Below are 57671 nucleotides of genomic sequence, written 5' to 3' on the forward strand. Positions count from 1 at the left end.
CATCAATATTTTTGTAGCGGGCGAAGCAAAAACGCCAGGCATGTTTGCCGTGTCAGCTTTAACTACAGTAACCCAGTCTTTGTATTTAGCTGGTGGCGTTTCTGACATTGGTAGCTTACGCGATATACAGGTAAAACGTGGGGGAGCCACAGTAGGGCGTTTTGACTTATATGACTTATTGCTACGTGGCGACAGTTCAGGCGATATCCAGCTGCAACATGGTGACGTTGTATTTGTAGCACCGATGAAAGCCACTGTTCAGGTGACGGGCGAAATTAAACGCGCTGCTATATACGAAGTAAAATCTGGCGAAACTATTGATGCTTTGCTCAGTATGGCTGGTGGTACCAAAGCGGGCGCTTACCCGCAATCGGTAGTTTTGGAACGCTATAACAGCAATAACTTACGTGATTTATTGAACTTAGATTTAACCAACGCAGTAAACCGTCAAATGGCACTACGTGATGGTGACTTATTGCGTATCGCTGAAACCTCCCCCCGTATAGAAAATGTTGTGACTGTCGCGGGTGCCGTAGTTCGCCCTGGTTTTTATGCCTGGCAACAAGGTATCCGCATTAGCGATCTAATCAAGTCGTTCTGGTCTGATTTACATATGACGGCCGACTTAGATTACGCCTTAGTAGTGCGCGAAATTAACAACGCCGGTGATGTAAAAGTTTTGCAGTTTAGCTTGGCAGATGCCATTAATCAGCCCTCAGGCGAGGCTAACCTTAGTTTAAAACCTCGTGATTTAGTGATGGTGTTCCACCACGCTGATCAGCATATACAGCGTGACAAACTGAACGAGTATTTGCGTAAGCAAATCACGGACAGATACAAGTTAATGCCAGATATGCGTTGGACTGCATCTGAAGATTTAACAGCTAAAGCTTTCAAAGACATGTTAGATGCAGACAAAAAGCGTCAGGATGAACTTACAGGCCAGCGTCAGGCAACCAGCATAGGCGATCAGCAATTAGTACAGCCTGCCAAAGATTTGTCCTCCACTACTTTAACTGCTAGTGGAAGAGAGGGGGGGAACCAAACCCAGGCAGGAAATGTAGCTTTGCAAGCTACCGGCCAGACAATGAACGCCGTTGAAGATCTGGGTAAAGATGCTTTGCCTGCCATCATGCAAGACATTATGGCCCGTGTATTTCGTGATAAAGAAATATTGGCTTTATCTGCCAGCTTTAGCCGTACAGAGTTACTGCATCCTCTGTTGAAAAAATTAAAAGCCCAAGTGCGCCGTGGTGCAGACCCTATGATTGCGTCTGTATCAGGTGAAGTAAAAGTACCTGGAGATTACCCTCGTGCGGAAAATGCAGATGTGGCGTCTTTAATAGCTGCGGCAGGTGGTTTAACCCAATCAGCTTATTTAAACCGTGCAGAACTGACCAGAGCAGTGTTAGCTTCAGATAAAAATGGTATTGAAGCGCAAAACATTGCTGTGAATTTGTCACAAGTGTTTGCGGGAGAAACCAGCCTTGCCTTACAAGACCGTGACCGCTTAAACGTATTTCCTGTGCCTGATTGGAACATTGAGCGCACTATCGAGCTGCGCGGCGAAGTGCGTTTCCCTGGTCGCTACACTATCCAACGTGGAGAAATGTTATCCAGTGTCATTCAGCGTGCCGGTGGCTTAAATCGTAATGCCTTTATGCAAGGTGCCATCTACACCCGCGAAGACATTAAAGAACGCGAACGTATCCAAATTAAGAAACTGGCAGACCAGTTAAGAGCAGATATTGCGACCAAAAGCTTATCTCAGGTTGAAGGTGCAACACCTGCTCAGGACGCTTTGTTGATGATTGACCAGTTGGAAAAGCAACAACCAGTAGGCCGCTTAGTTTTAGATTTGCCCTCTATCCTTGCCGGTATGCCTGACTACGATGTGCAGGTACAGGACGGTGATTTATTTTATGTGCCACGCAATGACAATACTATTTCCATAGTAGGCGAAGTTCAGCACGCCAGTAGCCACAGATATCAAAAAGACTTGTCTTTTGAAGAGTATCTGAAACTAGCCGGAGGCACTCGTAAGCGTGCTGACGAAGAACGTATTTATGTTATTAAAGCAGATGGCTCAGTGATGTTGCCAGAAAGTAACGGCTGGTTCGCTGTAGCGCAAACTGGTTTAGAGCCGGGCGATACTATTGTTGTTCCTGTGGATACAGAGTACAGAGATAGCTTGTCCTTGTGGACACAGATCACGCAGATTTTCTATCAGTCTGGTGTTGCTTTGGCAGCTTTAAATAGTTTCTGATGATAGGCAAACGGAATAAAATAATGACAAATGAAGTACTACATACATCAGACGAAGTTAATCTACGTGAACTTTTCGCAGCTATTTGGCAAGGAAAATGGTTAGTCATCATCATCACCACGTTGTTTGTTGCTCTATCTGTGATATACGCTTTAAGTATGCCAAATATTTATAAAAGTGAGGTTTTGCTGGCTCCCGTCTCTGAAGAGTCGGGCTTAAAAGTTCCCGGTCAATTAGGCGGTTTAGCTGCATTAGCTGGTGTTAACATCGGTAGTAAAAGCGGAGATAAAACAAGTCTCGCCTTGGAGATCATTAAGTCACGAGATTTTTTAGGACGTTTTATAGAACAGAATAACTTATTAGTCCCTGTAATGGCTGCTAAAGGGTGGAGCCAGTCAGATGATAGTTTAATTATTGATCCTGAAATTTATGATGTTGTTGGTGAGCAATGGGTGCGTGTAGCGCAACCGCCATATAAAGCGAAGCCAAGCTTGCTAGAAGCACACGAGAAATTTTTAGAGTTACTGACAATAGCAAAAGATAAAGAAAGTGGGATGGTAAAAATATCTATTGAGTATGTCTCTCCTTACTCTGCACAGCAATGGGTAAGTTCACTGGTTAAAGCAATTAATAATGAAATGCGACAGCGTGAACTTACTGAAGCACAAAATAGTATTTCATACTTGAGCAAGCAGCTAGAAGTAACCAATATTGCAGATGTTCGTGCCATGCTGTTCTCATTGATCGAAGAACAAACTAAAACAGTTATGTTGGCTAATGTGCGTCAGGAATATGTATTTAAAACAGTTGATCCAGCTGTGGTAGCAGAGAAAAAATCAAAACCTGCCAGAGCATTAATGGTCATATTGTCGGCAATGTTAGGAGCAATATTGTCTGTCTTAATCGTATTAGTACGCTATTTCAGCAATAAAATTTAGGTAGTGAATATGAAGATATTAGTAACAGGTGGTGCAGGCTTTATTGGTTCTGCTGTTGTACGTCACATCATAAATAGTACAACTGATACTGTTGTCAATGTTGATAAACTTACCTACGCGGGTAACCTTGCTTCTATTAGTTCAATAGCAGATAGCGACCGCTATACCTTTGAGCAAGTAGACATCTGTAATGCAGTAGCAATACAAGCTCTATTTAAAAAACATCAACCCGACATGGTTATGCATCTAGCTGCAGAGAGTCATGTTGACAGATCAATCGATGGCCCAGCAGCATTTATTGAAACCAATATTGTAGGAACATACAGCTTGTTAGAGGCTGCGCGTAACTATTGGAGAGACTTACCTGAAGAACGTAAAGCTGGTTTTCGTTTTCATCATATTTCTACTGACGAAGTCTATGGTGATTTGCACGGCACAGATGATTTATTCACTGAAACCACGCCTTACGCACCGAGCAGCCCTTACTCTGCAAGCAAGGCTAGTTCTGATCATCTAGTACGTGCATGGCACCGTACCTACGGTTTGCCAGTGATTGTTACAAACTGTTCTAATAACTATGGGCCTTATCACTTTCCTGAGAAGCTTATCCCTTTGATGATTTTAAATGCTTTATCTGGTAAACCCCTGCCTGTTTATGGCAAAGGCAATCAGATAAGAGACTGGCTATTCGTAGAAGATCATGCTCGCGCGCTATATAAAGTGGTTACTGAAGGTATGGTGGGTGAAACATACAATATCGGTGGTCATAACGAAAAGCAGAATATAGAGGTAGTGCACACTTTGTGTAATCTATTAGAAGAGTTGGCGCCAAATAAACCTGCGGGTGTTCAGCGTTATGAAGATTTGGTCACTTATGTAAAAGATCGCCCTGGCCATGATTTACGTTATGCTATTGATGCAAGTAAAATTGAGCGTGAACTCGGTTGGAAGCCTGAAGAAACTTTTGAAAGCGGTTTACGTAAAACAGTAATTTGGTATTTAAATAATAAACAATGGTGGCAAGCGGTGCTTGACGGCAGCTATAAAATGGAACGTTTAGGGCAAGGAGCATAAAATTGGCAGCTTACAAAGGTATCGTTTTAGCGGGCGGCTCAGGTACACGTTTATATCCTATTACCCGTGGGGTTTCCAAGCAATTATTGCCTATTTATGACAAGCCCATGGTTTATTATCCAATAGCGACTTTAATGCTGGCTGGTATTAAAGATATCTTGATCATTTCAACTCCAGACGACATTGAAGGTTTCAAGCGACTCTTGGGTGACGGAAGTGGATTTGGTGTAAATTTCAGTTATGCGGAGCAACCAAGTCCTGATGGCTTAGCTCAGGCCTTTATTATCGGCGAAGAATTTATTGGTAGCGATAACGTTTGTCTGGTTTTAGGTGACAATATTTACTACGGTCAGTCTTTCTCAAAGACACTTAAGAATGCAGTTTCGCGAGAATCCGGTGCTACCGTTTTTGGTTATATGGTCAAAGATCCTGAACGCTTTGGGGTGGTTGAGTTTGATAAAGAAATGAAAGCAGTTTCTATCGAAGAGAAGCCTACTAAACCAAAATCGAACTATGCAGTAACTGGGCTATATTTTTATGACAACGCTGTTGTCGAACTTGCGAAGCAGGTCAAACCTTCGGCCAGGGGAGAGTTGGAAATAACAACTCTTAATCAAATGTATTTGGATGCAGGCAAGCTGAATGTAGAAATTCTAGGTCGCGGTTTTGCATGGCTTGATACAGGAACACATGAAAGCCTTCATGAGGCATCGTCTTTTGTACAGACTATAGAACATGTGCAAGGACTAAAAATTGCTTGTTTGGAGGAGATAGCCTGGCGAAACGGCTGGTTAACCACAGAACAAGTGCTTGAGCTTGCAAAGCCTATGCTGAAAAATGAATATGGCCAATACTTAAAGCGCTTAGTGTCATGAAATTAGATGCTCATTTAAAAATAGCTATAACAGGCGCCAACGGTCAGCTTGGATACCAGCTGGTAAAAAACTGACTGACAAGGTTACGTTAAAAGCTTTTGACAGAACGTCTTTAGATATAGCTAATCATGCTGACGTGGAAAATAATTTGTTAGCTTTCGCGCCAGACATCATTATCAATGCTGCTGCCTATACCGCCGTTGATAAAGCTGAGCAAGATCAGGAGAGTGCTAACGCTATTAACCACTTGGGAGCTGAGTATTTGGCTCGCATTGCGCAAAAGCTCAATGCTGTATTTATTCATGTATCTACAGATTATGTCTTTGATGGTAATAGTGCCGTTCCTTATGTCGAGACCGATAAGCCTAATCCACAAAGTGTTTACGGTAAAACCAAACTCGATGGAGAGAGTGCCATAGCACAACATTGCACTAAACATATTATTTTGCGTACTGCCTGGGTGTTTGCTGAACATGGTAATAACTTTGTAAAAACTATGTTGCGTCTGGCGTTGAGCCGACCTGAGTTAGGTGTCGTAGCGGATCAAATTGGTGGACCAACTTATGCTGGGGATATAGCTGATGCGATTCTTAATATAATTTCGCAGTTAAATTCACAGAATGAAGACCGTTGGGGTGTTTATCATTTTAGCGGTGAGCCCTATGTGAGTTGGCACAGCTTTGCCGAATGTATATTTGAAGAAGCCTTTAATCAAAGTCTTTTAATGACGCAACCGATTCTTAATGCCATAACTACTGAGCAATATCCAACGCCCGCTAAGCGGCCAGCATACTCAATGTTAGATTGCCAAAAAATTCATGTAGCGTTTAATATAGAACCTTCAAACTGGCGTGCAGCTTTGAATAATTTAACTTTATACAAGTGATTAAAATGAAAGTAATTGACACTGAAATTCCTGACGTAAAAATTATCGAGCCTGCAGTTTTTGGTGACGAAAGAGGTTTCTTTATGGAAACCTGGAATCAAAAAATTTTTGAAGAAAAAGTAACAGGAAAGCCTACACAGTTTGTTCAGGACAATCATTCGAAATCAAACAAAGGTATTTTAAGAGGCTTACATTATCAAGCCGAAAATACGCAGGGTAAATTAGTTCGTGTAGTTTCAGGTGAGGTATTTGATGTAGCAGTAGATATTAGAAAAAATTCACCTACTTTTGGAAAGTGGGTTGGCGTATATCTTTCTGCTGAAAATAAACGCCAATTATGGATACCTGAAGGGTTCGCCCACGGATTCTACGTCACAAGTGAAACTGCAGAGTTCGTCTATAAGTGCACAAATTACTACCATCCCGCTTCTGAGATATCAATTATATGGGATGATGAAAACATTGGAATTAGATGGCCGTTGACATTTGCACCTGTACTTTCAGATAAAGATTTAAGGGCTATTACTTTATCCCAATTTTTGAAAGGATAGTCAAAGTCGTCCTTTAAAATCTATTTATTGTATATCAATATTAGCTAGCGAGATCATAATCGTCTTGCAGATCAAAAATATTAAATACAGTAAATTTAGATTAATCAATAGGCTATTTGAATATAATACACATTACTTAAATATGTTATAGATAGAGCTTTAAGATATATTTTACAATTAGTTCGTGTCCACCCTTTTACGCATTTTGTTGGTATTTGGCATAATGCGTAAAATTTTCAGTTATAAACCACGAGACATAAAAATGTCTTAAACAGATACTCCAATGATACTAGATATTTCATTTTTAAAGTATTACTGGATAATATTACTCTAGAACTAGCGAAGAAGTTTATTGATGGTTAGTAAGGTTATATCAAGCGCTGTCATATATATAATAAGCTCAGGTTTTACACAACTAGTCTCACTTTTATTTACGCTTGTGTTGATGGGTGAATTAACAATAGAAGAGTATGGTACTTATAGCTTAATCGCAGCGTTTACCGCTATATTTTCGTTCGTTATAGATGGTGGGTTGACTGGATATATAATAAAGGAGTTTAACAATAATAAATTTGATCTCCGTATAGGAAATAAAGAAAGAAATTATTTTATTTCTAATGTTTTTCTGTATCAATTCGCCGCGACATTTGTACTACTGGTTTGTTATTTTCTTGTTGTATTATTCATAGCCGATTCCGGTATACAATCCAATTATTTAGCATTTGGTGTAACTACATTAATTCTAGGGCTCTCATCCCCTGCATTTGCTTTGCTTGTTGCAAATGAAAAAAGGCAAGTTGTAATTGTAAAAGACGTTTGTACTGCATTACTTCGACTCGTAATCGTTTTTACTGGATTTAAAATAGGCCTTGATTATAATTTTGTATATTATATTCCATTGATAGCGTTCATAGTGTCGTTAATCGCTATGATATATTCTTATAAGAGAATAATAGTTGGATTTGAATTCATATATTTTAATTTTAGTTCAAGCATGAAAAGTATTTTTAGTTTGGTTTTTCCTTTTTTAATGCTGGCATTACTTAACGTTTTATATACTAAGATAGATTTTATAATGCTTAGTGAGTTATCAACTCATATTGAAGTGGCATATTATTCCGGCGCGACTATTTTTGTATATCCTTTTCTTTTTGTTATTGCCGCTGCAAATTCTGCTATTTTACCTTTTCTATCTAGGCAAAATGAAATTCAGCCGAATCGCGCTAAAGATGAAATTTCAATTTTTAAATTTATGTTCATCATAGGCTTAGTAATATCAACAATTTTGTTTATTCTTTCAGATGCGTTTTATTCAAATTTATTTGATGGTAAATATGAACTCTCAAAGAGTATTTATCAAATACTTGTTTGGTACTTGTTAATTGTTTTTTGTTACACTGCGATGACCAACCTGCTTGTTGCGAGAGGTAGAATCAAGCTACTTATATATATGAATGGTGTAATGCTTATGTTTAATATAGGCTTAAACTATTTAATGATCCCAAGCTTAGGTGCGAAAGGTGCAGCTATTGCCACAATCATTTCTGAGCTTGTAATTCTGTTTTTCTTATGGTTCATGATTTATGGAAAAAGGGTAAGGGATGCATAGCTATTTAATTGTTATTTATAATCAGAGTATCTTTGAAAGCCCAACTTATCAAACACTTTTAGCAATGATCGAGGCTTATCCACATTCGGCAGAGTTGTTCATATGGGACAACAGCCTGAGCCTCAGCATAATGCGCAGTTAAAGTCGTTACTGCCAAATTTAGAGATCAATTATTTTTATGCAGGTAATAATGAAAAATTATCAGTGATCTATAATACAAGAATGGAGCATTGTTTCAACAGAGGCAGTTCGTATCTCACCATTTTTGACCAAGATAGTCGAATTGGTCTAAATTTTAAGAAAATAATTGAGAGTGCACCACCAGAATATTTATTGGTTCCAAAAGTATATTCAGATGTGAGTGGTAAGCTCATTTCTCCTAGGTATCAAAAGTATAATTACTTGATAAACAAATGTAATATCGAATATTTAGATAAGTCAATTTCCGCAGGTTTGTTTAAAAGTAAGTTCATGTTTGCAGTTGGCAGTGGGATGACTATAACTAGACAGCTCTGGAGTACAGGCCTGCGGTTCCGAGAAGAGTTGAGCTTTTATGGGGTTGATACTGAATTTTGTCATGATTACTCTTTAGAAAATGAGTTTTTTCATTTACTGGATATTGAAGTAAATCACAGCGCATCTAATGAAAGTGAAGAAAATTATGTAAAGTTCAAATGGCGGCTATCTAAATACTTCGAACATTGGAGGTTTCAACTCGTTAATCATTTGGGCATATCTCAAAAAATTGCTTCGATCTATCTTTCTGCTATCTATTTAATTTTTAGATTTAAGAACAAGCTAAAACGTTTTTTAGCTAAATAAATAGTTCAATCTATGGCATTAGTCACTTTGTAGGTAAAAAATTATAGTGAACACTCCGACTCTAAGCGTTATCGTACCTACCTGTAATAGACTCGACTCTTTGCAGAGAGCGTTAAATTCGATTCTTTCCCAAGATATTGAAAATTTGGAAATCGTGATTGTTGATGATAGTAAAGAAGATCTTACAGAGAAAATTAGCTCTATTATTTCTTCATTGCTAAAAAGTAGTTGCAGCTTTAAAGTTTTTCGTAATGATGGACCGCATAGCGCTGCTAGAGCAAGAAATCTTGGCGTTAATAAAGCTAGTGGTCGTTATATTACGTTTCTAGATGATGATGATATTTATTTGCCGGGTCGGCTAAAAAGAATGTTAAAGATAGCTTTAGATGGAAAGTTTTCAATGGTATCCTCTGGTAGATTTTACGAGTCTGGTGATTTGGAGTCTATATTTCCGTATAAAAATCAAAAGTTTGGTGTAATATCCATTGACGATATTAAATATCATAATGATATTGATATCGGTTTTATGATTACAAAATCTCGCTTTGAAGAACTCGGAGGCTTTAATGTAGAATTAAAGTCTTTAGAAGATTGGGATTTTATAATAAGACACTTATTATCAGGGAGTTGTTATAAGATAAAGCGATTCGATTATGCTGTTAATATTGAACTTGGCAAGACGAGAGTATCAAATAACGATAGTATAAGCTATACAGAATTAGCTCACTTACACAAAAACTCCTTTGGCGATGCTTGGTTTGACTATATGAAAGCGTATAGTCAAAGTCTTTCTAAAAAGTTTAATTTTTTTGATTTTATATTACTTTTTTCTAGAACATTCAGATATGAATACTTATATTTGTTTTTACGTCAGTTCAAGTAAAGCATCATTAAGAGTGAAAAGGTCAGCTTGATGAATTTTTTTACAATTAGGAAAAGTAATTTACTATTACTTTTTTTTACATTTTTTCTCTTTGAGTTGTTTTTATTCGGAAGTGGTCGCCCTTTGGTTATTGGCGGCGTAACTATGAGAATGGTTTTTTACATAATTTCTATATGTATTGCCTTTTTATTTGTTGTCAGACGTTCTTTAATTTTCAAAAATGAATTTCTTCTTCTTTTTTCTTTTTATTTTCTACTAGCATTCTCATCACTTGTTGGTATTGTTAATGGTGCAAGCCTGAAGAATGTCATGAGTGATGTGCTACCACTGCTTTATTTTTTCGTTATTGTATTTTTTGGGTATCTAGCAAAATATGACCAGCGATTCATTCCAACTTGGGTTGACATATTAAAAAAATCATCACTGATTCTTGCCATACTGTATTTTATATTCTTGGCAACAATTTTTTTCGGACTAGTGAGTTTTAGTACTGCATACCAATACCTCTCGTCAGATTCTAATGAAGTGATGTTTCGAGGTGTTAACTCGTCTTCTCCAGGTGTATTTTATAAGAGTTTCATTTTTTTGGTGATTGGTTTCTTCTTTTTTTATTTTTCAAAATCAACTCTTAGTAAGTTTATCGCGTTAGTCATTTTTACGGCAGTTTTACTCACGCTGACTCGTGGGTTTATACTTTGTATTTTCGTTGTTGTGTACTTTTTTTTTGCTGTTAGAAGCGAAATTGATTAAAAGATTATTGATGTTAGTTATTCCTTTGCTCTTTGTTTGTTATGTGATTTTTTTTTACAGATATATTGTCTCTAGTTTTACGACCTGATTCTGACGCTGCGCGGTATCTGCAATTTAAAGAAGTTATTGAAATGATTTCTATTGAATCCATGTTTATTGGGCATGGTTTTGGAATAGGAACGGAATCAAGGCCTAATAATTTTGAAATAACTTATTTAGAGATACTACATAAGCAAGGTTTGCTAGGCTTAATTTTTTGGATTGGTATACTGATCCATATGGCAATGAAATTTTGGTATTTAAAAGATAAAGTTTTTGTATCGAAGCCTATTTTTGCAGGTGTTTTAGTTGTTTACACACAAACCCTTACAAATCCTTATTTAATTAACTCAATGGGCATTGGTTATTTAGCATTGGCATTTGTTTCGCTAAATATGATGAGTAGGACAGTGAAAATGGAAAATTATGAAACAATCGAATAAATTTACTTTGGATAGTTTACTCATCGTACTAGTTGTATATGAAAAAAGCCTTTTAGATGTAAAATTTTTAAGCAGTGTGAAGAGTTCTGGTTTAAAAGTCGATATTTTCGTCTATGACAACTCTCAGCACGAGCAAGAAAAAGACATTTTTGATCTAAATCTAAAGTACGTACACAACTCTAATAATCCAGGAGTAAGTACTGCCTATAACATTGCTTTTGATTATGCTAAAAGTTCTGGCAAATCAGCTGTTCTTTTGTTGGATCAAGATACTAATTTTGACTCAGAAATACTTAACTATTATATTGATAAACTAAACGAATATGGAGAGGGTTATATTTACGCACCAATTATTACTAATTCCTATCGAAATAAGATATATTCTCCATCTCACATGAAATTTTTTGTCGGTAAGGCATTAGGTTCTGAGAGTTTTGAATATAAAGAGGTCTATGATTTATCTAATAAATCCGTTATCAATAGCGGATTACTTGTACCAATATTTATTCATGATAAAGTTGGCGGTTATAATAACCGCATTAAACTCGATTTTAGCGACACATATTTCATAGAAAAATACAAAGAAGTAAATGTAAATGTAATTTTGATGAATTGTTATATTGAACACAGCTTATCAGGAGATGATGGTTTCAATTTTTCTGCTGAGATGAAACGATTTCCATTCTATTGCGTTGGTGCGTTGCAGTTATCGAAATCAATGGGTAAGTCAACATGTTACACAGTGTTGCGTCGAGCTTTTCGCCTGGTCCTTAAGTATCGTTCATTTGTTCCGTTTTTTTTGTTTTATAGATATTTTATAAAGAAAGAGAAAATATGAATATTTCTGTTTGTATCGCAACTTATAACGGTGAACGTTATATCGTAGAGCAGTTGGTTTCAATATTGTCTCAACTCGCTTTTGATGATCAGGTCATCGTTTCTGATGATTGTTCGAACGATAGAACAATAGAAATGATTAAAAGCCTAAATGATGCAAGAGTTACTGTTTTTTCGAATTCTGAACGACTTGGTTACACAAAAAATTTTGAGAATGCATTAAAGAAATGTTCTGGTGATGTTATTTTTTTAGCTGACCAGGATGACGTTTGGTTAGATTGTAAGGTACAAAAGGTAATGTCTGCACTTGTTAATAGCGATTTTGTTGTAACCGATTGCTCTTTGACAGATGAAAATCTTAACGTAACTCAGACTTCACATTTCAAAATACATAACATCAGGAGTGGTTTTCTGAGAAATCTTTTGCTGCCGCGTTATGTCGGCGCTTGTATGGCTTTTAAAAGGTCTGTACTAGAATTTTCGCTACCCTTTCCAAAATACAGCCAATACACCCCTCATGACTACTGGATTTCGCTGATAGCAGAGTCAAAATTTAATGTGAGTTTGCTACCAGAACCTCTTATGTTGTATCGGCGGCATGGAAAAAATGCCTCCAATGGTGGTCAACGGAGTAGGGTTCCTCTTGTAAGAAGGCTTGCAATTAGACTAATAACTTTATATTACATTGCTCATCGTTTAATTTTAAGGTGATGATATGCTGAAAATTATTTGGATGATTCGAGCATTGTGTTATAAATTTTTTTTTGGTAAATTTGGAAACTTATGTTATATGGGTAAACCTATTTATCTTTCCAATATTAAAAATGTTTTTGTTGGAGATCGTGTAAGAATATATCCTGGAGCTCGAATAGAGGTCCTTTCAGATGGAAGTATTAAGATTGGTAATAATGTCTCAATAGGCCAATGTTTGCATTTAATTTCAGGTAAACAGATCGAAATTGGTAGTAATGTAACAGTCTCTGCTAATGTATTTATCTCAGATGTTGAACACCAGTACGAAAATATAGGTGTTCATGTCATGGAGCAGCCTCTAAATAGGGATCGGGTTGTGGTTGGAGAGAATTGCTTTCTAGGCTATGGCAGCGTATTGCGAGCTGGGACTGTTTTGGGGGCTCAATGTGTCGTTGGGGCAAATTCTGTTGTAAAAGGTATTTTTCCTGATTATTGTGTTATAGCTGGTAACCCCGCAAAAATAATTAAGAAATATAATACAGTCACAAATACTTGGGATAGATTCAAAGGTTAATTTATATGGATACTATAAATAATATATTAATTACAGGTGGTGCTGGTTTTATTGGCAGTAATTTGGCATTAAAACTGATTGAACGGGGTTGTAACGTCACTGTTCTTGATAATTTATCACCTCAGATTCATGGTGAAAATCCAGAACAATCGCCACTATTTTTATCGATCAAAGATAAAGTTAAATTTATCAAAGGCTCAGTCGAAAATTATAATGATTGGGTAGACGCACTAGATGGTAATGAAGTTGTTGTTCATTTGGCCGCTGAGACTGGTACAGGACAGTCTATGTATCAAATTAAAAAATACTCAGATGTCAATGTAGGTGGCTCTGCCGTTTTTCTGGATTATTTAGCCAACGAAAAGCATAGCGTTAACAAAATGATTATTGCGTCTTCACGCTCGATATATGGTGAAGGTAAATATAAGTGTGCGTCTCATGGCATTGTTTATCCATTAGCTAGAAGCGGCGAGAATATGCAAGCTGGGGATTTCAACGTCAAGTGCCCAATCTGTGTCAGTAACGTGGAACTTATGCCTACGGATGAAAACAGTAAGATTCATCCATCATCCATTTACGGTGTAACTAAACAAGTGCAAGAACAGATGTTCATGATTACAGGCAAGAGTTTGTCTATTCCGACTGTAGCGCTTCGTTTTCAGAATGTCTACGGGGCAGGACAATCTTTGTCAAATCCATATACTGGTATTTTATCTATATTCTCTACACGAATAAAAAATGGTAATGACATAAATATTTTTGAAGATGGTCTAGAAAGCCGCGATTTTGTCTATATCGACGATGTTGTTGATTCAATCGTTTTAGCCATTTTCAACCAAGATGCCGATTACAAAGTTTTTAACGTAGGGTCGGGTTACTGCACCGATGTAATGACTGTAGCGCAATCTTTGAAGTCTATTTACAACTCAGAATCATTAATAACAGTAAGCGGTAACTACCGTATTGGCGATATTAGACACAATTATGCTGACTTGACTTATATAAAGTCAGAAATTGGGTTTGAACCAAAAATTAACTTTGAAGAGGGACTAGCAAGGTTTACTACATGGGTTAATCAACAAAGTGTACAGGCCGATCTTTATGAAACATCTATTGAAGAAATGAAGGCCAAAGGTCTTTATAAGTGAAACTTATACTATTTTTGACGTGGTAACTTATGAAATATCTGGCCGGTAAACGTATACTGTTTATGTCTCCCTCCTTCTTTGGTTACGAGAGTGAAATAGTATCTCAATTGCAAGACTCGGGAGCTGTTGTAGAATATTATGACGAGAGGCCTTTTTCATCCTCTTTTGCCAAAGTTCTTAATAGACTAAACCTAAAGTTTTTTATTAGAAAAACAATCCGTGAGCATCACAAAAAAATAGTTGAGACTGCAGTTAACGAGCCTTTTGATTACTTTTTTGTTATTTCACCAGAGACAATGAGTACGAGCTTTGTCAAAGAATTGAGAGCGACAAATCCTGCAATGAAGACAGTTCTTTATATGTGGGATTCTATTCAGAATAAGAATGCGCAGGGCGTGTTGGATTTTTTTGATCAAGTATTTACATTCGACCGCACCGACAAAGAGTTTTTCCCACAGACAAATTTTTTGCCACTCTTCTATTCCAAGGTTTTTGCCAGAGTGTCAGGTGTACCACAAGTTAATACATCATTTAAGTATGCCGCGTGTTTTATTGGCTCAGCACATAGCGACAGGGCTAAAGTCGTTAAAAGAATAGTAAAGGAATTTGAACGGCGCGGATTGGAAACATTTGTTTTTTTGTATTGCCCAGGAAAACTGTTTTTTTGGTTACGTAAACTGTTTACTTCTGAATTCAGTGGAATGTCTATGAAAGATTTTTCTTTCTCTTCTTTGTCAAAGAAAGAAGTTCAAGATGTATTAAATTCGTCCGGTATAGTTATTGATATAGAGCATCCAAACCAAACTGGTTTGACTATGCGAACCATTGAAATGCTCGGGTTTGGCAAAAAGCTAATTACAACCAACGCTGATGTTGTTAATTATGACTTTTATAATCCTAATAATATCGCCATAGTAGATCGCAATGCTCCTGTTTTAACTGATGCCTACATACAATCGCTTTACGAGGCCCCAAGTGACTCTTTAGTGGTTAATTATTCGCTGGAAGTTTGGTTGAGCAAGATTTTCGAAAAATTAGATGTTTCTAAATGAGTATGGGTATTTTTTTGGAACAGGGTAAAGTGTTACTGACAGGTGCTACTGGATACATAGGAAAAGCATTGTTAGCCAGTCTCGCATCAAAAGCGTATTTAGTTGTTGCACCTGTCAGGACCCCTTTGTTTTCACTACCGGAAAATGTAGAGATGCCGCTGTTGAAAGATATAAGCATGTGGCCTGACGACTGTAATTGGTTTACTGGTTGCGACGTGGTGATACATTTAGCCGCAAAAGCACATCTACAAGGCGAGTCTGTTGCAGAATATAATAGAGTTAACAGAGACGCTACGTTGAATTTAGCCCGATTAGCAAATGCAACCGGCGTAAAACGCTTTATATTTTTAAGTTCTATCAGTGTAAATGGCCAAACTAGTATAAAACCATTTGATATCTTGGATAGACCTCTTCCTGTTGAGGATGCAGCCGTATCAAAGTTTGAAGCAGAAATAGGCTTGCAGCAGATAGCTCTAGAAACTGGAATGGAGGTCGTTATAATACGAGCTCCGTTGGTATATGGTCCAAATGCTCCGGGGAATTTTGGTAAATTGCTAGCGCTGACTCAGAAGAATCTTCCGTTACCGTTAGGTGCTGTTCACAATAAACGTAGTCTGGTGGCTTTGGATAATCTTGTCGATTTTATTATCACATGTATGACTCATCCTAACGCAGCAAACCAAACATTTTTAGTTAGCGATGATAATGACATATCAACGACTGAACTACTTCAGATGATGAGCTACGCAGCAGGCAAAATACCAATGCTTTTGTCGGTGCCAGTCAGTTGGCTCAGGTTAGCGGCAAAATTCATCGGTAAGCAGGTAGTAATAGATCGTTTATGTGGTGATTTACAAGTCGATATAAGTCATACCAAGCAAACTCTGGGTTGGAAGCCTCCAATTACTGTGCTGGATGGTATCCGTCGTTGCTTTGAAAAATAGGCTCTAAATTACATTAAATATAGGATATAAGACATTTAGTTTATAGTATTTTTAGTGAGCCGTTTTCTCCATATTGACTCTTATTCCGCTCTTCTAGAGTTGATTTGATGTTTTCGCCTGATTAAAGTTGGCTTTGTGATCATAATTCCTCAACTTCATAACTCAATCCCGATCCCAAAATCCTCCCTTACCTTTGTCAGGTGAGGGCTGTAATATGGATCTTGTTTGGTTTGTTCCGGCCACTTTCTCCGCATGAATTCGATTTCGTTTTTTTCCCTGAGCTTTTTCTCTGGGGTGTCCTCTTTACCACGACTTTTGGATTCATAATGATAGAGTTCAGCGTAAGGCGTCCACAAGTTTCTGAAGCCAGCCTGTAGAACTTTGAGGCAGAGATCAACGTCGTTAAATGCTACAACTAAATTCTCTTCATCTAGCCCTTGCACCTGGAAAAAAAGCTCCTTTCTCAATACCAAACACGCTGCTGTGACCGCCGAAAGATTGTGTACAGCGACAAGGCGATTCATGTAACCTTTTGCATTTTTAAGATAATTTTTGTGTGAATGACCAGCTAAACCCCATAAGCCCATGATCACGCCAGCATGTTGTATCGTGTTGTCAAAATAATAGAGCTTGGCGCCAACACAGCCAATTTCTGGTCGGACGGCATGCTGAACCATTTCTGACAACCAGCTAGCGTTAATGACTTCGGTATCGTTGTTTACCAAGCCAACAAGCTCACCTCTGGCTTCTCTTACGCCAAAATTATTTATTGCTGAGTAATTAAAAGGATGGTTATAACGAAGCACCCTTACTCTCTTATCGCTTGCAATAAACTCGAACCATTCAAGAGTTTCAGGTTCGCAGCTTTGATTATCCAGAATAATAATTTCGTAGTTTGGATAATCAGTTTTCTTCAGAATACTTTCTACGCAATTACGGGTAATTTGCAACGCATCTCTGGTTGGTATCAGTAAGCTGACAAGAGGGCAGGGCTTTGAAACCGAATATTGAAGCTTAAATACATTATTATCCCTGTCAGAATATACATTCAACACGCTGTTATTTTCAGTCTCAGCTAATCGTTTAATCAGAGACTGGATGACTTTTGTTGCTTCATTGTCATAAGCTCTCTCTGACTTAATGAGCTGGTGCAAAAGTACAAAAGGTAGATGAGTCACGGCCAGACTAGGCAATGGCTTTTTCTGTTCAAGCATGGCCTCTAATAGCAATATATAACCAGGTTGTTGCCACCAATTCGGTTTTGAATACTGTTGTTGCCAGAATTTTGCCGGTACCGTATAAGCTGGGCCTATATAATCATGGCTTAACAAAAAGTCAGGGTTCCAACCCGGTTTAAACTGAGGCCTTACTCTGTACCCTTTGCTATCAATAAAATCATGATCTGAATATAAAAGGTACTCTGCTCCTTTATCGTCAATAGATGCATAAAAGACACTTAACGCATCAGGAGCAAGCAAGTCTCCGGCCTGAAGTAGCATAACATGAGAATTTAAATCCGGTCGTAACTGGCTTGTAGTCTGATAAAAAAGCCGCTCATCTGGCGGAACAAGTCGTTGTAGCTCTTTAGATAATACTGTCGAAACGCATATATAAAGTCGCCAGTGATTAAAACTTTGTGACCGGACACTTTCTATAGAATGTATGATCTGCTTCTTATCCCCAGAGCCTTTTAAGACCAGGTTAAAGTAGGGGACGCTTAATCGTGTGTGTGTTGGTGATGGTAAGCTTAGGCTTGGTTCTTTAACACTTTGCCAATACTGATAAGGTTCGCAGCTTATTAATTGATGGCTTAGCAAAGGCTGGTAATCTCTGACTAACTTTGCTAAAGCCTGCGACCAACCGGCTCTCTTTTGTCTTGCTCTTGTAATTCTATAAATATGGCTTGCTCTTTTTCCTTCAGATTTTTGTCTGTAGGAAACAGATCTAAGCATGTGACCCCATGCTTTTATCGATAAACCCTTTTTACTTGTATGCTTAACACAGCTGTTTCGTCTGCTCCATCGACCTGATAACCCAACCTAAGGTTGATTAGCTCGTTATGGCGATAAAACACTAACGATTGTTGTCCTGCTTTTTCGGTTATTAACGGAACCCCGTTCGGGTTTTCGTTTGGTAAACCAATATGCTTGGGTTGTTAAGCATCCACTCCTTAGCCGTCAAATTTTTAGCCTCAAGCACCAGCTTATACCAGCCTGATTGCATAGGTTTTAATGCGGTCAGAGCTATATTTTGCTTCTGAATTGGTTTCAAAGACCAACCTGGTGCATTCAAATTCACCTGAAAGTTTTGGTCTGAGTGGTTTTTTACCATTTTAATGCAGTCCTTCCATGTCCGACCAGCGCTGTAAATACTGATATTCGGCATTCCAGTTGTGACGTGATACAGCTTTGTGTCCTGATAGCGCTAAATGGTAGTCTTGTTCAGTGGCAGGATTATAGCCAAATCCCGCTATTTTAAGAGCACGTCTCTCAGCCAATACAGCAGTAAAATACTCTAGAACAAGCAATCCAGCGCTTGGTGGCGCAGAGATCTGTCTGACAAGATGTCGCCATTGTTCTATGGGAATACTGAGTAATTTCTTCTCTGCTAGTGTTTTTAAATGTCCCCATTGCTGCTGCTGCCAAAGCATATCAGGGCCACTAAGCAGCACCCATTCACAATTGGGCACAAAAGGGCCACGAAAACCCGGCGCTATAACCCATACATCGCATTTGTATCCAGTGTCTTCTGCTTTGGTCTGTTCACTGCTGTAATGATTAAAGCGCACCACCCAATCAGCTTGATCTATAAAAGGCCCTAAACCACTGTCACGTAGTTTAGGACTATTTCCTACCAGTTGTATGCTGGGCGCTATTTTCAAATGACGTATCAATTGCTGTTGCCAGAGGTTCTGAGAGCTTCGCCAATACTGCACCAGCTCCCGATCAGCTCTTCGGATTCCTGCTGTAGTAAGGTTCTGATTCGTGTAAAACTGGTATTCAGCGATTAGCATTTGCACCTGACGCCAGCGATGTCCATAAATACCATCCAGCCATCGTTTGGGAGCTGCAGTTATTGCTTTCAGGGTTTTAGCTTTTGTTGATGTTAAACGATAACCAAGAGCTCTTCTGAAAGCCAGATAAGCAACATAATCTGCTGTGCTTTTGCTACGTTGCCATACTTTTCTGAATGCCCAAAGCGTAGCAATGCAATAACTACCCTGCTTATTGAGAGTTGTAGCTTGAGTGCGCAGTTTTTTAATATCAATCGACTGACAGGCTGAGTAGTCAGGGCGCTGTAAAAACTTATTTGTAATTGCCATCATGCTAAGCCAGTAAACTCAAGAAAAGCTTGCGCCTGTTGCATGACATTAGCCTTTTGTTGGGATTTTTCCCGCAGCAGCCAGCTTTGCTGATGATAGTAGTCATCATTACAGAGCAAACTTAGTTGTTCAAACCAGTCATTAGGTGAGTTCGCTAATAAAGCTCCGGCATCAGCTAAACGCTGCATATCTGGTATAGGTGTAGCTACTGTTGGTGCGTTAAAAAAGGCGGCTTCAATTGCTTTGATACCAGACTTATGTTGATTGAATTCATTAGGTTCAAGCGGTGCCAGGTTTACCCAACTTTTAGCAACATGCCGTGCATAGTCGGCAAAAGGTATTTTCTCCGCTTGAGTCAGTTGCTCAGGTCGACATCTTAACTGGCAGCTAAGTACTCCGGTTATATGTAATTTTACTTCCGGATATTGATATAAAAACTCTGCCAACACATCGTTAATACTGGCGAAGTCTTTATCGTGACTTCGTGTACCAGGAAAGTAGGTCAGGATCTTCTCTTTTGGTAATGCAACATCAGTATGACTCAGCATATTCCAACTCAAATGGGCAGTGTTTGGTAACAGCAGAACCTTGCGGTCTGGCTGCAATCGCAATAACTGGTCCATCAAGGGACGGGTCGATGTGGTCAATTTATCAAAGTAGGACAAAGCTTTCGCGTTCGAACGGAAGTTTTTTTCAGTTTGCTTCAATGTTACTAATTTGTTTATTACGCCTGGGCTGACATGTGCAAACTGAGGATCAAAAATAAGATCATCGACATCTGCTATTAACAAACAACCTTTGCGTTTTAGCTTATTGATAAACCAACTAAAAAAAAGCCTGGTAGACGGTCGATGGAAAACTACGACGTCATACTGCCCGTAATCGCGTAATTGTGTATAGTGCACCAATTCTGTGCTGTGGCCTGCAGCTTGCAATGCCAAAGCCAGATTTTCACATCTATAGATAAACGATGGGTCTGACATAAAACGCTGAGGGTTTTTATTACAGGCAACGAATGCAAAACGTAAAAGATTCAAATCGGGTCCGCTTTTGATTAAAGACTTTAAATTTGTTATTCGGCCGCACTATAACAACCGAAAGTTGCGCTTGTCAGCAATATTTATTGAAAACCAGAGAGAGATTATGACATTTCAGGGGATAAAACTGAATTACGGTGCACAGAGTGTCCTGTTGTGCAATTCACCGGCATTGGCTAAGACACCATATCTCTCTGTGCTTTTAAATGCTCAAATTCAACGTCACCACTTATACAAACCCGTATCTGGTGTTTCTGCTGTACTTGCATGGGGCCGCAAAGCTTCTGCTGAAAAAGCTGAACAGCTGGCACAAAAACTTAATTTACCTGTATTACGTCTTGAAGATGGTTTTTTACGCTCGGTGTTATTGGGTAGTGAATCACCGCCATTTTCTGTTGTACTGGATGACGTGGGAATTTATTACGATGCATCAGCTGCTTCTCGTCTTGAAACCCTGATTAAACAACCTCTTACTGAAGAACAGAGACAAAGATCACAGCAGTTAATGCTGCATTGGCAAGAACTTAGGTTGTCTAAGTACAATCACAGCCCTGACGCTGTTATTCCAACTGACAAACCTTATATCCTGGTTGTTGATCAGACTTTTGGTGATGCATCCATTCGGTATGGCTTAGCAAATGAAACTTCTTTTCATACTATGCTCCGTCAAGCTGTGGAACTTTATCCCCATCACAAAATTGTGTTAAAAATTCATCCAGACGTATTTGCAGGCAAGAAAAAAGGTCATTTTGATCAGTTAACTGTGCAAGAAAAACAGCACATTCATGTCCTGGCTGACGATGTGCATCCGGTTAATCTGCTAAAACATGCCGAGGCTGTATTTTGTGTGACATCACAGATGGGATTTGAAGCTTTGCTCTGGCAAAAACCTGTGTACTGTTTTGGTATGCCTTTTTACGCAGGGTGGGGATTAACTACAGATCATCTGACAGCGCCAAATCGCAGGAGTCAGATCAGTATCGAACAATTAGTTTATGCAGCGCTGATCAGTTATCCGAGATATATCGACCCCGAAACAAAAGAGCCCTGCGAACCCGAGCGATTAATGGCTTGGATAGGCTTACAAAGGCAGCAGCGTAATAGGTTTAGTACGCCCTTATATATGGATAAACCGCCACGCTGGAAAAAAAATATTTTTCAGCATTTTTTGCAGGGCGCTCAGCTAACAACACTTAAAAAAGGACAATCAGAACCGCAAGGTGCTCGCAAAATTGTCTGGGGAGAAAGTCCAGATATCAGTCATATCCGGGTTGAAGATGGTTTTATTCGTTCAGTAGGTCTAGGGGTCGATATGACCCGTCCTCTATCATGGGTGTTTGATCCTGTTGGTATTTATTATAATGCCACTAAGCCGTCCAGATTAGAGCAGTTGCTGCAAACACATCCTTTTACCGCAGATGAATGTGCAAGAGCAGAACAGCTGATATCAAGATTGATTGCACTAAAGTTAACTAAATACAACGTCGGCCAATCTAACTGGCAAAGACCTGCAGTAAAACGTGTGATTTTAGTACCAGGTCAAGTTGAAACCGATGCCTCGATCCGCCTTGGTTCTCCGGTATTAAAAACCAACCTTGAGTTGTTGCAGGCTGTGCGTTCTTCTAATCCCGAAGCTTACATCCTCTATAAACCACACCCCGATGTTCAGGCTGGTATGCGAATTGCTGGGCAGGCGGACCGTGACGCGTCAGCTTATTGTAACGAAACTCTGGGTGATGAAGACATGGCTCATCTACTGACTCAGGTCGACGAAGTTCACACTCTTACCTCTCTGACTGGATTTGAAGCATTGATCCGTGGAGTACCGGTTGTGTGTTATGGTCAGCCATTTTATTCAGGTTGGGGGTTAACTAACGACATGTATCCGGTAGCGAGGCGAAGCAGACTTTTAACTGTTAATCAGTTAGTTGCCGCTACTTTGCTGCTTTATCCCACCTATATAAATTGGCGGACAGGTTGTTATACCAGTGCCGAAGTTGCTCTGACTGAACTTGAACGCAACAAAGCGCACTATAAAGGTCTATCTTTCTGGCAAAAGATTTTACGTAAACTATTGGTTATTAAGCGTTTTTAAGTAAAAATAATAATATTCTGCCAACTGATATGGCTATTATCTATTGTCAATTCCTGATGGGTATACTATGTTCGCCTTCAGGTTTTTGTCTGGTGTTGTCCAGCTAAGCTGTGTTAGATTAGCGCGCTTTTTCAATTGGGATGAAGATTCAATGACCCTTATTAAGACTACAAGAGCCAATGCCCTTACTGTGTTGTTGAGCTGCATGTTAGTTACCTCTTGTGCTACCACTCCTTTTTCTTCCGTATCTTCAAACGATGACTATCTTCATAAAGTCAGTTATTTACCGGAAAATATTTCGAACTTTTTACAAGACGCCACTGTTGGACAGTCTTTTTTTATGGAACGGGGCCCTCAAGGAGGGGACGCTCAAGTGCAAGTTCTTGAACGCTATTTTTCTGCATCTGGCCGTACTTGCCTTTCAGTTTTGGTTGAGACAAATCAATCAGTGCAACCTATGTTATTTTGTCAATATGACTCGGAACGTTGGGGTGCCACCAGGGCATTAATTAAGAATTCAGTACAATAACATTGCCAGCTGAATGTTCTGGCTTTTGCATCCATATTTAAACAGCGGACAATGTTTATGAAACAATTCTCTTCCTCCGTCTTATCGGCTATTGCGTTGTTAAGTAGTTTTTTTCATGTCGAAGCGCAAAGCTTCGGTGATTTACCTCAAGCCCAACAGGCGCAGGTTTTACAAGCTCAGCAGTCCCAAAACCTGCGCGCTCAGGACATGGCTCAAGTGCAGCAAACCCCACAAGTCCAGGAACCTATTAGCAGAACTAGTTGGCAGCAGGGTACTTATGGCCCAGTGCCTGAGCTGACCGAAGATGCTATGGCGACCATAAAACCTTTTGGTGCAGATTTATTCACAGGTGGTTTTCGTGGCGTTCGGGCAGATGGTTTAAATCCCTCTTATAAAATATTACCCGGTGATCAAGTCACATTAAGATTATGGGGCGCGGTAGAGGTTGATCGCATACTGCCTGTAGATGCTCAGGGGAATATCTTTATTCCAACCATAGGTCCGGTGCAGGTAATGGGAGTAAGTCACGGTCAGTTGGATACTATTGTTCGTGCAGCTGTACGTCAGGTTTACTCTGATAAAGTCAGTGTTTATACCAACCTGCAAGGAGTTCAGCCTGTTGCAGTGTTTGTTACTGGTTATGTAACAAAGCCAGGACGTTACGCTGGTGTACCAAGCGATTCTATTTTGTATTTTTTGGATCAGGCTTCAGGCATAGATGAACGTTTAGGCAGCTATCGCCATATCAGTATTTTACGTTCTGGTAATGTGATTGCTCAGCTTGATTTATATGATTTTTTACTAACAGGTAAAATGCCACATGGCCAACTACAGGATGGTGATACCATTTTTGTTGAAGCCCGCGGACCAGTAGTGACTGTGCATGGTGATGTTGGCAGAGCTTATCACTACGAGTTAAATCAGCAGAAATTATTTGGTCAGACACTTACTGAACTGGCGAAGCTCAACCCGGGCGTCTCTCATGTTTTGTTAAGAGGTAGCCGCAGCACAGGCCCCTATAGCAGCTATAAAGCATTAGATGAGTTTGCCTCTTTAGAAGTAGCAGATGGCGACGAGGTGATGTTCTTTGCTGACCAACGTGACAATCATATAGTGGTTCAGTTGGAAGGCAGTTACTTAGGTCAATCCCATTTTGTTTTACCAAAAGATGCCACTCTGCATGAGTTGTTAAACGGCATAGCGATAGATCCACAGGATACCGCTTATCAAAGTGTTTCTATCCGTCGTTTAAGTGTGGCTGAGCGTCAGCGTCAGTCGCTACTAGAAAGCCTACGTCGCCTTGAAACAACCTATTTAGGTGCACCTTCTGCCACTGTGGAAGAATCGGCTATACGGGTTCGGGAAGCAGAGCTCATTACGACCTTTGTTGAAAAAGCCAGACAAGTAAAACCAAATGGCAGGTTAGTGGTTGCTCATAATGACAAAATCATGGATCTGCGCTTACAAGATGGCGACATCATTACTTTGCCGCCGCGTAGCGATGCTATTTTAGTGACAGGTGAAGTTTATGTTCCTCAGTCTGTCGTGTATGTGAAAGGTAAGTCGGTCAGTGACTACATCACTGGAGCAGGCGGTTTTAGTCAGCATGCAGACAAAGACAGAGTGTTAATAGTCCGACAAAATGGTGAAGTGCGCGACTCTGGAGAAGTTGAGTTGTTACCAGGCGATGAAATATTGATCCTGCCAGCCGTCAGCAGTAAAAACGTTCAGCTGGCAACTTCTATCACCCAAATTCTTTATCAGATTGCGGTCGCAACCAAAGTGGCACTGGATCTGTAATGTTTCAGCAACGTAGCCCGTTACAGGTTACTCTGCATGTATGGCACGCGCTTTTTATGCGCGAAGCCATGGCTCGTATTACCGGAGATCGGTTAGGTTGGGCATGGGTATTTTTAGAGCCTATTGCCCATCTGCTGATTTTTGTCGGGTTACGCTATTTAATGGGAAGCGTCAAATACATTAATGGTGCTGAGTTTATGCCCTGGTTTATTGTGGGTATGGTCACGTTTTTATTGTTTAGCGTTGTAATGAACCGCAGTATCAACGCTATAACCTCTAACAGAGCCCTATTTGCCTACCGGCAAGTACATCCGGTCGACACCATATTAATTCGTGCTGTGCTGGAGGGGTTGTTAAAGACTTTGGTATTTGGCTTGGTAATACTTGGCGCCATGATATTTGGTATATCTATAGTTCCGGTAGATGCTATTTTTGCAGTGTTTATCTGGTTTGTTATGTGGTGTTTTGGTTTTGGTATCGGCTTGGTGCTTTCAGTGCCAGTCACCTCAACACAGGAATTTGGCAAGTTTGTTAATATATTAAATATGCCGCTTTATATGTTGTCTGGCGTGATGTTCCCGATACAGTTTTTACCAAGGGAAGTACGTGATTTTATCTTGTACAACCCGCTGTTCCACGCGGTTGAATTAATGCGTTCAGCATTCTTCCCTGGTTATCAATTGATGCAAGGCATCAGTTTGCAGTATTTAGTGTTTTGGACATTATCATTGGTTCTGCTTGGCTTAATGCTGCAAATCCGCTTTAAAGCGAGGTTACTGGCGCAATGATTGAAGTCAAAAACCTGTACAAAAGGTATCACGGACCTTTTGGCGGAGATTGGGTACTCAAAGACGTTAATTTTAGTATTCCCCGTGGGGTCAGTGTAGGCTTAGTCGGTCGCAATGGTGCCGGTAAGTCAACCTTATTACGTTTACTGGGCGGTATGGATACTCCGGATAAAGGTCAAATACTGCAAGATTGTAAAGTGTCCTGGCCTATAGGTTTAGGCGGTGGCTTTCAGGGATCAATGACTGGCCGGCAGAATGTAAAATTTGTCGCCAGAATTCATGGTGGTGAGCAGCGCATTGAACAGATTATCAATTTTGTTCAGGACTTTGCCGAAATAGGCAAAGCCTTCGACCAACCGGTAAAAACCTACTCCAGTGGTATGCGCAGCCGATTAGCTTTTGGTTTATCTTTGGCATTCGACTTTGACGTCTACCTGTCAGATGAAGCCACCTCAGTGGGGGATGCAAGCTTTAAAGCCAAAGCCACTCAGGCTTTTCGCGATCGTATTGGCAGTGCCAGTTTAATTATGGTGTCGCACAGCACGGGAATTTTAAAAGACTTATGCCAGTCAGGGCTTTGGCTGCATGAGGGCAAAGCCATCTGGTACGACAAATTAGATGATGCTATTAACGACTATCACAAAAGCATAGGTAAAGAATGAACAGGTTTAAATCACAACCGCATTGGGTTTTATGTTTTGTCGCCATCTTTTTGGCTGTGGTGTACTGGAGTTTAATGGCGACAGACAGGTATGTGTCAAGTGCTCATATAGTGTTACAAAGCCCGGAAATTAGCCCGGCTGGTATGAATCTTTCGTCATTATTATCCGGTACTCAGGGCTCAGGAGATCTTCTGCTGTTAAAAGACCACCTTGAATCTGTCGATATGCTTAAAAAGCTACAGGATAAATTAAATATCCGGGCTCACTATGCCAACACAGATATTGATTGGTTATCGCGCTTAGATGACGAAAATACCGAACTTGAAAACCTGCATCGTTACATGCAAAACCGTATCGATATTGTGTTTGATGACTACGCCGCTGTGCTGCGTGTAAAAGTGCAGGCATACAGCCCGGAAATGGCGCAGCAAATAGCCCAAACCTTATTGGATGAGGGCGAAAAACATATGAACTTTATGGGACAACGATTGGCAGAAGAGCAGGTTGCTTTTATCGAAAAACAGGTGAGCACACTCGAAAAACGGTTGTTTGCGGCAAGAGACGAACTGCTCACTTTTCAAAACAAAGAGGGGCTGGTGTCACCTACTGGCACTGTTCATGCTATTTTCGCCATAGTGTCCCAGCTTGAAGGTCAGCTTGCTTTGTTAGAGGCCCGTAAAAAGTCGGCCAGCAGTTATCAAAAAGCCAGTTCACCTGAAATAGTGCGGATTAATAGTGAAATTCTGGCATTGCAGCAGCAAATCTCACAGGAAAAGAAAAAGATGGCGACTGAAGGTGGCACTGCATTAAACCAGGTGTCTTCTGTGTTCCAAACTCTGGAGTTAAAGGCCCGTTTTGCGTTGGATTTATATTCAAACGCTTTGTTAACTTTGGAATCCACCCGGGTTGAAGCTGCGCGTAAGTTAAAACAAGTGTCGGTATTGCAGTACCCGACGAAACCTGAATATTCAACAGAGCCTAATCGTGGCTACAACATTGTTGTGTTTATATTGCTGGCTATTTTTCTGGCTGCAATAGCTCACTTGGCCAGAGCCATAATTCGTGATCACAGAGATTAGCCGATGCTTGTGAATAAAGCCTTGGTTTATGCACCTCCGAATAATGGCAAGGAACCTGTATTAATTTATAGTTCACAAGAGCTGATGGACTGCTCATCTGTGCAACTGACAGAACAACAGTATGTGAAAGCGCATGAGTTTGTGCAGTTGTGGCAACAAACTCATGTTTCACGATACAACCGTTGGCATCAAATGCCAGAGCTGCCTGTGCACTACATTCTGGTTGTGTTGCAAGAGGCTTTATCTGAGCAACTGCAGCACACTATGCTGTTGGCCGCCCTGACGCAGGCGGAGCAGTTGAGTGTATCCACCATTGTGCTCTGTCATGATCAACATCATGTTTTATCTCTCAGCCCTGCAATTTGTCAGCTTATTGATGCTTCTCAGCATCTGCAATGGGTAATCGATACCGAACGTTGGCACCATGCTCATGTTATTGCAAACTCAGATGCAGTGTTATGCGCTGACAGCTGGCTGGGATTTGAAGCACTGCTGTGGCAAAAAAAGGTCTATAGCTTTTTACCCTCTTTTTATAGTGCTTTAACGCACGCATTTGATGTAGTGCAACAGAAAAATCTTGATCCCAAAACTGCTAAGCCTTATCTGGAACAATGGGTCTGGCAAATCTTTTGTCAGTCAGCACTTAGACATAATTTCAGCCTGAGTTCGCCGCAAACTGATCAGGATATTCATGCCGCGTTAACCTGGCTACAGCTACAACGTTGTAGCCGCCAACGTTTTGCAGAGAGAATTTATGCCATCGCTTTTAATTACCACTGGCGGAGTATTCTCAAAACTTTTTTACAAGGAAGTTCATTGCTGTTTGTCAATACACCACAACAGGTTCCGCCAAACAGCCATGCTGTGATTTGGGGCCGAAGAGATATCAGTAAAGAGCTGGACCCATCCGTACGTTTATTAAGGCTGGAGGATGGGTTTTTGCGTTCTGTTGGTTTGGGGATCCAGTTCAGCCGTCCTTTATCCTGGGTGGCAGATCAGCAAGGGTTGTATTTTGACGCAACGACGCCATCGGATCTGGAAACATTACTTAATGAGCATCCGTTGGGGATTGAGTTACAGCAACAGGCCGAAATTTTAATAGAACAATTAGTCAGTCAAGGTATCAGTAAATACAACACTGGCCAGTTACAGTGGCAAAGGCCAGAAACTCCGAAAAAAGTCATATTGGTCACAGGACAAGTCGAGTCTGATGCCTCAATACGTTATGGTGCTCAGCATATAAAAACTAATATTGGCTTGCTTCAGGCGGTAAGAGCATTAAATCCTGACGCCTATCTAATTTATAAACCTCATCCTGACGTGGTGGCTGGCGCTCGTGCATCTGGAGCTGGTGAGCTGGATGCAATAAATTTTTGCGACTCAGTGTTAAAAGATGAAAATATTACTTCTGTTATTCCTCATGTAGATGAGGTACATGTGCTCACATCTTTGAGCGGCTTTGAAGCCTTACTGCGCGGCAAAACTGTGCATTGCCATGGTCTGCCTTTTTACGCAGGGTGGGGGTTAACCACAGACCATTGTAAAAGTGAGCGCAGACAACGTCAGTTGGTGTTGCCGCAATTAGTAGCGGCAACTCTGATGCTTTATCCGCTTTACATCTGTCGCTACAGTGGCTATTACTGCACTGCAGAACAAACTTTGACTCAGCTGATGGAATGGCGCAAACACGGAATAAACTGGCAACAAAAAACCGGAGTTCTTTTAAGATCTATGATCAATCGTGTTATTGGGGCGAAGTAGATGCAAAAAGCTCAACGTATTGCTGTGGTGGGAACCATGGCTGCTGTCATACTTGGGTTCCGTGGTGAGCTAATTAAGGCTATGGTTGCAGCTGGTCATAAGGTGTATGCCTTTGCCAGCGATTATAGTGAAGAAACAGAAAACGAAGTGTTGTCCCTTGGTGCCGAGCCAGTTCGATATAATCTTGGGCGATTCTCGTTAAATCCCTTTGCTGATTTATATAGTTGCTGGTTGCTATATCGGCAGTTTCGTAAATTACGCATCGATTTGAGTTTTTGCTATTTTGCTAAACCCGTCATCTACGGTACATTAGCCGCCTGGTTGGCTAAGGTGCCTGTACGAGTTGCAAAAATAGAAGGTTTGGGGCGTACTTTTACCATCCCTCCTGATGGAGATACCCTTAAAAGTAAGTTAGTACGATTGGTTCAGGTGTTTCTTTACCGGGTTAGTTTGTCAAAAACCCAGCATGTGTTTTTGCTAAACCCTGACGACAAAATCGACTTAATCGATCACTACAAGCTAAAGTGCGGCACTATCACTCAACTTGGTGGCATAGGTGTTAATTTAGCTTTATACCCCCGAACTAAGGTTCTTGAGCAACCTGTACGTTTTATTTTTGTCGGGCGCTTGTTAACAGAAAAAGGTATTCGTTACTTTTTGAAAGCGGCTGAATATATCAAGGCCAGGCACCACGATGTGGAGTTTATCGTGTTAGGAGAACCTGACGGCCGTCATGGCGTTTCCCGTCGTGAATTAATGAATTATGTGACACCAGGCGTGGTGATTTATCCTGGTAAAGTGAAAAATGTACTGCCTTATCTGCAAGACAGCAGCGTATTTGTTTTACCGTCTTATTATAGAGAGGGCGTGCCGCGCAGCACGCAAGAAGCTATGGCGGTAGGCAGGGCTGTGATAACGACTGACATGCCAGGTTGCCGTGAAACTGTAAAACATGGCGTGAATGGATTTTTAGTGCCAGCTCATGATTTAGATGCACTGCAGCAGGCGATGTTAAAGTTTATTCGGCAGCCGGAACTAGTAAGCAGTATGGGGCAGCAAAGCTATGTCATAGCGCAAGATAAATTTGATTCAATAAAAATTAACGAAAAAATTATGCAAGTACTGAATTTAAATGAAGTTTTTAGCAATTAATGTCGCAAGTAATAAAGGGCTTTTGTTAATGTGTCTGTATAGGGCATCTGCAGACAACAGAGCTGAAAATGATAATTAAACTTGTTGGAGTGAAGATGAAAGTATTGGTAAGTGTGGCCTCTGGCAGATCATGGCAAAGTGCGGTGCCACAATTTACGCTACCTTCAGTTGCTGATTGTGCTGCGTTATCGAATGCTCAATCAACGCCTGTGCTGGTGAGTAATACAGTGACCACAGATGAACTTGCTTTGCTATTGCAACAGTACCCTGATATTGACTTGATTGCAGCTTATGAAAGCGCCGAAATATTACTTGCTGGTTTGTTAGACGACGGCATACCGTTTGAACAGGCTCTTAGCTTTTGGCAAAAAAATACCGAAGCTTTACTCAAGTTGCAGCAACAGCATAGACGACACTTAAAACTCTTTAACCTCAATGCCCTGAGCCATCACGCAGCAGCTTTGCCCGACTGGCTATCCGCCGTGTATAAAAAAAGTAGCAATACAACAGATCACAGCATACTGAGCGTTATTGCGGCTCAGGCTTTGCGACAAAATAGTCAGCTTAAAGCTTTATCTCAACGCTTGTTTGCCAGCAGTTTACCTTTAACGGACCAGATGGAGCCCGTATTCGATCTGCAACTGATACAACAAAACCTGGTTCAGAACGATGAGCTGGAGAATACTCGTTCAGAGCGTGATCTGGTGTTAATGCAGTTACAACATGTGCAGGAAGAGCTGGAACAGCTTTTCCATAAAAAAACGGAAGTAAAGCAGCGCTATGAAAGCCTTAAAGATGACTACCAGCGTGATGCGCAATTACTGCAAAGCAAGCTGAAAGACGGTGAAAATAAAGTAAATTCAGCCAGTAAGCAACTCGCTTTATTGCAGGCTGAACTTGAACGTATTACAGCTGCTCATAACAATGCCCACAGTGAGTTAAAACAGACTTCAGATGAGCGTGATCTTCTTATGCATCAGCTTCAGCACGTACAGGAAGAATTGGAAAAGCAACATAGTAGTTACACTGAATTACAGCATAAACACCAGAAGTTACAAAACGACCACACAAACAAGCTTCAGCACGAAATACCGCAGCTGACTAAGGCTGTAGAGCAAACAAAAATACAGCTAAAGCAGACAGAAGAAGAAAATCATCTGTTGTTACTACAACTCCAGCAGGTACAAGAAGAGTTAGAACATTATTATTTAAAATTGCATAGTGAACAGCAGAAAAATAACCACGCCAGCACTGCAAAAGACAAACAGCAACAACGTGAACTAAGCAAACTGGAAAGCCAGTTGCGAAGAACCAAAGCAAAAGCGGCTTCAGCCGAACACAATGTGTATTTGCTGCAACAAGAGCTAAAAGCTTTAAAAGGCTCTGTCTTATGGAAAAGCGGTGCGCCTGTGCGTGTGCTCAGTCGTATGGTGACTAAAACAGACAAGGCAAAACAAAAACTGCAACAAGAAACTGCACTTATTTTGACCTCTGAGTATTTTGATTTGGAGTGGTACCTGGAAACCTACCCGGACGTAGCGCAAGGTAAAATAAACCCTGCTGAGCACTACCTGCGGTTTGGTGCTGCAGAGGGCAGAATGCCAGGGCCATTGTTTGATGGTAACTGGTATTTACAAAGATACCCTGATGTAGCGCAGGTTCATACCAATCCTCTTTTGCATTTTATTAAATTTGGCCAACAGGAAGGTCGAAGTGCTTCTCCGAAACTGTTAACCGACAACAGCCAGCCAAAAGAGGAATAAATTATGACCAAAAAATTTAAGCAGTTGGTATGGTTAGGGGCTGGCAATGCAACAGAGCCAAAAGGTTTAATTGAGCAGGCAGAATCCAGCGTGCTGGTTGAAGCGCGTGAAGAAGCTTATCAAAACTTAATCGGCATTTTTTCGAACACGAACAACGTAGTTGTTAAACAAGGTGTGATTAGCCCGGAAGGGGGCGACGTTACTTTTTATCGATACAACCTGCCAGAATTTTCTGCTTTACATAAAACTACTGGTTTGACTCAGTTATTTCCTGGTTTAAAGCTAGAGCAGCAAGACACTGTTGCCAGCCAAAATATTGCCGAACTCTTATCTGAAGTGGAGGTTACAGGCGAAGATAACGTTTTAGTAATTGATATTGTAGATATCAGTCTGAACCTGTTACAGCTGTTGCATACAGAACATTTACTGCATTGTTTTGGCCGCATCTTGCTGGTAAGCAGCCATGAGGCACTTTACGAGGATGCATCAAGAGGCGATGAATTAACCAAATTTATGCAGAATCATGGATTCTATTTAGCCTTAGAGGACAAAACAGACCCTGATTTGCCTTGGCATACTTTTGTTTCTAATCCTTTATGGAAAGAGCTAAAACAAGCAGAACAGCACAACGCAGAACTGAATAAACAACTGGATGCACAGCGTCAGCAGTTAGCTGAGCAGCTAAAACAAGCAGAGCAGCGCGAAGCCGAGCTAAAAAAACAATTAGACGTGCTAAACCAGCAGTTGGGCGCGCTTAATCAGCAATTGATCGAAACAGCACAACAAACAGGGCTATTGCAGCAAGAAATTGCTGTAGTTACGCAAAGTAACAAAGACTTGCATGAGCAACTTTCGGCTGTTAAAGTCGCGGCCGAAAAGAAACAGGTCGAGTTAGAGGCTTGTTTAAGTGGCAAGGATGCTGAGCTAAGTGCACTATCTGAACAACTGAATACAGAACGTACTGCGTTTACTATCCTCACTGAACAACACAATAGTTTAAAGACCAGTCTTGCGAATATGCAGGCGGCGTTACAGCTAAAAGAGCAGGAATTAACCCGGTTACAAACTGAGTACAACGGCCAACTGGCCACGTTAAAAACCGAACTTGAGCAGGTAAGCAAACATGCTGCACAACGTTTGGAAAAAGTAACTCAGTTAGAAAAAACCAACCGGCAGTTAAACGAAACCAATGAACAGCTCTCTAAAAAACAGCGCTTGCTTGAGCAGGAAATGCTTAAAGCAGAAGCACAAATAAACATCATTAAAGAACTGGTTCTGAGACAGTAATTCCGGAGTATTTTGTGACAGTTAAAACTTTTTTAGTAACAGGTGGCGCGGGCTTTATTGGTTCTGCCGTGGTAAGACATTTAATTAACGATAGCAAGCACAGGGTAGTGAATGTCGATAAACTGACTTATGCTGGCAACTTAAATTCGCTATCGCCTGTTGCTAATTCCGAGCGCTATCAGTTTGAACAGGCTGATATTTGCGATGCTGTTGCTATGGTTGCACTGTTTAACAAATACCAGCCTGATGTCGTGATGCATTTGGCGGCAGAAAGCCACGTTGACCGTTCTATTAATGGCCCAGGCGATTTTATTCAAACCAACATAGTGGGTACTTATACTTTACTGGAAGCTGCACGGGCTTATTGGTCTGGGCTGCCAACAGATAAAAAAGCTGCATTTCGTTTTCATCATATCTCTACCGACGAAGTGTATGGTGATTTACACGGCACTGACGACTTATTCACTGAAACTACGCCTTACGCGCCAAGCAGCCCATACTCTGCCAGCAAAGCGGGGTCTGATCATTTGGTGCGGGCCTGGTTGCGTACCTTTGGTTTACCTACAGTAGTCACCAACTGCTCAAATAACTACGGCCCTTATCATTTTCCGGAAAAGCTAATTCCGTTAATGATTTTAAATGCGCTGTCAGGTAAACCTTTGCCGGTGTATGGCGATGGTAAACAAATTCGTGATTGGCTTTATGTAGAAGACCACGCCCGGGCTTTAGTTAAAGTAGCCACTGAAGGTGTTGTAGGGGAAACCTACAATATTGGTGGTCATAACGAAAAGCAGAATATTGAAGTGGTGCATACTTTATGTGCGTTATTGGAAGAACTTGCACCGAATAAGCCCGCAGGCTTGGCAAATTACAAAGACTTAATAACTTATGTCACTGACAGGCCTGGCCACGATGTGCGTTATGCTATTGATGCCGGAAAGATTGAACGTGAACTGGGCTGGGTGCCAGAAGAAAGCTTCGAAACTGGTCTTAGAAAGACCGTGCAGTGGTACCTGACTAACCAGAATTGGTGGCAGGCTGTCCTGGATGGTAGTTATCAGAACGCGAAGAGTTAATTTATGACCGTTATTGTATTACTTGCGCCAACAGGGCAGGTGGGGTTTGAACTAGCCCGCTCGCTGTCTGTCCTTGGTCAGTTGCACTGTATTAGCCGTGCTGATGTTGATTTTGCTGATACTGCGGCAGTTCAACAAAAAGTAGCTGCGTTACAGCCCAGTGTGATTGTAAACGCTGCAGCCTGGACTGCGGTTGATAAAGCTGAAACTGAAACTGAAAGCGCATTTTTATTAAACGCAGCTTTACCTGAAGCTTTGGCGCACGTTGCTCAGCAACAAGATGCCTGGCTGGTGCATTATTCCAGTGACTATGTTTATCCGGGTCATGGCACCACTCCGTGGCAGGAAAGTGACCAAACCGCTCCTTTGTCGGTGTATGGTGCCAGCAAGCTGGCTGGGGATCTTGCAGTACAGCAAGGTTGTCCTAAACATCTTATTTTCCGGACCAGTTGGGTATACGCAGCGCGCGGTAACAACTTTATGCGCACCATGTTAAAACTGGCACAAAGCCGTGAGGCGTTAAATGTAGTAGCCGATCAGGTAGCGCGCCAACACCAGCACGGTTAATTGCCCAAGTTACCATATTGGCGCTGCGGCACGTTCTGTTACAACAAGCAATATTAACATCGGCCGACAAGGCAATAGCTTACGCCGGTGTATACCATTTAGCGCCAAAAGGTTATTGCAGCTGGTATGACTTCGCTGGCGAAATTTTTAGCCTGGCACGCGCACGGGGTATGACTTTGGCGCTTAAGCCTGAGCAGTTTAAAGCAATCACCACAGCAGATTACCCAACGCCAGCTAAACGACCGGCTAACTCAAGATTAAATGTAACCAAGCTTGAGCAGAGGTTTAACTTACAACTACCAGATTGGCAGCAGCAATTAGCATTAACTTTTGCTGAGTTAACAGCAGAATAAACTTAAAGGACTAACCCAATTATGCGTAAAGGTATAATTTTAGCCGGTGGCTCTGGCACCCGATTGCATCCTATTACTTTAGGTGTCTCTAAACAGCAGTTACCTATTTACGATAAGCCTATGATTTATTACCCAATTTCTGTGCTGATGCTGGCGGGTATTAAAGAAATTCTAATCATTTCCACGCCAGAAGACCTGCCAGGCTTTAAAAAGCTGTTGGGCAGTGGCAGCCAGTTTGGTGTGCGCTTTGAGTATGCCGAACAACCATCACCTGATGGCCTGGCACAAGCTTTTATTATAGGCGAGCACTTTATTGGCAAAGATCCTGTATGTATGGTGCTGGGCGATAATATTTTCCATGGCCAGCATTTTTCTGAGCAATTAAAACAAGCCGCAAAGCAGGAGAAAGGCGCCACGGTATTTGGCTATCTGGTAAACGACCCAGAGCGTTTTGGTGTGGTAGAGTTTGACCAAACTGGCAAAGCCATTTCTATTGAAGAAAAGCCAAAACAGCCAAAATCGAACTATGCAGTAACCGGCCTTTACTTTTATGACAACGACGTGGTTGAAATTGCCAAAGCAGTACAACCTTCAGAGCGCGGTGAGCTGGAAATAACCAGTGTAAACAACGCCTACCTGGAGCGCGGCGACTTAAATGTACAAAAGCTGGGCCGCGGTTTTGCATGGTTAGACACTGGCACCCACGACAGCCTGCTTGAAGCCAGCAGTTATGTGCAAACCATCGAGCACCGCCAGGGCTTAAAAGTAGCCTGTTTAGAAGAAATAGCCTGGCGCAACGGCTGGATTAGTGACGAGCAGCTTAAAAAGCAGGGTAAAGTATTTAGCAAAACCCAGTATGGTCAGTATTTACTAAGCATTTTAAAGCAGGGTAAGTAATGTTACTGGAGCAAGATGTAGACAAGCGATTACTGGAAGTGATTCAGCAGCGCATTTTAGGAAAAACATCCTGGATGGGCGTGAAAACGCTGAAAAACCCAATGGATTTTTGGGTTTATCAGGAATTAATTTATGAAAGCCGGCCAGACTATATTGTTGAAATAGGCAACAGGTTTGGCGGCTCTACGCTTGCTCTGGCGCATTTGTGCGATTTACTGGGCCATGGCCAGGTTATTGGTGTGGATATTTCACACAAAGATATGCACGAAAAAGCTAAGCAGCATCCCAGAGTAACCTTAATTGAGGGGGATGCTTGTGCGAAGTTTGCCAAGGTTCGATCGTTAATTCCGATAAACGCTAATGTGCTTGTGATTGAAGACAGCTCCCATACTTTTGAAAACACCTTAAATGTTGTCAGGCTGTACAGTAGCCTGATACCTGAACATGGTTACTTAATAGTAGAAGACAGTATTTGTCATCATGGACTCGACGTAGGCCCTTCGCCTGGCCCTTATGAAGCAATTGAAGCCTTTGTTACAGAAAATACTGATTTTGTAATTGATCGCGATAAAGAAAGCTTTGTAATCACGTGGAACCCGAAAGGGTTTCTTAAGCGCTTGTCACTGTAGTTTGCCTGAATAGAGAGGGTAGGGTTAATGCATCCATCAGCAATGAAAAATGGTGAATATTTTTTTCAGCGGTATATGCGCTACGTAAAGTCAGACACCGCGCTAAAGGTGGTTGATATTGGTGCGCAAAACGTGAACGGCAGCCTGCGCGAAGTGTGCCCGCCGGGCTGCGAATACATTGGTGTAGACTTTGTTGCCGCCAATGGTGTTGATGTAATACTGGATGACCCCTACACATTGCCCTTTGCCGACAACTCTATCGACGTGGTTGTGTCTAGCTCTTGTTTTGAGCACTCAGAAATGTTTTGGGTACTTTTTTTAGAAGTATTGCGGGTATTAAAACCTCATGGCCTTTTTTACCTGAATGCACCTTCTAACGGCGCTTTCCATCGTTACCCCGTCGACTGCTGGCGGTTTTATCCAGATAGTGGTAAAGCTCTGATTAGCTGGGCAAAACGTAATAACTATAACAGCTTATTGCTGGAATCCTTCGTTAGCTACCAAAAGGTAGAATGTTGGAGTGATTTTGTTGCCGTATTTGTTAAAGATGCGGCAGCGCAACTTCATTATCCAGAGCGGATGTTCAGTGGTAGAACCGACATAGAAAATGTGCATGTTGCAAACCATGACAAAATAATCAATTTTTCCGAAAAAACTGAAGACTTGCGCAATATTTCAGCCATGCAAAAGCAGCTGGCGCAAGTAAGAAATGTACTGGATAAAAGAGAGCAATGATGGAATACAAAAAACTGGCCATTCCCGATGTAGTGCTGTTAGCGCCAAAAGTGTTTGGCGATGAACGCGGTTTTTTTATGGAAACCTTTCGCCAGGATGAGTTTGTAAAATACTGTGGCAATTACAACTTTGTGCAGGACAATCATTCCAGCTCAGGCAAAGGCATTTTGCGTGGCCTGCATTATCAGCATAAGCAGCCACAGGGCAAGCTAGTGCGCGTAACTAAAGGCGAAGTGTTTGACGTTGCGGTCGATATGCGCCGCAATTCACCTACCTTTGGTCAGTGGGTAGGCGAGTTTTTAAGTGAAAGCAACAAGCGTATGCTCTGGGTGCCACCTGGTTTTGCTCATGGTTTTTACGTTACCAGCGAGATTGCAGAGTTTCAGTACAAGTGCACCGACTATTATGCACCGGGCGATGAATACTCGTTAGTGTGGAATGATCCAACAGTGGCTATTGAATGGCCAGTAGGCCAGGATGTGCCCAGATTGTCAGCAAAAGACGCTGAAGGCAGGCTGTTTGCCGATTGTCCTTATTTTTGAAAGTTTAAATAAAGTCATAATGTTAACGTTTTAGATTAGGTAAAATTTATATGGCAGTGGATGAATTGGTAGGACTGACGGATTTACAAAAAGCAAATAAAGCTTTTAGGGAAGGTAACTATCAAGAAGCCCTAAGTTTATATTTAGGAGTAGCACGCAGAAGTTCTGTTTTTGAAAAAATGCTCGAAGTGAATGTAAAGTTATGTCTTAACCGTCTCGAACATCCCAATAAAGCACTATCGGTCACGGAATTATTAAGTGGCCAAGCACACAGCGTAGAGAATGAAGAAAAATCAAGAAATGAAAAAGCTGTTTCTGGAGAAGCTAAACAAATAATAAATTACGTTGATGCTTTCGATGCAGATTTTTATTTCAAGCGTTATCCCGACATAAAACAGGCTGGTATTGATCCCCTTGAGCACTATTCATCTTGGGGTTGGAGAGAAGGCCGCTTGCCAAACTCTTGGTTTGACCCTGCATTTTATATAGACAAGTACGAAGATGCCAGACTTTTGGGCGTAGAGCCATTATCGCACTACATAGAAGTAGGACAATTTGAAAATAGAAAAACAAAGTCTTTTTCTATTTCTTCCGTGCCTGATGCAGTTAAAAGCTTAATCCCAAAGATTAATTTTGATGATGTCTCAGAAAATTTTGTAGATTACATAGAAAATGAGCCTTTGAAGCCATCCGTGAAGTTATTGGCTTTTTATCTACCACAGTTTCATCCTTTTCCCGAGAACGATGCTTGGTGGGGAAAAGGTTTTACTGAGTGGACAAACGTAACAAAAGCTCAGCAAAATTTTAAAGGGCATTATCAGCCCCATTTCCCGATACATAACGGCTATTATGACTTACGTGTTCCAGAGGTAATGATGGAACAAGCTAGGCTTGCTAAAAATTATGGCATCCACGGATTTAATTTTTATTACTATTGGTTTGACGGTAAAGTGTTAATGCACAAGCCATTTGAAATTTTGCTTAAGCACAAAGAAATTGATATCAACTTTTGTATTACGTGGGCAAATGAGAATTGGACTCGGCGTTGGGATGGAGCCGAACACGATGTATTAATTGGGCAAAATCATTGTGAAGAAGACTCAACCAAATTTATTGAACATATGTTTCAGTATTTTAATGATAAACGCTACATAAGAATTGATAATAAGCCGGTATTGATTATTTATCATTCTAAAATCATTCCTAATATGGCTGAGACTATTGAGCTTTGGAGGCGGAAAGTCAAAGAGGCCGGTTTCGATGGTATTTATCTGATAGCTGCGCAAACTTTTGGTTTTAAGGACCCTAATGTATACGGTTTCGATGCTGCTATGGAGTTTCCGCCTCATACAGTTAAAAGTAATAAAGTGAATGATCAGTTTGAGTTAATAAATGAAAATTACGAGGGGAGTATTTATTCCTATGACGAAGTAGTCCGTAATAGTTGTTTAGAACCTGAACCAGATTACAAAAGGTTTAGAACCGCCATGTTATCTTGGGATAATACAGCTAGGAAACAGGACAATAGCCATATATTTGCCAGTTTTTCAATGCTGAAGTATAAGCAGTGGTTATCTCATATCGCAAACCAGTCATATAATAATTCAAAATATTCTGATGAGGAAAAATTTGTATTTATTAATGCTTGGAACGAATGGGCCGAGGGTACTCATTTAGAGCCAGATCGCAAGCGTGGATATGCATATCTGCAAACCACTTTTGACGTATTGAAAGACTATAAACCTGAGTATAAAAAGGTACTCTCTAGTAATTGCTCAGAAAGAAAGAATAAAAATGCAGTGATACTGCATATCCACTATACAGAGGTATGGTCTGATATCGCTAAATATCTGTCCAATCTGGATAGCTTCGGTTTCGACCTTTTTGTGACTATTACTAACACAAATAACAATATTATCGAGAACATAAGAAGTACTTATCCAAATGCTGATATTACTTTAGTTGAAAATCGTGGTAGGGATATCAGGCCATTTATTGGTACGTATAAAAAAATTAAAGATCTTGGCTATGCTGCAGTCTGTAAAGTACATTCTAAGAAGAGTATGTACCGGGAGGATGGTGACAAGATCCGCGATGAAATATTTGATGGTCTATTAGGCAGTAAAGAAAAAGTCAAAGGTATATTGGAATTATTTAATGAAAAGAACAATGTTGGTCTGGTAACTCTGAGTAAGTATTTGGTACCACACACTGACAAAAATATGACTTACGACAGAGAAATGGTCCATGCTTTAGCTGAGCTACTTGATATAGATTTTGAATATTCTGTTTTCCCTGCTGGCTCGATGTTTTGGTTTAAGCCCCATGCCTTGTCTGGTTTAGAGAAAATTGAAGAGCACTATTTTGAACCAGAAGAAGGTCTAGCTGATGGCACTCTAGCTCACGCTATTGAAAGAACATTAGTAAGTTTATGTTGTAAAAATTTTTGTGTGAGCTCAGTGTTATGATGTACCAATTAGATTTTGATTTTTCTAAGTTAGATCTATTGAAATCTTTAATTAAAGGTCATTTTGATAATCCAGAACGAGGTCTAAAGATTTTTAGGGACTCAATTTTTATTTCTGGTTGGTTTTTATCTGAAGATTATGAAGTATATTTAAAGGTCAAATACAGAACTGGCCAAGTATTTAAAAAGCTGCTTGATGTAGAGCGTCCCGATGTTATTAAACATTTTGGTTTATCTGAGAGATCAGCAATGTGTGGCTTTCAGTTGCAGATTGAACCTAAAGGTCAAGAGTTTATTTTAGCTGTTTCAGTTGGCTCCGTTGATTATGATATTTTAAATATTAGCTCCTTTTCTTATAGTGAGGATGAAATAAGTAAAGTTAAATCTGCTTGGCTTGCTCTTCATGTCCATGATGTTTCTGATATTGCCTTAGATGATGAGCCAGGGTTTGAGTATAACGTTATTAAACCAATTTTCTGCTTTTCAAGTATTCAATCAGTATATGCTAAACATGTTGATGCTTTGAAAGCTCGCTTCGAACACTCATCAGATTTTTTGTCTTTTTTCGAGGGATTTTATAAAAGAGATTGGGCTGTTGATTACATCGAGAACCTTGCAAGTGATAGCTTGGGGACTGGTTTTGAATGTCATTGTGTTGCTAGTTATGTTATAGACGACTTTAACTTTCTTCTATTTGATAGTGTGGGGTTTAGGTTTTACATTGTTCAGCATTGCACTAATGTTTTGATCGTTTTCCCAACACTTTTTGAGTGTGTGTCTCTGTATATCGAAGAATGGGCTAATGCTGCTCTTGATAAACTTGGCAAACTTTTTTCACTTTTAGTCAAGCTATCAAATACTGGCATCAAATTTCCGGCTATTGGGCCTGCTAAATTCCATGGGTTGAATGTTAGTCAGTCTAGGCCTTACCACTATGTCTATGACTATTTGCATGGCATCGACTATTTGTCACAAAAAGGTGTTTTAAATTTAAATGCTTACTCCGTCAAGGGGTTTGATTTTTTAGATGTGTCAATTTTTTTCGATAATATAGCTTTTTCAAAGTCAGATGATGCTTATGAATTAAATAAATATTTAAGCTTGAATCAATTTTTCGTAATCATGCCATGTCTTCAATATGTTAATGGGTCGTATGACCGTGATTTGATCTCTTTATCCGCTAAGTTGAGAGCTGCGCACTCACATTCCTTGGATTTAGAACCATATGACTTTGTTTTGTGGGTTGGTATTTCAGTTGAAAAGCGTAAGTGGGTTGAACAAGTTGAAGGTATTTCATCAATCTTGAAAATGCTTAAAATAAGATTCAGCAAGCTCTGCGTTATCCTTGATGGAAGAACTTCTACGATTACAGATTCATTTAGGTCAAATAAAGTTGTGTTAGAAGAAAATTTGATTTTTAACGAGATAATTTCTCTGGTTCCCGACGTCAATTTTGTTAATCTTATTGGTAAGGGTATGCAAGAAAAGTTAGCTTTTGCCGAAAAAGTAGACTTTTTCTTGACATCTTTTGCTACCGACTCGCTCTATGTGTCTTGCATTAATAAAAAGAGAGGTGTTGTGTATGTTGCTCCATCAATTAATGTTGATCAGAGAAAATTACATGTACATCACACAATTGTCGAAGTGCCCGGCGATAAAATTACAGAGATTAAAGTAGATGGAAAATCCTGGCATGAGACTAGCGTCAGTATGGATTGGCGTGACGTATACGCATGTATAGAGCAAGTTTTAGATAGAGGTAATTAATATGTTGGTATTAGACTGCACACTCCGCGACGGCGGTTACTACAATAGTTGGAACTTTCCGCTGGATGTAACCAACAAATACCTTGATGCTATGGCTGCTGCAGGTGTTGATATTGTCGAGCTGGGTTTACGCTCGCTCATTAACAAAGGTTTTAAAGGCGCCAGCGCCTATACCACCGACAGTTATATCCGCACGCTTAGCATACCTGCCAGCTTAAAAGTGGCAGTAATGATTAATGCCACTGAAATCGTTGGTGAAATGCTACAAGAAGAAGCGCTGCAGAAATTGTTTCCCAATGATGCCGCCAGCTCACCGGTAGACGTGGTGCGTATTGCCTGTCACGTGCATGAATTTGTAAAAGCCTTACCTGCTTGTAACTGGTTAAAACAACGCGGTTATATTGTTGGTTTTAACCTGATGCAGGTTGCTGATCGCACTCAGGAAGAAGTTGAAGCGCTGTCGCTGGAAGCCAGTAAATACCCTATAGACGCACTGTATTTTGCCGACAGCATGGGCAGTATGGACCCAGCGCAAACTACGCAAATTATTAGCTGGCTACGTAAACACTGGCGGGGCGCTATGGGTATTCATACCCACGATAATATGGGGCTGGCATTATCTAATACGCTGCAAGCAGTAAAAGACGGCGTAACCTGGTTAGACGCAACGGTAACAGGTATGGGCCGTGGGCCTGGTAATGCCCGCACTGAAGAGCTAGTGATAGAAGTAGCCGATATGCGCAAGCAAGCCATTAATATGGTGCCGCTGATGTCGGTTATTCGTAGCTATTTTCAGCCTCTTAAAAACCAATGTGGCTGGGGTTCAAACCCGTATTACTATTTATCTGGTAAATACGGTATTCACCCTACTTACATTCAGGAAATGTTAGGTGATTCGCGCTATAGCGAAGAAGATATTCTGGCTGCGATTAATCACTTGAAAGTAGAAGGCGGCAAGAAGTTTAGCCTGAATACCCTGGATGCAACGCGCCAGTTTTATAACGGCGAACCTCGTGGTAATTGGTCGCCAGCAGAGATGTTTGCCGCGAAAATCGTACTTTTATTAGGTACAGGTCCTGGTGTTGCGGAACACCGTGTTGCACTTGAAGATTATATTAAAACGCACAAACCGGTAGTAGTTGCGCTAAATACGCAGTCTGGCGTAGCGCAGGAACTTATTGATGTGCGTGTTGCCTGCCATCCAATTCGCTTGCTAGCGGATTGCGAGGCGCATACCCAGTTACCACAGCCACTAATAACGCCTGCTTCAATGTTGCCTGCTGATGTTCTATTAGCTCTTAAAGGTAAAAGATTGTTCGATTACGGTTTGTCAGTTAAAACTAACACATTTGAGTTTGGTGAAAAGGCCAGTGCACTGCCCACCTCATTAGTTATTTGTTATGCACTAGCTGTGATTACCGCTGGGGGGGCAAGCAAAATTATGATGGCTGGCTTTGACGGTTATGGCGCTGACGATCCTAGAAACTCAGAGATGAATAAGTTGCTGCAGTTTTATGCGGCTAATAGTGCTTCGTTAGAGCTGCTGTCAGTAACACCAACTCGTTACGAAATTAAATCTCAAAGTATCTACGGCTTAGCAGGCTAAGGAAGTTAGATGACCGTAAGCGTTTTTTTACCTTGTCGTAAGGGTAGTGAGCGAGTACCCCAAAAAAATATTAAGCCTTTTGCTGGTATCGAGCATGGCCTGGTTCAACTGAAACTTAAGCAGTTGCTAAGTTGTAATGCAATTGATGAGGTTGTGCTATCAACTAATGATGAAGAAATACTAAGCTTTGCTTCTGGTATTGTTCATAGCAGGCTTCGTGTACACAAACGTGTTGATTCGTTGTGTACAAGCACAACCAGTACTGATGAACTGGTCGCGCATGCTTTAGATTTGATACCAACAGGCCATATACTTTGGACACATGTCACATCGCCTTTTATTAATGCACAGGTGTATCAGGAGATAATAGCGCAGTACTTTAAGTCATTGGAGCAGGGTTATGACTCATTAATGACCACGACTCTAATACATGGTTTTTTGTGGAATGAGAAAGCACCAATTAACTATGACCGCAGCAAAGAGAAGTGGCCAAGAACGCAGTCCATTGCCCCAGTACACGAGATAAATAGTGGGGTATTTTTAAATAGTGCGGAAAATTATCGAAAACTCGATGATCGTATAGGCAACAAGCCTTTTCTCTATCCTATGAATAAGATTACCGCACACGATATTGACTGGCATGAAGACTTTGTTATTGCAGAGACTATTGCTAAAAACGGATTAGCGGGCTTATGAATTTAGCGAAATACCAAACTCTGGTGTTCGACTGCGACGGTGTAGTGCTGAACTCTAACAAAGTCAAAACCGAGGCTTTTTTTAAGGCTGCTTTGCCTTATGGCGAAACAGCTGCCCAGCAGTTGGTTAATTACCATGTGGAGCGTGGTGGTATTTCGCGCTACAAAAAGTTTGAATGGTTTTTGCAAAATGTAGTGTCAGGGCAGCACGGGCCGAACCTTGAGCAACTACTTACAGCTTATGCTACAGAAGTACGCCATGGTTTGCTTACGTGTGACATCGCCGAGAAGTTAGTGCTGTTACGCGAAAAAACCAGCCATGCAAATTGGTTAATTGTTTCAGGGGGCGATCAGCAAGAATTGCGTGAGGTATTTGCTGAGCGTGGTATTGCTGAGCTGTTTGACGGTGGCATTTTTGGTAGCCCTGATAGCAAAGATGCTATTTTAGCCAGAGAATTATCAGTGGGTACTATAAAGCCGTCGGCTCTGTTTCTGGGTGATAGCCGCTACGATCATGTGGCCGCTAGTGCGGCAAAATTAGACTTTGTATTTTTACACAACTGGTCTGAGTTTAAGCAGTGGCCGGATTATTGTTCAAGCCATGCCATCACTGTGATGAGATCTATTAGTCAATTTTTATAGTGTGCTCAGTATTTTATTCAGTAAAAACTTTTATTTGTATTGTGATGAGTAAGACATTTGCTCATTTTTCTATATAGTCAATAACATCTAAGGTTTTTACGAGTATGTTTTTATTTGCTCACCGGCTATTTATTTTTAGGGCACATTAAGATATGAAAAACACCGATTTAAAAATTCTTTTCATTGATATAACTAAAACGGCAGGCACTGCTATTGCTGAGTCTTTTCAAGCTTACTTTCCTAATTATATTTTTGAAGGTAAGCATCATTCTATTCAAAACTTTATTTCATATGGTTCAAACATCGTTGATGACAATGGCTTTCCGCACAAGGGGACTTGTAGTGTGGTAACAAAACAAGACATTCAGGATTACACTACCTTTAGCGTGATAAGAAACCCTTACGATCGTATGGTTTCATTATGGTTATGGGGATGTGATACTGTATATGGCCATGATTTCGATAAATTCGTCGATGATGTTGCTACTAACAAGTTTCAGGACTTCAATCGGGTAAGGTATCGTTCACAAGTGGAATGGATCAGTGATGTCGAAGGTAATAATCAAGTTTCTCACTTACTTAGATATGAAACGTTGGCGCAAGATTTTGCTGTATTCCAGGAGGTCATCGGAGTAGAAAAGTTTCCATTACTTGTTCGGAACACTGCTTTGGATAGATCTAAAAAACAAAGATCAGCATTTCAGAACTATTACTCCAGTGAAGTAACTCGACAAACTGTAGAAGATATATGGGCAGCCGATTTTAAAATGTTTAACTATGAAAAAATATAGCTTGTAATGTCCTGTAATGTGTTAATGGTAAAGTTAAAAAGGGCTGCATAGGTTGTAAACTATTAAATTAGTAACAACTTCGATCAATAGCGCTAGGTTGGTATAAATAAGGCTATATCGGCGCTGGAATATGCTAACTTGTTGCAACAGCGTATAAGTTATTCTATCGAGTGACGTATTCTTCTTGGGTGACTATGAAAAAATTATCCTCTAAATTTTCTACCGGTTATAAAGAAATGTGGCAGGCTCAACAGTATTCTTTTTTTGAGCCGCTAACTAGCTACCCATTAGAACGTCATCCGGATAAGCATAATATCGCCTATATGATGGCGGGTTCTGCGCTATTTTGTAGCGATATAAACGTTGCCAGTGCGTTATACGAAAAAGCCTGTTCACTTACAAAAGAACCGCCACAAATTCAAAAATTTATGCTAGCGGCTTTAAATATACAGTTTGGCAGAGCGTTGTTATTAGCAGACCAGCAAGCCAAGGCGCTAGAAAAGTTTATTGAAGCTTGGCAAATGGGTAATGCACTTTTAAAACCGTTATTTTATGGTTTTATGTGTGAAGCCGCAGAGCAACTTTTAAACGCGGGTGACTCGCGCGCGGCAATACAGGCCTGGCAGGATATTGCCACTGTTTTACAGCAGGAGACACCCGAGTACGTATATCATCGCATGAGCCATTGTTATGCTGTAAATAGTATGGGGTTTGGCGGTACGCCCGAGCAAAACCAATTATGGGGTGATTGCTACAAGCACGATGTTTTAGCGTATTTCCATGCTCATTTGCAGCCGGATTTTTATTTTGAAATTGGCGTTGATGAAGGGCAAAGCCTGGTAAGGGCCAGAGGTAAAGCTCTCGGGGTAGATGCTCGGCCAACATTAAACCTCAAAGTAGATTTACCAGATACCGCTAAAATACTGGGTATGAGCAGCGACGCGTTCTTTAAAAAGTGTGCCGTGGCCGAGTTTAGCCAGTCACCTGATTTGGCCTTTATTGACGGTATGCATTTGTTTGAGTTTGCACTGCGTGATTTTATCAATTTTGAACGTTTTGCCGCGCCCAACACGTTAGTGGTTATTGATGACATATTTCCTTGTCACCCTATTCAGGCTGAAAGACGCAGAGTTACTGGTACCTGGGCGGGTGATGTATGGAAGCTTTTACCTATCTTACGAAAATACCGCCCCGACTTGCTGTTAATGCCGCTTAAGTCTTATACAACAGGGCTGCTGCTGATTGCAGGTTTAGATCCTAACAATACCGCGCTTAGCGATAACTATGCAGACATTATGGCTGACTATCGGACCGATATGTCGCCGCCAGATACTATTTTAGCGCGCGCCCACAGTGTAGCTTCTGACCATGCAGCTGTAGATATATTACTTTTTTCATTAAAAAAGTCTAAAACTGAGCAATTAGACTATATAAAAACGAAGCAGTTATTGACGCTTGTTGAACCGTTTTTAACCGAAGCACTAGCAAACAGTCTTGATGACTACAAGCCTGAGAAAATATCGAATCTGAGCGTTAGGCAACAGCTAAAACAGTTGAGTGAAGTGCATTGCCAGTTGTTTTTGCCACAAGCGCAAGATCCTGTTTATTCCGAAGCTTGCAGTTTGCGTAGAACTTTTGCAGTGCATGGTGTGCAGCATCTTGCTTTTAACTTCGAACAAGCATTGTCGAAGCAACCGTTGAGGTTTGATCCTGCTACAGCACCGGGCTTATTTGAAATTCTTTCTATTAAGCTCACTGATATGGATAACAATACCCTACTGGCTCTGACAGATAGCGCAGAACTGAATAGACTCGCCTTAGTTGGTGACGCAATTAAACTTGTTGGTACAGAGCGTTATGTTTTTTACGTTTATGGTGGCGATCCAATAATAATGCTTCCGGTTATTGAGGTGAGTAAACGTAAACTAAGTTTAGTTGTAGAACTTAAAGCTATAAGTGAACAGCCTGAGCAGCAGTTGGTTTGGCTGCAACATAGTAAGAGCAGGCCTGTGTAACTTGGATAAGCCGCAGTTAAAGTAGGTTTTAATGCTAAATGTGTAGATAGTTCACCCACTGCAAACCGCAGTTGGTTTGTGATTACACATTGTGGTTCTACCATATACAGGATTAATTTTTGACTGATTACAATATTAAATTAACTAAACAAACCCAGCAGCAAGGGCCTGTGAATCGCTGGGTGCTTGATTTTCCAATTACAGACAGCACTGCAACGCTGGCTGAATTAACTGAAACTGGGTTCGTGTTTCAGGGCTGGGTTTTGCTTCATAAAGCTGCGGCAATACAAATTTATTTAAAGCAGGGGGCTGTGGTAAGTTACTTTGCGCTAGATAAGCCGCGCCCTGATGTGGTGCAGGTGATTTTAAAGCAGGATGCCGAACAGCATCCTCAGCTTCATTGTGGTTTTCGTTTTTCAGTTGCCCTTAGTGCGGCAGATTTTATTTTGGGTGTTGTGCAGGATGGTCAATATTTTCCGTTATGTGATGGGCATATTTCAGGCCCTTTTAAAGTTTTAGAAGGTAAAGATAACTGGTTGTTTTTAGACAATGACACCAATAAAAGTGTCGAGCAGTTTACCGGTAAGCAATTGTTAGAAACATCAGCCAAACAAGGCTGGCAGCTTTATATGCAGAAATTACAAAGCTATGCTGCCGAACATCAATGCAGGCATGCGCTACTGATGGCTCCGGCTAAAGAGGCTGTTTATACTGAGTTTTATCCTTATAAAAAAGGTGTGCTTACTCCGGTTGAACAAGTGATGCACTCTGTGCCTGATGGCTTGAATTTATGTTACCCGGTCGCGGCACTACGGCAATCAACTCAGCGCAGCTTCAGAATAACAGACACACACTGGTCTCCTTTTGGTGCCATGCTTGCCAGTGTTGAACTAGCTGTTAGTCTTGGCTTGAATCGGTTAGAAGTTGAAGCTTTATTTGTCAATGATCAGTATAGAGGTGCCTTACTAATCGGTGATTTGGGTAATAAATTGTTTCCACCTAAAGCCTCTGAAGAATGGTTGTTAAAGGGTTTTAGTTATCGTAAATCAGTGGTGTCTGATAATGGGTTGGCTAATTTTGGTCGTACTTTATGCTTAGCGAATGAGCAGGCTTTAGTGCAGCAGCATTTGGTTATCTTTGGTGCTTCGTCCAGCTATTCAATGCTGGATTATTTATGCCGTATTTTTGGCCGCATTACTCTGATGCATACGGCGGGTAATATTGACCCGAATGTGTTAGCAGAGCTAAAACCTGATTATCTGGTATGTCAGACCAATGCTCGTTATGTAGTCAGGGCGCCAGACGCAGACTATTCACTTGCTACTGTGATCGCAGAGAAAACCAAAGAAAATCAATAATTTAAACCGATTTTATGACTGTAAAGCAGAGTGCTGTAGTTTATGGTTTGTTTTCGCTGTAAAGTGGCGCCAAGTGGTTTTAGCGTTAAACAAGGAGTGTTGGCATGGGACTTAAGCTTAGGGCTTTTATCAATTCATCAGTAGTACTGGCGCTGTTTTTTTTATTGTGTTCTTGTTCGGGTGGGGATTCAGCAACTGACACTGATGTTAAGCCCACACCCCAACCAGCACCTGTAATTAAAAATCCCTTGGTTGATTGTGGCGACTATCGTATTGAACCACCTTCAAGCTTGCCGTGGAAATTAAGCCGCCCTACAGATTGGGTTGTGATGGGGTCATCTTCTGCTTTTGGTGCAGGCGCATCAGTGCCCGGGAATAGCTGGGTGAGTTTAGTTACATCCACCTATTCTGAACAGGGTGTGGCAGTGCACAATATAGCCAAGGGCGGCTATACCTCTTATCATGCTCTAGCGAGCAATTGTATTGTCTCTGGTAGCCGGCCGGCTGCGGATCCACAACACAACATAGGTAAGGCACTTGAGTTCAAGCCTGACTTGGTGTTTTTGTCTTACCCCTCCAACGATGCTGTCAGCATGTTTGCTGCCACTGAAACAGCCAGTAATTTGCTACTATTGCGCTGGCAATTGATGCAACAAGGTGCTGCAGTAATGATTTTATCTGCGCAACCACGCAACACGAATTCCCCTGCACAAGCCGCTTTACTTGAACTCGATAGACTATTGCGGCCTTTAGTTGGTTCGTGTTTTGTCGAGTTGCATAGCTTATTAGTTGCTGGTTCCGGTGGCTTAGCTACCCAGTTTGATGCAGGCGATGGGGTTCATTTAAATGATGCAGGCCATCAAGTTGTTGCTCAGGCAATCAATCAGGCATTAAACAGCAGGCGTTGTGTTGAGTTATTATGACAGCTCTGGCAAACTCGCGCGCATTAACTAGTTAATGGCTTGTTGCGTTAAACAAATTCTGAGGGATAAATGTTGATCCGGCTACTGGATATCGTATTTTCGTTAACAGGTTTACTGCTTGGTTTTCCTGTGTTGGTGCTGCTGACTATTATTGGTTTGTTTGACACTGGTTCGCCCGTGTTTCGGCAGGTGCGGGTAGGGCGATATAAAAAGCCTTTCACATTAGTGAAGTTTCGGACTATGAAACCTGACACTGCATCTGTTGCCAGTCATTTAGCCAGTGCTTCTGCTATCACTCCTTTTGGCGGCTTTTTGCGCAGAACTAAGCTGGATGAATTGCCTCAGTTGTGGAATGTACTGAAAGGTGAGATGAGCCTGGTAGGGCCGCGACCTTGTTTATTTAATCAGCAAGAGTTGATTAGCGAGCGCGAACAACGTGGAGTATTTAATTATCGCCCTGGCATTACGGGGTTGGCTCAGGTAAACGATATTGATATGTCAACGCCAGAGTTGTTGGCTGAAACTGATCAGCGTATGTTGCAACAGCTTAGTTTAAGCAATTATTTTAAATTTATTCTGATGACTGTGGCTGGTAAAGGCGCGGGTGACAGAGTCAAGCCTTAGCTTTATCCCAGTTCACTATGTGTTAAGGCATCTACAGTTAATTTCCAGGCATCATTTATCAAAGGATTAGGCTAAACCTATGAAAGTTACAGTATTTGGCATTGGTTATGTAGGTTTGGTTCAGGCTGCTGTTTTAGCTGAAGTTGGGCATGACGTAGTGTGTGTTGACGTCAATGCCGAGCGCGTAGAAAAGCTCAACCAAGGCATCATTCCTATTTACGAGCCAGGATTAACTCCTTTAGTAGTCAGTAATTTTCAGGCCGGGCGTTTACGCTTTACTACAGATGCCGCTTTTGGTGTGGGCCATGGTTTAATCCAGTTTATTGCAGTAGGCACTCCACCAGATGAAGACGGTTCGGCCGACCTAAAATATGTGCTTGCTGTCGCGAATACGATAGCTACACATATGGAAAGTCATAAAGTGGTGATCGACAAGTCAACAGTACCTGTTGGAACAGCAGATAAAGTGAAGAATCACATAGAGCAAGTTCTAGCTCAGCGTGGAATGTTCTTAAGCTTTGATGTGGTATCTAACCCTGAATTTTTAAAAGAAGGTGCTGCAGTTGCTGATTGTATGAGACCAGAGCGAATTATTGTCGGGACTTACAATGATGCGCCTGAATCTTTGATGCGTGAGCTTTATGAGCCTTTTAATCGCAATCACGACAAGATGATTTTCATGGATGTGCGAAGTGCTGAACTAACTAAATATGCTGCCAATTGTATGTTGGCAACCAAAATTTCCTTTATGAACGAAATGGCAAATTTAGCTGAGTTACTGGGCGCTGATATTGAGGCTGTTCGCAAAGGTATAGGTTCAGACTCACGTATTGGCTACCACTTTATTTACCCCGGTTGCGGTTATGGTGGTTCTTGTTTTCCTAAAGATGTGCAGGCTCTTATTCGTACTTCAGAGCAAAATGGTTACGCACCGAAAATTTTGCAAGCGGTAGAAGCTGTAAATAATAAACAGAAATACAAACTGCCAACCCTGGTTAAACAGCATTTTGGTGAGGATTTATCAGGTAAAACCTTCGCAGTATGGGGCTTGAGCTTTAAGCCGAATACAGATGATATGCGCGAAGCTTCAAGCCGGGTTTAATTGAAGAGCTTTGGGCTGCCGGCGCTTCTGTACAGGCTTTTGATCCAGAGGCGATGGAGGAGACGCAGCGTATTTATGGTGTACGTTCTGATTTTGTGTTTTCTGGCACCAAAGAAGCTGCGTTGTTAGGAGCTGATGGCTTAATTATTTGTACAGAGTGGCAACAGTTTAAGGCGCCGAATTTTGAACTGATCAAACAACAGTTGAAACAGGCTGTTATTTTTGATGGACGCAACTTGTTTGATCCACAACGTTTAAAACAACGTGGTTTTCATTACTATGCCATCGGACGTGGTGAAAGTGTTTGTAAATAAGGATAGAGCAGTGAAAGTTAGAAAAGCGGTAATACCGGTAGCAGGCTTGGGGACTCGTATGTTGCCTGCAACTAAGGCAATCCCAAAGGAAATGTTACCTTTAGTGGATAAACCGCTGATTCAGTATGTCGTCAATGAATGTATAGCTGCTGGTATTAAGCAAATTGTATTGGTGACACACTCGTCGAAAAACTCGATAGAGAATCACTTTGATAAAAGCTTTGAGCTGGAGTCCATTCTTGAGCGACGGGTAAAACGTCAGTTGCTTGAGGATGTTCAGAAAATCTGCCCTAAAGATGTCACCATTATGCATGTGAGGCAAAGTGAGGCCAAAGGTTTGGGCCATGCCGTTTTGTGTGCTTTACCTGTGGTTGGAGATGAGCCTTTTGTTGTGGTATTGCCCGATGTGCTGATTGATGAATACGACAGTAATCTGAAGACGGATAATCTGGCACAGATGATTAGTCTCTTCTGCGATTCAGGCCACAGCCAGGTGATGGTGGAGCCTGTTCCTTTAAGTACTGTCAGTTCTTATGGTGTTGCTGATGTTGCGGGTTATCAGTTGCTGACTGGACAGTCAGCTCCGATGACGGCTATCGTAGAAAAGCCATCGGTTGATGAGGCTCCGTCAAATTTGGCAGTGGTAGGACGCTACGTCTTTTCATCCGATATATGGCCGCTGTTAAAGAAAACTCCTGTTGGAGCTGGTGATGAAGTTCAGCTGACAGATGCAATTGCGATGTTGATGCAGCAACAGCAGGTGAACGCGTATCATATAAAAGGTCGAAGCCATGACTGCGGTAATAAACTTGGTTATGTCACCGCATTTCTGGAATATGCTTTACGTGATCCAGCTTTGGCCGATGATCTGAAAAAGAAATTTAAAGAATTGCTTTAGATACAAAAAGAACTGGTTTTTCTCTGTTTTAGTGGATGGAAATGCAGAATAAAAATTAAAGAATCTGAGTTATAGGTTCTATAAAAAAATTGGAGCGTCTGTTGGGTAAGTTTTCTTACAGAGTATTATTTCGCTGTTTACAGCCATTAATGGATTTACCACGTTTTATCAAACGTTTTGTCTCATTATGGGTAGATGCCTGCATACTTTTTGCTGCATGGGTTTTGGCTTATTACTTAAGATTTGACACTTTTGAACTACTGAACGATGAGCCCATGGTACTTAGTTTTGTAGCTGTTGTGCTGGTCACCTTAATTGTATTTAGCCTGTTAGGTTTGTACAGAGCGGTTGTTCGGTATATAGGTCTCAGGTCGATGTTAGCCATGGGCTCCGGAGCTATTGTCTCTGGTTTTTTACTCAAAGTTGTTAGCGACTCCAATGCTGTTTTATACAGTGTTTCTGTAATTTTGAATTATGTCTTTTTTGCCTTTGCAGGTATTGCCGGCTCAAGAATCTTGTTGAGGGAATTAGTAACTGCTACAAGTCGCAATGCACAGCACAGAGTGTTGATTTATGGCGCAGGCGCCAGCGGACGGCAGCTGTTATTGGCTCTTGCAAATAGTGTTGAGTTTCGCGCTGTTGCCTTTGTTGATGACGACCCGTCTTTTCATGGTGTGATGATCCGTGACGTCAAAGTATATTCTCCTGACTGCATTGAAGCTGTCATTCACAAATATGGTATCAGCCGTATTTTACTCGCTGTTCCTTCAGCAAGCCGTGGTACCAGAGCTAAGTTAATCGAGCGTCTGGAACCTTTGGGTTTACCAGTATTAACTATTCCGGGAATGACAGATTTAGTCGACGGTAAGATGAAAATCGACGAGCTTCAGGATGTAAAAATTGAAGACTTGTTAGGCCGCGACGCAGTTACACCTATTCCATCATTATTAACTGCCAATATTACCGGCAAAGTAGTGATGGTAACAGGCGCTGGCGGTTCAATTGGCTCTGAGTTATGCCGACAGATAATTCTGCAGTCGCCTTTAAAGCTGGTTTTATTTGAAGCGTCTGAATTTTCTCTTTACGAAATTGATAAAGAGCTCAGTAGTACTTTGACTAGTAAACAACTCGATGTGCAGTTGATTCCAACTCTGGGCACGGTGCTAGACCAGCAGCGATTGCAGAGTATTATGCAAAGTTACCAGGTGCAAACTGTGTATCATGCAGCGGCCTACAAGCATGTGCCATTGGTCGAATTTAATGTGATTGAGGGTTTAAGAAACAATGTGTTCGGAACCTGGCACACAGCTGAAGCCGCTATTGCCTCAGAGGTTGAGACTTTTGTGTTGATTTCAACGGACAAAGCAGTACGACCAACCAACGTGATGGGCACCACAAAACGTTTGGCAGAACTAACCCTGCAAGCGCTGGCAAAGCGCCAGCAGAACACCAGATTTTGTATGGTACGTTTTGGCAATGTACTAGGTTCTTCCGGTTCTGTTGTGCCTTTGTTTCGTAAGCAGATTAAAAAAGGTGGGCCAATCACCCTGACTCACGAAGATATTACCCGCTATTTTATGACCATACCCGAGGCAGCTCAGTTGGTTATTCAGGCCGGAGCTATGGGAGAGGGCGGTGATGTATTTGTATTGGATATGGGCGAACCGGTAAAAATTTACGACCTGGCGAGAAAGATGGTCCATCTGACCGGGTTAGAAATTAAAAATAAACAGAACCCGCAGGGTGACATCGAAATTAAAATTACTGGTTTAAGGCCTGGCGAAAAATTGTACGAAGAGTTACTAATAGGTGAGGATGAAAAACCAACCCGTCACCCTCGCATTAAAGCAGCGAATGAAGTTTATTTAGGCTGGCCAGAAATGCAGGCTTTATTAAGTGAACTCAGCGAATCAGCTATAAACTACGATTTGGAAAAAGTACGAACTTTAATGCTGAATGCTCCAACAGGTTTTGCCCCTACAGATGGTATTTGTGATCTGGTTTGGCAGAGCAATAAAATTAGTCATTAGTTAAGCGATACAGAATTACTTTTAGTTACTAATTCGCTATTGTGTGAAATTAGCGAAAAATGTAATGTTGTTGTAAATAACGGACTCAAAGGACATTTTTATTCATATAAAGTTCATTTTTAGTAGGCTAAAACTGGTAGATATTCAAAGGCTGTCCTAAGCTGATGGTCTTTAAACCAGTCATATCGCTGATAAAAGTAAATAACTCTATGAGTAAAGAGGGAGTGAAAGCGTGACTTGGATGATGTCGCTTCCCCGCAATATAAAGCGGGTTATATCTGTAGTATCAGATTCAGTTTTTTTATGTAGTGCTTTGTTTGCAGCCAGCTGGTTGTCAGGTGTTGCACAGCCTTCTGTATTTATTTTATCGCACAGTGTGAGCCTGTTGGTTTGGCTTGCGTTTAGCCTTGTCGTTTTTTCGGTGCTTGGGTTGTATCGTGCAATCTTACGTTATATGGCTCCTCAAGCCATTGCTACAGTGGTAAATGGTGTTGCTGCAAGCTCCTTAGGTTTGATGGCTTTGTGCTGGTTTTTGCCTTTAGATGAGATTATTCGTTTAGTCTTATGTTTTTCAGTGATCGCTGTATTGTTCGTAGGCGGCAGCAGATGGGGATTTCGCAGCGCTTTACAAATGCAGCGTCACAAAACAAAGAGCAGAGTGCTTATTTATGGAGCAGGTTGTTCTGGTCGTCAATTGTTATACGCGCTGCAAAGTGGTGACGAATACAAGCCTGTGGTTTTTGTTGATGATAATACCGAGCTACAAAAAACTACGGTCTGTGGTTTAACTGTGCTGCCTTCTGAGCTATTAGAAAAAGCTATTCAGCGTTATCGTGTTGATCGTGTATTGTTAGCCATGCCATCAGCCGGGCGTGGCCGTAAACGTGAATTGCTTGAATATTTGTCCAAGCTTCCTGTACCAGTGCAAAGTATTCCGGGCATGGCTGATTTAGTCGCTGGCCATATGAAAATTGACGATTTGCAGGATATTCGTATTGAAGACTTGTTAGGCCGCGAAGTCATTGAACCTGATCAACAGCTTTTACAAGCTAATATCCGACATAAAGTAGTTATGGTCACGGGAGCTGGTGGTTCTATTGGCTCCGAGTTATGCCGGCAGATAATTCGTTGTAAACCTGATGTTTTGGTGTTATTCGATGTATCTGAGTTTGCTTTGTATTCGATTGAACGCGAGTTAAATGCCGTGAAACGGCGCTTTGGTTATCATTGTGCTATCAAGCCTGTGTTGGGGTCGGTGCAACAGCAGAAATTGCTGGAGCAGGTGATGACTAATTTTCAGGTGCAAACTGTTTACCACGCTGCTGCTTATAAGCATGTACCTTTGGTTGAATACAATATGGTTGAAGGGGTTCGCAATAATGTCTTTGGTACCTGGGCTTGCGCTGAAGCAGCTATAGCGGCAAAAGTTGAGAATTTTGTATTAATTTCTACGGACAAAGCAGTACGACCTACTAATGTGATGGGGGCAAGCAAACGCATGGCAGAGCTTGTATTGCAAGGCTTGGCGAATAGGCAGACCTGCACTCGGATGTGTATGGTACGTTTTGGTAATGTGTTGGGTTCTTCTGGCTCGGTGGTGCCTTTGTTTGCACAGCAAATTAAAGCAGGTGGGCCTGTCACTTTAACCCATAAAGAAATTACCCGTTTTTTTATGACGATTCCTGAAGCCTCACAGTTGGTGATACAAGCTGGCGCTATGGCTAAAGGCGGTGAAGTTTTTGTGTTGGATATGGGCGAGCCTGTGCGCATTTACGATTTGGCTAAACGCATGATCCAGCTGGCAGGATTAAAGCTGAAAGATAAAACTAACCCAAATGGCGATATTGAGATTCAGATTACAGGTTTACGCCCTGGCGAAAAACTTTATGAAGAATTATTAATCGGCAGCAATGAAAGCCGAACTCAACATGTCAGAATACGAGCGGCAAAAGAACAATTTCTGTCATGGTCAGCTACTATG

At 41.1% G+C, this 57671-nt stretch carries 48 protein-coding genes and 2 pseudogenes (2 of these 50 only partly in view); 47 read left to right on the top strand and 3 right to left on the bottom strand.

What is annotated here, in order from left to right; genetic code table 11:
• From WH43_RS10500 to WH43_RS10580, 17 genes are all read left to right on the top strand, one after another.
• Nucleotides 1-2266 carry the 3' portion of an SLBB domain-containing protein gene (locus WH43_RS10500; protein WP_053424553.1) on the top strand. It extends 596 nt beyond the left edge of the window, so only the last 2266 of its 2862 coding nucleotides appear in the window; its start codon lies off the left edge, out of view; the stop codon is at nucleotides 2264-2266.
• Between the two features lie 23 nt (nucleotides 2267-2289).
• Nucleotides 2290-3204, top strand: coding sequence for a Wzz/FepE/Etk N-terminal domain-containing protein (locus WH43_RS10505; protein WP_082335743.1), 915 nt, complete (start codon nucleotides 2290-2292; stop codon nucleotides 3202-3204).
• 9 nt (nucleotides 3205-3213) lie between these two features.
• Nucleotides 3214-4278 (top strand): dTDP-glucose 4,6-dehydratase, encoded by a 1065-nt coding sequence (gene rfbB / locus WH43_RS10510; RefSeq protein WP_053424555.1) that lies wholly within the window; start codon nucleotides 3214-3216, stop codon nucleotides 4276-4278.
• 2 nt (nucleotides 4279-4280) lie between these two features.
• Complete coding sequence (gene rfbA, locus WH43_RS10515) at nucleotides 4281-5153, top strand: glucose-1-phosphate thymidylyltransferase RfbA (protein ID WP_053424556.1); 873 nt, start codon at nucleotides 4281-4283, stop codon at nucleotides 5151-5153.
• Nucleotides 5154-5289: 136 nt separating this feature from the next.
• A complete protein-coding gene (gene rfbD, locus WH43_RS10520; protein WP_286049661.1) occupies nucleotides 5290-6039 on the top strand; it encodes a dTDP-4-dehydrorhamnose reductase in 750 nt (249 codons plus the stop codon).
• Between the two features lie 5 nt (nucleotides 6040-6044).
• The gene (rfbC, locus tag WH43_RS10525) at nucleotides 6045-6590 is read left to right on the top strand and encodes a dTDP-4-dehydrorhamnose 3,5-epimerase (RefSeq protein WP_053424557.1); all 546 of its coding nucleotides are present in this window, start codon (nucleotides 6045-6047) and stop codon (nucleotides 6588-6590) included.
• Between the two features lie 355 nt (nucleotides 6591-6945).
• The gene (locus WH43_RS10530) at nucleotides 6946-8199 is read left to right on the top strand and encodes an oligosaccharide flippase family protein (protein ID WP_053424558.1); all 1254 of its coding nucleotides are present in this window, start codon (nucleotides 6946-6948) and stop codon (nucleotides 8197-8199) included.
• 102 nt (nucleotides 8200-8301) lie between these two features.
• Nucleotides 8302-9021 (top strand): glycosyltransferase family protein, encoded by a 720-nt coding sequence (locus WH43_RS10535; protein ID WP_053424559.1) that lies wholly within the window; start codon nucleotides 8302-8304, stop codon nucleotides 9019-9021.
• Nucleotides 9022-9067: 46 nt separating this feature from the next.
• Nucleotides 9068-9904: a glycosyltransferase family 2 protein gene (locus WH43_RS10540; RefSeq protein ID WP_286049662.1), complete on the top strand. Its 837-nt coding sequence runs from the start codon at nucleotides 9068-9070 to the stop codon at nucleotides 9902-9904.
• A 30-nt stretch (nucleotides 9905-9934) separates the two neighbouring features.
• A complete protein-coding gene (locus WH43_RS10545; protein WP_053424561.1) occupies nucleotides 9935-10654 on the top strand; it encodes a hypothetical protein in 720 nt (239 codons plus the stop codon).
• 131 nt (nucleotides 10655-10785) lie between these two features.
• Complete coding sequence (locus tag WH43_RS10550; RefSeq protein ID WP_053424562.1) at nucleotides 10786-11136, top strand: hypothetical protein; 351 nt, start codon at nucleotides 10786-10788, stop codon at nucleotides 11134-11136.
• A complete protein-coding gene (locus WH43_RS10555) occupies nucleotides 11120-11974 on the top strand; it encodes a glycosyltransferase (protein WP_053424563.1) in 855 nt (284 codons plus the stop codon). Before WH43_RS10550 ends, WH43_RS10555 begins: the two co-directional genes overlap by 17 nt.
• On the top strand, nucleotides 11971-12684 hold the full coding sequence (locus WH43_RS10560) for a glycosyltransferase family 2 protein (RefSeq protein WP_053424564.1): 714 nt from the start codon (nucleotides 11971-11973) through the stop codon (nucleotides 12682-12684). Before WH43_RS10555 ends, WH43_RS10560 begins: the two co-directional genes overlap by 4 nt.
• 4 nt (nucleotides 12685-12688) lie before the next feature.
• Nucleotides 12689-13240, top strand: a complete 552-nt coding sequence (locus WH43_RS10565) for an acyltransferase (RefSeq protein WP_053424565.1) — start codon at nucleotides 12689-12691, stop codon at nucleotides 13238-13240.
• A 5-nt stretch (nucleotides 13241-13245) separates the two neighbouring features.
• Complete coding sequence (locus WH43_RS10570; RefSeq protein ID WP_053424566.1) at nucleotides 13246-14388, top strand: NAD-dependent epimerase/dehydratase family protein; 1143 nt, start codon at nucleotides 13246-13248, stop codon at nucleotides 14386-14388.
• A gap of 29 nt (nucleotides 14389-14417) precedes the next feature.
• Complete coding sequence (locus tag WH43_RS10575; protein WP_053424567.1) at nucleotides 14418-15440, top strand: WaaS/CpsH family glycosyltransferase; 1023 nt, start codon at nucleotides 14418-14420, stop codon at nucleotides 15438-15440.
• On the top strand, nucleotides 15437-16384 hold the full coding sequence (locus WH43_RS10580) for a UDP-glucose 4-epimerase family protein (RefSeq protein ID WP_082335745.1): 948 nt from the start codon (nucleotides 15437-15439) through the stop codon (nucleotides 16382-16384). The genes WH43_RS10575 and WH43_RS10580 overlap by 4 nt, the downstream gene beginning before the upstream one ends.
• 155 nt (nucleotides 16385-16539) lie before the next feature.
• Here the strand turns inward: WH43_RS10580 and WH43_RS10585 are convergent, their stop codons facing one another.
• The 3 genes from WH43_RS10585 to WH43_RS10600 form a co-directional block, all read right to left on the bottom strand.
• Complete coding sequence (locus tag WH43_RS10585; RefSeq protein ID WP_082335746.1) at nucleotides 16540-18336, bottom strand: glycosyltransferase family 2 protein; 1797 nt, start codon at nucleotides 18334-18336, stop codon at nucleotides 16540-16542.
• A gap of 380 nt (nucleotides 18337-18716) precedes the next feature.
• On the bottom strand, nucleotides 18717-19709 hold the full coding sequence (locus WH43_RS10595) for a glycosyltransferase family 29 protein (protein ID WP_053424571.1): 993 nt from the start codon (nucleotides 19707-19709) through the stop codon (nucleotides 18717-18719).
• Nucleotides 19706-20743: a glycosyltransferase family protein gene (locus WH43_RS10600; RefSeq protein WP_053424572.1), complete on the bottom strand. Its 1038-nt coding sequence runs from the start codon at nucleotides 20741-20743 to the stop codon at nucleotides 19706-19708. Before WH43_RS10600 ends, WH43_RS10595 begins: the two co-directional genes overlap by 4 nt.
• Nucleotides 20744-20849: 106 nt before the next feature.
• Between WH43_RS10600 and WH43_RS10605 the strand changes: the two genes are divergently transcribed.
• The 30 genes and pseudogenes from WH43_RS10605 to WH43_RS10750 form a co-directional block, all read left to right on the top strand.
• Entirely contained in the window at nucleotides 20850-22838 is a 1989-nt protein-coding gene (locus WH43_RS10605; protein ID WP_053424573.1) for a capsule polysaccharide biogenesis protein, read from the top strand.
• Between the two features lie 205 nt (nucleotides 22839-23043).
• Nucleotides 23044-23367 (top strand): RT0821/Lpp0805 family surface protein, encoded by a 324-nt coding sequence (locus WH43_RS21085; RefSeq protein ID WP_053424574.1) that lies wholly within the window; start codon nucleotides 23044-23046, stop codon nucleotides 23365-23367.
• Nucleotides 23368-23424: 57 nt separating this feature from the next.
• Entirely contained in the window at nucleotides 23425-25167 is a 1743-nt protein-coding gene (locus WH43_RS10615; RefSeq protein WP_286049665.1) for a polysaccharide biosynthesis/export family protein, read from the top strand.
• Nucleotides 25167-25955 carry an ABC transporter permease gene (locus WH43_RS10620; RefSeq protein ID WP_053424576.1) on the top strand — a complete coding sequence of 263 codons (789 nt, stop codon included), beginning with the start codon at nucleotides 25167-25169 and terminating at the stop codon, nucleotides 25953-25955. The genes WH43_RS10615 and WH43_RS10620 overlap by 1 nt, the downstream gene beginning before the upstream one ends.
• A complete protein-coding gene (locus WH43_RS10625) occupies nucleotides 25952-26617 on the top strand; it encodes an ABC transporter ATP-binding protein (RefSeq protein ID WP_053424577.1) in 666 nt (221 codons plus the stop codon). Before WH43_RS10620 ends, WH43_RS10625 begins: the two co-directional genes overlap by 4 nt.
• Nucleotides 26614-27696: a KpsE/RkpR family capsule polysaccharide export protein gene (locus WH43_RS10630; protein WP_053424578.1), complete on the top strand. Its 1083-nt coding sequence runs from the start codon at nucleotides 26614-26616 to the stop codon at nucleotides 27694-27696. Before WH43_RS10625 ends, WH43_RS10630 begins: the two co-directional genes overlap by 4 nt.
• A gap of 3 nt (nucleotides 27697-27699) precedes the next feature.
• Entirely contained in the window at nucleotides 27700-29457 is a 1758-nt protein-coding gene (locus tag WH43_RS10635) for a capsular polysaccharide export protein, LipB/KpsS family (RefSeq protein WP_053424579.1), read from the top strand.
• Nucleotides 29458-30609 (top strand): glycosyltransferase family 4 protein, encoded by a 1152-nt coding sequence (locus WH43_RS10640; RefSeq protein WP_053424580.1) that lies wholly within the window; start codon nucleotides 29458-29460, stop codon nucleotides 30607-30609.
• 95 nt (nucleotides 30610-30704) lie between these two features.
• On the top strand, nucleotides 30705-32372 hold the full coding sequence (locus WH43_RS10645) for a coiled-coil domain-containing protein (protein WP_053424581.1): 1668 nt from the start codon (nucleotides 30705-30707) through the stop codon (nucleotides 32370-32372).
• Nucleotides 32373-32375: 3 nt separating this feature from the next.
• A complete protein-coding gene (locus WH43_RS10650; RefSeq protein WP_053424582.1) occupies nucleotides 32376-33659 on the top strand; it encodes a coiled-coil domain-containing protein in 1284 nt (427 codons plus the stop codon).
• 14 nt (nucleotides 33660-33673) lie between these two features.
• Nucleotides 33674-34735, top strand: a complete 1062-nt coding sequence (rfbB, locus tag WH43_RS10655; RefSeq protein ID WP_053424583.1) for a dTDP-glucose 4,6-dehydratase — start codon at nucleotides 33674-33676, stop codon at nucleotides 34733-34735.
• A 3-nt stretch (nucleotides 34736-34738) separates the two neighbouring features.
• Nucleotides 34739-35655: pseudogene (gene rfbD / locus WH43_RS10660) on the top strand (dTDP-4-dehydrorhamnose reductase).
• A 21-nt stretch (nucleotides 35656-35676) separates the two neighbouring features.
• A complete protein-coding gene (gene rfbA / locus WH43_RS10665; RefSeq protein WP_053424584.1) occupies nucleotides 35677-36552 on the top strand; it encodes a glucose-1-phosphate thymidylyltransferase RfbA in 876 nt (291 codons plus the stop codon).
• Entirely contained in the window at nucleotides 36552-37181 is a 630-nt protein-coding gene (locus WH43_RS10670; RefSeq protein WP_053424585.1) for a CmcI family methyltransferase, read from the top strand. Before rfbA (WH43_RS10665) ends, WH43_RS10670 begins: the two co-directional genes overlap by 1 nt.
• Before the next feature lie 27 nt (nucleotides 37182-37208).
• Nucleotides 37209-37916, top strand: coding sequence for a class I SAM-dependent methyltransferase (locus WH43_RS10675; protein ID WP_053424586.1), 708 nt, complete (start codon nucleotides 37209-37211; stop codon nucleotides 37914-37916).
• Nucleotides 37916-38458: a dTDP-4-dehydrorhamnose 3,5-epimerase gene (rfbC, locus tag WH43_RS10680; RefSeq protein WP_053424587.1), complete on the top strand. Its 543-nt coding sequence runs from the start codon at nucleotides 37916-37918 to the stop codon at nucleotides 38456-38458. Before WH43_RS10675 ends, rfbC (WH43_RS10680) begins: the two co-directional genes overlap by 1 nt.
• A gap of 50 nt (nucleotides 38459-38508) precedes the next feature.
• Nucleotides 38509-40926 (top strand): glycoside hydrolase family 99-like domain-containing protein, encoded by a 2418-nt coding sequence (locus WH43_RS10685; protein ID WP_053424588.1) that lies wholly within the window; start codon nucleotides 38509-38511, stop codon nucleotides 40924-40926.
• Nucleotides 40923-42692: a hypothetical protein gene (locus tag WH43_RS10690; RefSeq protein WP_053424589.1), complete on the top strand. Its 1770-nt coding sequence runs from the start codon at nucleotides 40923-40925 to the stop codon at nucleotides 42690-42692. Before WH43_RS10685 ends, WH43_RS10690 begins: the two co-directional genes overlap by 4 nt.
• 1 nt (nucleotide 42693) lies before the next feature.
• Entirely contained in the window at nucleotides 42694-44298 is a 1605-nt protein-coding gene (locus tag WH43_RS10695) for an aldolase catalytic domain-containing protein (protein WP_053424590.1), read from the top strand.
• 9 nt (nucleotides 44299-44307) lie between these two features.
• Complete coding sequence (locus tag WH43_RS10700) at nucleotides 44308-44994, top strand: acylneuraminate cytidylyltransferase family protein (RefSeq protein WP_053424591.1); 687 nt, start codon at nucleotides 44308-44310, stop codon at nucleotides 44992-44994.
• The gene (locus tag WH43_RS10705) at nucleotides 44991-45635 is read left to right on the top strand and encodes an HAD family hydrolase (protein WP_053424592.1); all 645 of its coding nucleotides are present in this window, start codon (nucleotides 44991-44993) and stop codon (nucleotides 45633-45635) included. Before WH43_RS10700 ends, WH43_RS10705 begins: the two co-directional genes overlap by 4 nt.
• Before the next feature lie 152 nt (nucleotides 45636-45787).
• On the top strand, nucleotides 45788-46426 hold the full coding sequence (locus tag WH43_RS10710; RefSeq protein WP_053424593.1) for a sulfotransferase family 2 domain-containing protein: 639 nt from the start codon (nucleotides 45788-45790) through the stop codon (nucleotides 46424-46426).
• Between the two features lie 194 nt (nucleotides 46427-46620).
• Nucleotides 46621-48441 carry a class I SAM-dependent methyltransferase gene (locus WH43_RS10715; RefSeq protein ID WP_053424594.1) on the top strand — a complete coding sequence of 607 codons (1821 nt, stop codon included), beginning with the start codon at nucleotides 46621-46623 and terminating at the stop codon, nucleotides 48439-48441.
• Nucleotides 48442-48560: 119 nt separating this feature from the next.
• The gene (locus WH43_RS10720) at nucleotides 48561-49799 is read left to right on the top strand and encodes an alginate O-acetyltransferase AlgX-related protein (protein WP_053424595.1); all 1239 of its coding nucleotides are present in this window, start codon (nucleotides 48561-48563) and stop codon (nucleotides 49797-49799) included.
• Between the two features lie 104 nt (nucleotides 49800-49903).
• The gene (locus WH43_RS10725) at nucleotides 49904-50722 is read left to right on the top strand and encodes an SGNH/GDSL hydrolase family protein (protein ID WP_053424596.1); all 819 of its coding nucleotides are present in this window, start codon (nucleotides 49904-49906) and stop codon (nucleotides 50720-50722) included.
• Between the two features lie 72 nt (nucleotides 50723-50794).
• The gene (locus tag WH43_RS10730; protein WP_053424713.1) at nucleotides 50795-51346 is read left to right on the top strand and encodes a sugar transferase; all 552 of its coding nucleotides are present in this window, start codon (nucleotides 50795-50797) and stop codon (nucleotides 51344-51346) included.
• 79 nt (nucleotides 51347-51425) lie between these two features.
• A pseudogene (locus tag WH43_RS10735) lies at nucleotides 51426-52762 on the top strand (UDP-glucose dehydrogenase family protein).
• 10 nt (nucleotides 52763-52772) lie between these two features.
• On the top strand, nucleotides 52773-53660 hold the full coding sequence (gene galU / locus WH43_RS10740; protein ID WP_286049667.1) for a UTP--glucose-1-phosphate uridylyltransferase GalU: 888 nt from the start codon (nucleotides 52773-52775) through the stop codon (nucleotides 53658-53660).
• 101 nt (nucleotides 53661-53761) lie between these two features.
• The gene (locus tag WH43_RS10745) at nucleotides 53762-55690 is read left to right on the top strand and encodes a polysaccharide biosynthesis protein (RefSeq protein WP_152342827.1); all 1929 of its coding nucleotides are present in this window, start codon (nucleotides 53762-53764) and stop codon (nucleotides 55688-55690) included.
• A 241-nt stretch (nucleotides 55691-55931) separates the two neighbouring features.
• Nucleotides 55932-57671, top strand: the 5' portion of a protein-coding gene (locus tag WH43_RS10750; protein WP_502694038.1) for a polysaccharide biosynthesis protein. 168 nt of this gene lie beyond the right edge of the window; only the first 1740 of its 1908 coding nucleotides appear in the window; the start codon lies at nucleotides 55932-55934; its stop codon lies off the right edge, out of view.

This window comes from Rheinheimera sp. KL1 (assembly GCF_001275035.1).
GTDB lineage: Bacteria > Pseudomonadota > Gammaproteobacteria > Enterobacterales > Alteromonadaceae > Pararheinheimera > Pararheinheimera tangshanensis.

Excerpts from the sequence above, each read along its gene's own strand:
- WH43_RS10535 (WP_053424559.1), top strand. The coding sequence starts at position 8,302 with ATGGGACAACAGCCTGAGCCTCAGCATAATGCGCAGTTAAAGTCGTTA.
- WH43_RS10650 (WP_053424582.1), top strand. The coding sequence starts at position 32,376 with ATGACCAAAAAATTTAAGCAGTTGGTATGGTTAGGGGCTGGCAATGCA.
- WH43_RS10675 (WP_053424586.1), top strand. The coding sequence starts at position 37,209 with ATGCATCCATCAGCAATGAAAAATGGTGAATATTTTTTTCAGCGGTAT.
- WH43_RS10595 (WP_053424571.1), bottom strand. The coding sequence starts at position 19,709 with ATGATGGCAATTACAAATAAGTTTTTACAGCGCCCTGACTACTCAGCC.
- rfbA (WP_053424584.1), top strand. The coding sequence starts at position 35,677 with ATGCGTAAAGGTATAATTTTAGCCGGTGGCTCTGGCACCCGATTGCAT.
- WH43_RS10545 (WP_053424561.1), top strand. The coding sequence starts at position 9,935 with ATGAATTTTTTTACAATTAGGAAAAGTAATTTACTATTACTTTTTTTT.
- rfbB (WP_053424555.1), top strand. The coding sequence starts at position 3,214 with ATGAAGATATTAGTAACAGGTGGTGCAGGCTTTATTGGTTCTGCTGTT.
- WH43_RS10625 (WP_053424577.1), top strand. The coding sequence starts at position 25,952 with ATGATTGAAGTCAAAAACCTGTACAAAAGGTATCACGGACCTTTTGGC.
- WH43_RS10530 (WP_053424558.1), top strand. The coding sequence starts at position 6,946 with ATGGTTAGTAAGGTTATATCAAGCGCTGTCATATATATAATAAGCTCA.
- WH43_RS10550 (WP_053424562.1), top strand. The coding sequence starts at position 10,786 with ATGATTTCTATTGAATCCATGTTTATTGGGCATGGTTTTGGAATAGGA.
- WH43_RS10715 (WP_053424594.1), top strand. The coding sequence starts at position 46,621 with ATGAAAAAATTATCCTCTAAATTTTCTACCGGTTATAAAGAAATGTGG.
- WH43_RS10575 (WP_053424567.1), top strand. The coding sequence starts at position 14,418 with ATGAAATATCTGGCCGGTAAACGTATACTGTTTATGTCTCCCTCCTTC.
- WH43_RS10705 (WP_053424592.1), top strand. The coding sequence starts at position 44,991 with ATGAATTTAGCGAAATACCAAACTCTGGTGTTCGACTGCGACGGTGTA.
- WH43_RS10695 (WP_053424590.1), top strand. The coding sequence starts at position 42,694 with ATGTTGGTATTAGACTGCACACTCCGCGACGGCGGTTACTACAATAGT.
- WH43_RS10565 (WP_053424565.1), top strand. The coding sequence starts at position 12,689 with ATGCTGAAAATTATTTGGATGATTCGAGCATTGTGTTATAAATTTTTT.
- WH43_RS10685 (WP_053424588.1), top strand. The coding sequence starts at position 38,509 with ATGGCAGTGGATGAATTGGTAGGACTGACGGATTTACAAAAAGCAAAT.
- WH43_RS10725 (WP_053424596.1), top strand. The coding sequence starts at position 49,904 with ATGGGACTTAAGCTTAGGGCTTTTATCAATTCATCAGTAGTACTGGCG.
- WH43_RS10630 (WP_053424578.1), top strand. The coding sequence starts at position 26,614 with ATGAACAGGTTTAAATCACAACCGCATTGGGTTTTATGTTTTGTCGCC.
- rfbC (WP_053424587.1), top strand. The coding sequence starts at position 37,916 with ATGGAATACAAAAAACTGGCCATTCCCGATGTAGTGCTGTTAGCGCCA.
- WH43_RS10645 (WP_053424581.1), top strand. The coding sequence starts at position 30,705 with ATGAAAGTATTGGTAAGTGTGGCCTCTGGCAGATCATGGCAAAGTGCG.
- WH43_RS10635 (WP_053424579.1), top strand. The coding sequence starts at position 27,700 with ATGCTTGTGAATAAAGCCTTGGTTTATGCACCTCCGAATAATGGCAAG.
- WH43_RS10570 (WP_053424566.1), top strand. The coding sequence starts at position 13,246 with ATGGATACTATAAATAATATATTAATTACAGGTGGTGCTGGTTTTATT.
- rfbC (WP_053424557.1), top strand. The coding sequence starts at position 6,045 with ATGAAAGTAATTGACACTGAAATTCCTGACGTAAAAATTATCGAGCCT.
- WH43_RS10620 (WP_053424576.1), top strand. The coding sequence starts at position 25,167 with ATGTTTCAGCAACGTAGCCCGTTACAGGTTACTCTGCATGTATGGCAC.
- WH43_RS10700 (WP_053424591.1), top strand. The coding sequence starts at position 44,308 with ATGACCGTAAGCGTTTTTTTACCTTGTCGTAAGGGTAGTGAGCGAGTA.
- WH43_RS10615 (WP_286049665.1), top strand. The coding sequence starts at position 23,425 with ATGAAACAATTCTCTTCCTCCGTCTTATCGGCTATTGCGTTGTTAAGT.
- WH43_RS10555 (WP_053424563.1), top strand. The coding sequence starts at position 11,120 with ATGAAACAATCGAATAAATTTACTTTGGATAGTTTACTCATCGTACTA.
- WH43_RS10710 (WP_053424593.1), top strand. The coding sequence starts at position 45,788 with ATGAAAAACACCGATTTAAAAATTCTTTTCATTGATATAACTAAAACG.
- WH43_RS21085 (WP_053424574.1), top strand. The coding sequence starts at position 23,044 with ATGTTAGTTACCTCTTGTGCTACCACTCCTTTTTCTTCCGTATCTTCA.
- WH43_RS10560 (WP_053424564.1), top strand. The coding sequence starts at position 11,971 with ATGAATATTTCTGTTTGTATCGCAACTTATAACGGTGAACGTTATATC.
- WH43_RS10585 (WP_082335746.1), bottom strand. The coding sequence starts at position 18,336 with ATGCTTAGATCTGTTTCCTACAGACAAAAATCTGAAGGAAAAAGAGCA.
- WH43_RS10670 (WP_053424585.1), top strand. The coding sequence starts at position 36,552 with ATGTTACTGGAGCAAGATGTAGACAAGCGATTACTGGAAGTGATTCAG.
- WH43_RS10640 (WP_053424580.1), top strand. The coding sequence starts at position 29,458 with ATGCAAAAAGCTCAACGTATTGCTGTGGTGGGAACCATGGCTGCTGTC.
- WH43_RS10505 (WP_082335743.1), top strand. The coding sequence starts at position 2,290 with ATGACAAATGAAGTACTACATACATCAGACGAAGTTAATCTACGTGAA.
- WH43_RS10580 (WP_082335745.1), top strand. The coding sequence starts at position 15,437 with ATGAGTATGGGTATTTTTTTGGAACAGGGTAAAGTGTTACTGACAGGT.
- WH43_RS10690 (WP_053424589.1), top strand. The coding sequence starts at position 40,923 with ATGATGTACCAATTAGATTTTGATTTTTCTAAGTTAGATCTATTGAAA.
- WH43_RS10605 (WP_053424573.1), top strand. The coding sequence starts at position 20,850 with ATGACATTTCAGGGGATAAAACTGAATTACGGTGCACAGAGTGTCCTG.